Source organism: Pseudomonas sp. PvP009 (assembly GCF_017832995.1).
GTDB lineage: Bacteria > Pseudomonadota > Gammaproteobacteria > Pseudomonadales > Pseudomonadaceae > Aquipseudomonas > Aquipseudomonas syringae.
This window is the reverse complement of record NZ_JAFIBG010000001.1, coordinates 4,730,001-4,787,671: the sequence shown is the minus strand read 5'-3', so window position 1 is coordinate 4,787,671 and position 57,671 is coordinate 4,730,001. Positions and strand designations below refer to the sequence as shown.

The window sequence follows — 57,671 nt, the reverse complement described above, 5'->3', positions numbered from 1 at the left end:
ATAACGACGAGCGTATCGACTGGGTGCTGCACACCGCTCGCTCGCTGGGCGTCAAGATTATTGTCGCCGGCCGGATAGGCAGCTTTTACGAAGCGCAGCGTGCGCGTTTTGTCGCTGAAGGGTTGGACCTCGTTACCGGCGGAACGTCCCAGCAGACCTTCATGGATGTCGATGACAAGAGTCGTTTCACGGCAGCGGCCGAGGCGGCGGGGCTGGCGTGTATTCCGGGGATTGCCGTCAGCAATGCCGAGGAGTTGCAGGCGGCTTACGATGCGCTGGCGGTGTCTGGCGAGGTGTGCATCAAGCCGGTGGTCGGGATTTACGGGCGCGGCTTTTGGCGCTTCAAGACCGACGTTGACGATTTTCGTTGTTTCGCCAACCCCGATGCGCGTGAAACGACCTTTCAGGCGTACCTTAATGCTTATCGTCAGGCTGATGACGTGCCGGCGATGCTGCTCATGCCGTATATGCCGGGCAGTGAGTGTTCGGTGGACATGGTCTGCGAGCACGGCAAGGCGGTTGCCTTCGTCGGGCGGCGCAAGGTTGGGCTCAATCAGACCTTCGAGCGTGACAGCGAAGCGGTAAAACTGGCAGTCCGCGCGGCGGAGCATTTTGCCTGCGACGGGCTGATCAATGTGCAGACCCGCGACGACGCGGATGGCAAGCCGCGCTTGCTGGAGATCAACCCGCGTTATTCAGGGGGCATTGGCTACACCCGTGAAACCGGCGTCAACCTGCCGGGTATTTTCGCGGCACGGCGTCTCGGCTTGAAAGAACCGGAAACACATTGGCTCGAAGATATCCGCGTCAAGGCCATCACGGTCGCTGTACGGGCCTCGGTTTGATCGTGATAATAGATTTTTGCTATCACTAATCGCTCTTATCAGGGAGGATCGGGCATGAAGCTTCTTGCGCCAGGTGCAAACACTGCTTTAGCTAACGCCCACTGCTCCTGGAATCTGGAGAGCGGTAAGTCTTCGGTTTTTGGTGAGTACGCAGCGGTCGCCTTGCTGGCGGTTAACGACAAGCGCCAGCCGATGGGCGATCCAGCGCTGCTGCAACAGGAACAAGGCTGGATGGAGTGGAGCGGCGGCCCTCAGGACGTTGGCTGCACGTTAAGGCTGGACAGGTTGCCGACAGGCAGTGATCGCGTGCTGCTGATGGTCTACGTCTATGCGGCCATGGGGCCGATCCGTGATATCGGCAGCCTGCACCTCAAAGTCGATGGCGACATCGAGCACCGCCTGGACCTGCGCGATAACGGCGAAGCGGCGATCATCATCGGCGAGTTCTACCAGCGCAATGAGCAATGGAAATTCCGCGCGCTGAGCGAAGGCTCGGCGTATGGACTGTCGGCGTTCGGGCGCAAGATCGGTCTGGACGTCGACGACCGTCATCCGCGCCGCCCGTCTGCGGGTTCGGGTGGCGGGCCACGGCATGAGTCGGCGACCGGCACAGCGTTCGTGGTCGGCCCGGCGCACGTCATGACCTGTGCGCATGTCATCGAAGACATGGGCGTGTTCTACATCACTTCACTGGAGGGCCGTTACAAGGCCGAGCCAGTGGTCATCGACCGTCGCAACGACATCGCGCTGCTGCGCGTGCAGGGCGCACCGTTGTTGTCTCCGGTTACATTCCGGGACGGGCAGGGCTGTGAGCCGGGTGATACCGTAGCGGTTTTGGGCTATCCACTGGCGTCCATTTCAGGTGGCGGGTTGCAGGTGACTCAGGGCGGGATCTCCGGTCTGTTCGGCCTGCACAACGATGCCAGCCTGTTTCAGTTCACGGCACCGATACAGCCGGGGTCCAGTGGCAGCCCGTTATTCGACAACGGGGGCGCGGTGATTGGCATGGTGACCTCAACCGTACCGGACGGGCAAAACATGAACTTCGCCGTGAAGTCCGCACTGTTACTGGCCTTTCTGCAGGCGTGCCGCATCGACGCTGCGCATGCCCGCCCGGAAAGGTCGTACACCACCACAGAAATCTCACGCACCGCTCAGTCGTCGTTATGGCTCGTTGAAGCCTCTCGCCAATGAAGTCGGTGTTGCCTGGCTGGTCTGCAGGCGTCAGGGGCTGCGGCCCCGCTAATCAGGAATATATCGATGGACAGCAGCGCAGCTTTTTCCAACCCTACAAAGCTTCGTGCTGATCTGCTTCGTGGTCGTCTCGATGTCAGCGTCGATTCGTCCACCATCGCTCCGGATTCACTGTTCGGCTTCGCCGAGCGGCGTAACCCCAAGCGAGCGTTTCTCTTCGTGTCCCGAGTGTTGGGACGCCACATCCCTGCGCGCCCGAGCGTGATGCTGAAAAGTTTTCAGGACCTGGCGCACAAGATTCCCGCAGACCTGCCCGGCCCGGTGCTGGTCATCGGCATGGCCGAAACCGCCGTGGGCCTCGGCGCCGGCGTACACCGTGCCTACAGCGCAACGCGCCCGGATGCCTTGTACATGGTCAGTACGCGCCATCCGACCGGCAGCGTGCTGTTCGCCCGCTTTGAAGAAGAGCACAGCCACGCCAGCGCTCATCTGATCCACCTGCCCGTTGATCCGGCGTTACGCGAGATGATGCTCGGTGCCCGTTCGCTGGTGCTGGTCGATGACGAGGCGTCGACAGGCAAGACCTTCATCAACCTGCATCAGGCGCTGGTGGAGGCGGGGTTGAGCAAGATCGAGCGGGTAGTGACCTGCGTGCTCACCGACTGGTCGGCGGGCGCGGTCAGTACCTCGATGGGCGCAGTGGCAGAGCAGGTCTCGCTGCTGCAAGGCTCGTACTCCTTTGATGAAGACCTAAGCGCGCCGCTGCCGGAGATGCCGGAAGTCGGCACCGTCGCCATGGGTGACTGGCCGCTGGTCACTGCCAACGACTGGGGGCGCATGGGTGTGCTGTCGGTGGCCGATACGCTGGCGCCCGGCATTACCGTCAAAAAGGGCGAACGCATTCTGGTGGTTGGCACCAGTGAGTTCGTCTGGCGCCCGTTCCTGCTCGCCGAGCGTCTGGAGAAGGCCGGAGCCGACGTGCATTTCAGTTCCACCAGCCGTTCACCGATTGCACTCGGTCATGCCATTGATCATGCGCTGTCGTTCTCCGACAACTATGGACTGGGCATCCCCAACTTCCTCTACAACGTGCGGCCGGGTCAGTTCGATCGGGTGCTGATCTGTACCGAAACCCCAAGGCAGGCCGTGCCTGCCGAGCTGATCGAAGCACTGAACGCCGAGGTCATCTGCGATGAGTAACGACCGTCCGCTGATCTTCGTCGACCTGGACGACACGCTGTTCCAGACCGCGCGCAAAACCCCGGCTGGCATTGAAAAGCATGTCGCAACCCTGGACATCACGGGTAATGCCAACGGCTACATGACCAACGTGCAGAAGTCGTTCGCGCACTGGTTGCTGGCGCATTCTGATGTGGTGCCGGTGACGGCGCGCAGTGTCGAGGCCTACAGCCGGGTCAAACTGCCGTTCACCGCAGGTGCGATCTGCTCCCATGGTGGCGTGATGCTCGATGTCATGGGACGGCTGGACCATGACTGGAACGAACAGATGAAACAGACCCTGGCCAGTTACCAGTCGCGCCTGCATGAGCTGTCAGCGACGACGCTGGCGATCGGTCAGAAGCTGGGGTTTTCACTGCGCGGCTGGGTGGTCGAAGAGGCGCAGCTGTTCCATTACGTGGTGACCAAGCACAACGAGAGCGATGACAGCATCCTCGGCAAAGTACTGGCCGAAGTGCAGGCGCGGGGCTTGCTCGACGGCATGCATATCCATGGCAACGGCAACAATCTGGCTTTCCTGCCCGAAGGGCTGGCCAAGCGTTACGCGGTCCAGGAGTGGCTGCGGCGCGACAAGGCGATCAATGGCGAACGCCCGGTGCTCGGTTTTGGCGACAGCATTACCGATCTGGGTTTCATGGACGAGTGCCACTGGTGGGCGACACCTGCCCGCAGTCAGTTGGCGAAAATGTTTGTCGGAGCAACGCATGAGTGATCCCGTTCACGGGCTCGATACGGTCGGCAGCGGCAGTTACCTGCACGATGATGTGCATTTTCTGTTGCGCGGCGTGGCGCTACAGACCACCAGCGTCGAGGAGAAGGAGCGCCTGATTCAGACGCGACAGAAACACTATTCGGAAATGATCAGCGAAGAGTCGGCCCCCAGCGTCGCCCACAAGGCGCTGTATGAGCGGGCGCTCGAGCAGAATGGCGCGCGCATGGCCGACGATGTACAGGCCCTGGCCCAGGCGCTCGCCCGCGAGTGCGCAGGCGCTGAAATCATTCTGGTGTCGTTCGTGCGCGCCGGTCTGCCGCTGGGCGTGTTGTTGCGGCGGGCGCTGATCGATCTGGGTCGCGAAGCGCACCACTACGGCATCAGTATCGTCCGTGATCGTGGCATTGATACGGTGGCGCTTGAGGCCATCATTCAGGCCCACGGCGCGCAGAACATCGTGTTCGTCGACGGCTGGACCGGCAAGGGCGCGATATCGGGGGAGATCCGTCGCAGCCTGGCGGGCGATAAACGCTTCCCGGATCAACCTCGGCTGGTGGTGCTGGCCGATCCGTGCGGCAGCGCCTGGCTGGCAGCGTCGGCAGAAGACTGGGTGATTCCGTCCGGCATTCTCGGTGCCACGGTGTCCGGTCTGGTGTCGCGCTCTATCTGGCCGACGGACGGCGGGCTGCACGGTTGCGTGGTGTACGAGCAGTTGCGGGAGCACGACGTCACGCAGTCTTTTATTGAACAGATCGACAGCCAGCGTCGTCAAAACAGTTCTACGCTCACACTGACACCCTGGACGCTGGCTCAGCGAACCGAACTCAAGGCCGCCGCATCACAGGTGGTCGACCGTCTGGCCGAGCGCTTCAGGATCAATAACTTCAATCGCATCAAGCCGGGCATTGCCGAAGCCACCAGAGCGGTCATGCGCCGCGTGCCGGATCACGTACTGGTGCGCAACCTGGCTGACAGCGACGTGCAATTGCTGTTGCACCTGACCGAAAAAGCGGGGATTCCCGTCGAAGAAGTGGGTGATCTCCTGGGGCCCTATCGGGCCGTGACCATCATTCGGAGTCTGAGCTAATGGCCTTATTCTCGCCTTATGCGCTGGGGGCAACGCTGTATATGCCCGCGACCCGGGACGACATCGTCGATGTGGTGTTCGGTGAAAAGATTCCCGAGCTGCGTTCGCTGGTCGTCTGCCTGGAAGACGCCGTGGCGCTGACCGATGTCGACACGGCGTTGCTCAATCTTCGCCAGGTACTCACCCGTATCCGCGATCGTGGCGGTCGTCCGGCCAACGGTCCGCTGCTGTTCGTGCGGCCGAGGGACGCAGCGATGGCGCGCATTCTCAACGACTGGCCGCTGATGGCGCACGTCGACGGTTTCGTTGTGCCCAAGCTCTCGTTGAAAAGTCTGACGAGCTGGGAGCAGGCCGTCACCAATCCTTCGCTGGCGTTGATGCCTACACTGGAAACCCCCGAGGTGTTCAATCCGACAGCGATGGTCGAGTTGGGGGAAGCCTTGAAGGCCAGTCTGTACGAGCGGATCATTGCGCTACGCATCGGGGGTAATGACCTGATGGGCTGCCTGGGGCTGCGCCGCAATCCGGCCATGACCCTGTATTCGACGCCGATGGGGTATGTCATCCCCATGCTGGCGGGTGTCATGGGTGCGCAGGGCTTTGCGCTCACCGCACCGGTGTTCGAGCACCTGGCCACTCCGGACATTCTGCAGCATGAACTGGCGCTGGATATTACCAATGGATTGGTCGGTAAAACGGCAATTCACCCCTCGCAGGTCAATATCATTCAGAATGCGCTACGCGTCAGTCTGGAGGACATGAACTCCGCCCGGATGATTTTGAACTCTGTGGCCCCCGCAGTGTTCAAGTACAACGACGCGATGTGTGAACCGGCTACCCACTACAAATGGGCAGCCCACATCATGGAGCGCGCCAAATGGCATGGAGTGTTATCCGCACCCGCTTCGATCATGGATGCCAGCATTCGACTCGCTGAGGCAGTTAGCTAGATGATAGAACCTGACCTTGAAACCGCAGGACCTGATCTTGAGCCTGTAGGGCCCGACCTTGAAATCGAAGTGGAACAGCGCCTGCTGGCGGTTTTCGATTTCGACGGGACCATTACCCGCCACGACAGTTTTGTCCCGTTTCTCAAATTCGCCTTCGGGCAACGTGCCTTTTCGGTGCGCATGGCGCGGCTGGTGCTGCCCAGCATCGGCTACCTGGCCAAGCGCCTGACCCGCGACGAACTCAAGGGCCGCCTGATCAAGGCTTTTCTGAGCGGTGTTGAAGTGCAATGGCTGCAGCAGAAGGCTGAAGCGTTCTGCCAGTCGCACTGGAAACGCCTGATGCGTCCTGCTGCGCTGGAGTCCATCGCCGCTGAAATCGAGAAGGGCGCCATTGTCACGCTTTGTTCAGCATCGCCTGCTATGGTCCTGCAACCGTTCGCTGATCGCCTCAAAGTAGAGCTGATCGGTACCAATCTGGAAGTGATCGACGGCAAGTTGACCGGCTTGATAGAAGGCAGCAACTGCCGCTGCGACTCGAAAGTTGCACGGCTGGAGAGCGTCTATGGGCCGCTGAACCAGTTCCGGGTTCGCGCCTGGGGCGACACCCGGGGTGACCACGAATTGCTCGCCGCTGCTCAGGATGCGCACTGGCGTTTGTTCCATCCGACGTGGCGTCGAGGCCGTTATAAAGGCCCCGTTAACGCCAAGTTACACAATCCTGATGGCAAAGACGGGCCAACACGGTAAGGCTGTAACACTTTTATCCGAAATCCAACGTCACATGGAGCGAAAAATGGCACTCACTTTGGCAAAGAACCAGACGATCTCACTCGAGAAAACTGCTGGTACAGGCCTCAAGAAAGTCAGCATGGGACTTGGATGGGACCCTGAAAAAGCCAGTGGTTTCTTCGGTAAATTGCTCGGTGGTGGCGGCGGCGATATCGACCTGGATGCCTCGTGCATCATGCTCGACGCCGACAAAAAGCCCCTCGACCTGGTCTGGTTCCGCCAGCTGCAATCGCGTGACGGTGCCATTCAGCATTCGGGTGACAACCGTACCGGCGAAGGCGCGGGCGACGATGAAACCATCAGCGTCGATCTGGAAAAACTGCCTGCCGCCGTCAAATACCTGGTGTTCACCGTCAATTCGTTCACCGGTCAGAATTTCGAAAAAGTCGCCAACGCCTACTGCCGTATTGTCGATCTGGGCAGCCGTAACGAACTGGGTCGCTTTGATCTGTCCGAAAAAGGTCAGCACACCGGCGTGGTGATGTCTTATCTGGCGCGCACGCCGTCGGGCTGGGACTTCACTGCAGTAGGCCAGGTCACCAACGGTCGCACTGCTGATGATCTGGTCGAGCTGGCGATCGGGGCTGTACGGGTATGACCCAACTCGTCCCGGGCGCCAACGCGCCGGTCGCTGCCGGCCCGCTGACGGTGGAAATTATCTACTCTCCGATCGCGGATGCGGATATCGACGTCTCCGCTTTTCTGCTGACCGCGTCCGGCAAGGTCCGTGGCGATCAGGACATGTGTTTCTACGGCCAGAAAAGCGTGAACGGCGGTGCGCTGCAGCAGACGGAAGCGTCGGCCGGACGCGCGGTGTTCAGTCTTGACCCGAGCCGTCTGGACTCGGTCATCGAGAAGGTGGCCCTGACGGCGACCATCTATGAGAACAAGGCCAGTTTTGGCAGCGTGTCACGCCTGGCCTTGAACATCACCGGCGGTATCGAAGCCGATATCCCGACCAGTGGCATGAAAGAAACCGCGCTGATTCTGGGCGAGTTCTACCTGCGTCAGGGTGCCTGGAAATTCCGTTGCGTGGCCCAGGGTTTTGCCGGCGGCCTTGAGCCATTGGCTAAAAACTTCGGCGTTGAAGTCGCCGCGCCTCAGGATGAGCCTGCACCTGCACCTGCACCTGTTCCAGCGCCTGCACCGAAGGCGACCGTCAGTCTGAGCAAGATCACGCTCGACAAGACCCGTGCTTCGATCAGCCTGGAAAAATCCAGTGCCGGTTTCGGTGAGATTCGGGTCAACCTGAACTGGAACCGTCGTAACGACAGCAAGGGCGGCGGCTTCTTCTCTATGAAGAAGAGCAATGCCATTGACCTTGATGTAGGCTGCCTCTTCGAAATGCAGGACGGTCTCAAAGGCGCTGTTCAGGCGCTGGGCAACTCGTTCGGTTCACTCAACACCGAGCCGTTCATCAAGTTGATGGGCGATGACCGTACCGGCTCGATCAGCGACGGTGAGTGGCTGCACATCAATGGCGCGCACTGGAGCAAGATCCGTCGCATTCTGGTCTACGCGTTCATCTACGAAGGTGCGCCGAACTGGAAGGAAACCGACGGGGTCGTCACCATTCACGCGCCGGGCCAGCCGCCCATCGAGGTTCGCCTCAATGAGGAGGGCGGTCGTCAGGGCATGTGTGCCATTGCCCTGCTGGAAAATGACAACGGTGCGGTCAAGGTGACGCGTCGTGTGGATTTCCACAACGGCCACAGCAACATGGACAAAGCCTACGGCTGGGGCATGCGCTGGGCTGCCGGTTCCAAGTAAACAATACCGTGGTATTTCTGGGCTGGCTGTGCCGCCTCATGGGAGATAGACATGCTGGACTGGTTGAAAACAAACGCAACAGCTGCTCGCGAAAAGCTGGCTTCGGAAGTATCGAAGTTCAAGAATCGCGAATTCATGGAGGCTGTGGTTTCCGGCTGTGCTCTGGTATCGGCCGCAGACGGTGATATCAGCTCCAGTGAAAAGCAGAAAATGGCCGGCTTCATTCAGAACTCTCAGGAACTGAAAGTTTTCGACATGAAGGACGTCATCCAGGGCTTCCAGGAAGCCTGCTCCAAGTTCGAGTTCGATTTTGAAATTGGTCGCGCCGAGGCCTTGAAAACCATTGGCAAGATCAAAAAGAAAGAAGATGCAGCCCGTTTGCTGGTGCGCGTCTGCTGTGCTATCGGTGGCGCCGATGGCAGCTTCGATGAGAGAGAGCGGGAAGTCTGCCGCACCATCTGTCGAGAGCTTGGCCTCAACCCGTCCGATTTCGACCTGTAATTTTTTACCCTAAGGAACGCAGTTAAATGGAAAGCACCTCTCTAGGCTTCCCTCCACTCACGATGGCGGTTTTCGTCGGTCTGGCCGTTACGGCCATGGCTATCGACATGTTCTCCCACCGGGGAAACAAGCCAATCACCCTCGCGCAAGCCTCGGCGTGGTCGATTTTCTGGGTCGCCATTTCGCTGGCCTTCGCGGGTTTCCTGTATGTCCAGCACGGCTCTGAAGTCGCCACGTTGTTCGTGACCGGTTACGCGCTGGAAAAAGTGCTGAGCGTCGACAACCTGTTCGTGTTCATGGCGTTGTTCTCCTGGTTCAAGATTCCGGATGGCCTGCGCCACCGCGTTCTGTACTGGGGCATCATCGGCGCCATCGTCTTCCGCGGCATCTTCGTCGCCATCGGTACCGGCCTCCTGGCGCTGGGTCCATGGGTCGAAGTGGTGTTTGCGGTCATCGTTGCCTGGACAGCCATCATGATGCTCAGGGCGGGCGATGACGACGACGAAGAAGTCGACTACTCGCAACACATGGCTTATCGCTTCGCCAAGAAGCTGTTCCCGGTGTGGCCAAAACTGCACGGCAGCAACTTCTTCGTCAGCCGCTCTGTTCTGGAACAGGAAGTCAAAAAGCCTGAAAACGCCGGTATCACGCTGGCGGCCAAAGGCGCTTTGTTCGCGACCCCGTTGTTCCTGTGTCTGGTTGTGGCGGAAATCTCCGACGTGCTGTTCGCATTCGACTCCGTGCCTGCAATCATTGCCGTGAGCCGCGAGCCGCTGATTGTGTTCTCGGCGATGCTGTTCGCGATTCTTGGTCTGCGTACCCTGTACTTCGTTCTGGAAGCCCTCAAGCGCTATCTGGTGCACCTGGAGAAAGCGGTTATCGCCTTGCTGTTCTTCATTGCCTTGAAATTGGGCCTGAATGCTACCAACCACCTGTTCCATCACGGTTACGAGATCAGCGCCAATGCCAGCCTGCTGGTTGTGGTCGTCGTGTTGATCATCGGTATCGTTGCAAGCCTGCTCTTCCCGGGCAAAGACGAATCCGCGGAAGAAAAAGCGTAAACACTGGATAAAGGAGATAAACGAATCATGGCTTTGACTCTGCAAAAAGGTGGCAACCTTTCGCTGTCGAAAACCGACCCTACCCTGACCAAAGTATTGATCGGTCTGGGCTGGGATCCGCGAGCCACTGACGGACAGGATTTCGACCTGGACGCCAGCGCATTCCTGTTGGCCGCCAATGGCAAGGTCCGCAGTGAAGCTGACTTCATTTTCTACAACCAGCTCAAGAGCGCCGACGGTTCTGTCGAGCACACCGGTGACAACCGTACCGGTGCTGGCGACGGCGATGACGAAGTGGTCAAGGTCGATCTGGCCCGTGTCCCTGCCGATGTGGAGAAAGTTGTTTTCGTCGTGACCATTCACGACGCAGACAGCCGCAAGCAGAACTTCGGTCAGGTGGGTGGCTCGTTCATTCGCGTATTGAATGAGCAGTCAGGCTCTGAAGTCGTTCGCTACGACCTGGCAGAAGACGCCTCCACTGAAACCGCGATGATTTTCGCCGAACTGTACCGCAACAATGGCGAGTGGAAGTTCCGCGCCGTGGGTAGCGGTTTTGCCGGTGGACTGAAAGCCGTAGCCAACTCTTTCGGCATGAATTTCTGATTCACGCCCCACCACTTTTCTGGAAAGGATCAAGAATATGGCAGTAAGTCTGAGTAAAGGCGGCAACGTTTCCCTGTCCAAAGAGGCTCCTGGCCTGACAGAAATCACCGTGGGCCTGGGCTGGGATCCGCGTGTGACCGATGGCACCGAGTTCGACCTGGATGCGTCGATCTTCATCGTTGGCGAAAATGGCAAAGTACTGGACGACAACAGCTTCATTTTCTACAACAACAAGAAGTCGGCTGATGGCTCGGTCGAGCACCTGGGCGATAACCGTTCAGGCGCTGGCGAAGGCGATGACGAGTCGGTAACTGTCAAGCTCACTGGCCTGGCAGCGGCAGTGAAGAAGCTGGTTTTCGCGGTCACCATCCATTCCGCCGAAGAGCGCAAGCAAAGCTTTGGCCAGGTTTCCAACGCTTACATCCGCGTTGTGAACAAGGCTGACGGCAAGGAAATCGCTCGTTACGACCTGTCGGAAGATGCATCCACTGAAACCGCGATGATCTTCGGCGAGCTGTATCGCAATGGCGAAGAGTTCAAGTTCAAGGCCATTGGCCAGGGCTTTGCCGGCGGTCTGAAGCCGTTGGCAGAAGCTCACGGCGTGGCAATCGGCTAAACCCGAGCAGCGCCCAATAAAAACCCCCGCCAGCGATGGCGGGGGTTTTTTATTGGGCGCTGATTACCGCTATCGTTCCTCACGCTCCAGCGTGGGAGTGCAGTTCACGACGCTCTGCGTCGCAAGAGCACGCGGAGCGTCCAGAAAGGCATGCGACGCAGAGCGCCGCACGATAGTCGCCAGTGCGCAGCACAGTCCCCAGTCTAATAACGTAGTGCTGAAGTCAGCGTTCGCTTCTGCCCACACCCGATGGCCCTGCGGCCAGCATGCGCCCGGCCAGTCGAGAGAAGGGCAGGCTTTGCAGCCATACCGTGCCAGGGCCGGTCAGTCTGGCGAAGAACACCCCTTCGCCGCCGAACAGCATCGACTTGATGCCGCCACCGACCATGCGGATATCGTAATCGACCGTCTGGGTCATGGCTGCCAGGCAGCCGGTGTCGACATCCAGCGCTTCGCCCGCCGCCAGTTCGATCTTGCGCACCGTGCCGCCCATATGCACGAACACCCAGCCGTCGCCTTCCAGCTTTTGCAGGATGAAACCTTCGCCCCCGAACAGGCCGGTGAGGATTTTCTTCTGGAACTGGATACCGATGGAGACGCCTTTGGCGCCGGCCAGGAAACTGTCTTTCTGACAGATCAGCTTGCCGCCGAAATCACGCAAGTTGAGCGGCAGGATCGTGCCGGGGTAGGGCGCTGCAAACGCCACGCGGCCCTTACCCGAACCCTGTTGCGAAAACACCGTGGTGAACAGGCTCTCGCCGGTCAGCATGCGCTTGCCTGCACCGAACAGCGAACCCAGCAGCCCGGACGATTGATTGCTGCCGTCGCCGAAGATGGTTTCCATCTGCACGTCGCACGTCTTGTACATCATCGCCCCGGCTTCGGCGACGGCGCTTTCGCCAGGGTCAAGCTCCAGTTCGATGAACTGGGTTTCCGTGCCGTAGAGCTTGAAGTCCACCCCATCGGTGGTCTGCGCCAGGCCATAGCCGCCCGAGGCGTTCGGTTCGGGCGTAAACGAAGGGCGTCTGGCGGGCACCGAGGCCGGCGCGGGTGTCGGGGCTGCCTGCGCTGGCAGCCCGGACGGCTTGGGCTGAACCATGTCCGGCGTCGGATCAGGAAAAGGCGTCACACCGTCCTTCTTCATGGCGCGCACCTGCGGAACCTGATAGATCGGCTGCCAGTCCGGCATGCCTTGCTTCCAGCACCAGGCACCGGGCGACTCACGGGCAATCAGCCGCGCAGCATCCGCGTCCATCGGGCCGAGTTGCTTGCCCGCGTTCATCACAAACCATTGTTCCAAGGCGTCTACTCCCGAGCGAATAGTGACAGTTGGCTATGCGCGATGCGTCAGAGGCTAAGGCGCATGGACAGGTCCACGGCTTTCACATCCTTGGTCATCGCACCGATGGAAATGTAATCGACACCCGTTTCGGCAATCACTCGAAGGGTATCCTCGTTGATGCCGCCGCTGGCTTCCAGACTGGCACGGCCTGCGGTGAGGCGCACGGCCTCGCGCATGTCATCAAGGCTTAGTTCATCGAGCATGATGATGTCGGCGCCTGCGTCCAGCGCCTGCTGGAGTTCACCCAGACTCTCCACCTCGACTTCCACAGGCTTGCCGGGTGCAATCCGGTGCGCCGCTTCTACGGCCTGAGCGATGCCACCACAGGCTGCGATATGGTTTTCCTTGATCAGAAACGCGTCGTAAAGCCCGATGCGGTGGTTATGACAGCCGCCGCAGGTGACCGCATATTTCTGCGCCATGCGCAGGCCCGGCAGGGTCTTGCGGGTATCCAGCAGTTTGACCTGAGTGCCCGCGACCATGTCTGCGAAGTACTGCGCACGCGTGGCCACTCCCGAGAGCATCTGCAGGAAATTGAGCGCGCTGCGTTCGCCGGTCAATAGGGAGCGGGCCGGGCCTTCTAGGTGAAACAGCGCCTGATTCGGGCTGACGCGATCGCCATCGGTCACTTGCCAGTGCACAGCGACACGCGGGTCCAGTTGCCGGAAGACTGCATCGACCCAGGCAGTACCCGCGATCACCGCTGCATCGCGGGAAATGATGGTGGCCTTGGCCAGTCGCTCTGCCGGAATCAATTGGGCGGTGATATCGCCGCTGCCGACATCCTCCAGCAATGCGCGACGCACATTGGCCTCGATCTCGGCGGTCAGGTCGGCAATTCGTAAATTCGGCATGGCGGGCTCCAGTAGCAAAGTCGTTCGAGTATAAGGCACCGCATTCCGCTTACCCACCTGCGCCATTGCCAAGGTGTTACCCCAGGAGACGTGCAGTTGGTCGGTTTGGCAGATTCGTTTGCGATGGAACGCGAATATCGCGGTCTATCGCTGCACATGAATGCCTTGCCACTTCCTTCGCGAGAGTGAAAGAAAAGTCTCACTGGCGTCGATGACAAGTTTTGAAAGATAATCCGACTTGTAATTGACGCCATGGGTTTGACGTTGTGCAAGGTCAAGAGGGTCGCTTCACAGTGCGGGGGTAGCAAGCCACGTTTGTGATGGGGTTCAGGTTGTTTCCTGTCAGGGGGTGTAATGCCGAACGACGAAAAAGTAGTGCCGTTGAGCAAATCGTTCCCTTTGCAGGGGGCGGGTACGCCTTTGGCCCGATTACCTGTGGTGTTGTTGCAGGTTCGCGACAAGGCGGCCCAGCAGCTCAAGGATGCATTGCAGGCGTTGTTCGATAACGCTGACGATACGCTGTTCGAAATGGCTGACCGCGCCCGCAGCAATACTGAGCAGAACATCTTTTTTGAAGCCATGCGTGACCTGCGCCTCAAGCGCAAAAGCATAGAACGTGGTTTTCTCGACAAGTTTTACGAGTCTTTCCTGGTCCTGGGCCAGTATCAGATTCAGGAACCCGTGCTTCCGGCCGCTGTGTCTTTCGACAAGCTGTCGTTGGTGCACAACGATGATCTCGAGAAGACCGTGGCCGTGGACGCCATGGTCAGCAAAGTCATGAGCCGTGACGCCCTCGCTCTGGGCCAGCTCACTGCCCGCCTGAACGTCCTCATTCCTCAAGCCATTGCCGAAGACTCCAACCCGCTGGGGCCGGCGATGCTTTGCAGATTCTTTCTGGAGGCAGGGCGCAGCCTTGGCGTCGAGATCAAGGTCAAGCTGATCATTCTCAAACTGTTCGAGAAGTACGTCCTGGCCAATACAGACGATCTGTACAGCGAAGCCAATCAGTTGCTGATTGCCACGGGTGTATTGCCGGACATGAAAGCGTTGCCGGCCCGTCGCTCATCCGACCGGGCGGCACCCAGAAGTCGCTCCGCCGAGATGTCCGACCCTGCCCTGAACGAAGCCGCCGACAAGCTCGACAAGGGTGTGCAGGAGGTGTTCTCGGCTTTGCAGGAACTGCTGCTGCACGTGCGCGGCCACCTCGCGCCGCGTCATGAGCCCAATGCCGAAGTGCGTCCGATTTCCAGCCGGGACCTGCTGCGCCTGCTGTCTCACCTGCAGCAATATGTGCCGTCGCAGGACACTTCAGACGATTTCGACCTGCGCAATCAGCTGGAACAACTGCTGACGCGCGTCAACGTCAAGACCGGAAAATCCAGAATCGTCGGTGTCGGTGACGAAGATGTCATCAACCTGATCGCCATGCTGTTCGAGTTCATTCTCGATGACCGCAACCTGACGCCTTCATTGCGTGCTCTGATCGGGCGCCTGCAGATTCCGATGCTCAAAGTGGCGGTCATCGACAAAAGTTTCTTTAGCCGCGGCAGTCATCCTGCCCGTCGCCTGCTCAACGAAATTGCCACTGCCGCGCTGGGCTGGGGTGGCCGTGACGACTATCAGCGCGACTCGCTGTATCAGCGCGTCGAGCAGATCGTGCAGCGCCTGCTCAATGATTTTGTCGATGACCCGGCAATCTTTTCCGAATTACTGGCGGATTTTCTGGCCTTCACCAGTGACGAACGTCGCCGCAGCGAGCTGCTTGAGCAGCGTACCCGCGATGCCGAAGAGGGTCGCGCCCGTGCCGAACTGGCTCGGCAGCAGGTGCAGCACGAGCTGAATCAGCGCCTGCTGGGCAAAACCTTGCCCGAGGTTGTTGTGCGGCTGCTGCAAGAGGCCTGGAGTAAGGTACTGCTGCTGACTTGCCTCAAGCATGGCGAAGAGTCCAGCGAGTGGCAGGCCGGGCTGGAGACCATGGACGAGTTGATCTGGAGCGTCGAGCTGCACGACGACCCGCAGGCCTTGCAGCGCCTGCTGGAGCTGGTTCCGGGACTGCTCAAGTCGCTGCGTGACGGCTTGAGCAGTGCCGCTTTCGACCCGTTTGCCACCAGCGAATTTTTCAGTCAGCTGGAGTCGCTGCACGTGAAAGCGTTCCAGCACTTCTCGCGCTTGCAGGAAAGTGAGGGCGACACTGCGCAAAGCGATGCCACGCAGGCAGACGGCCAGGCCGTAGAGGGCCCGCCGATGATGGAGGTGATCGAGGAAATCGTTCTGATTACCGCTGAAGAGCAGATGCTCAATGAGCCGGTGGTCCAGCTACCTGATGACGACGCAGGCCTGCAGATGGTCGACAAGCTGCGGGTCGGTTGCTGGGTCGAGATTCAGGAAGATGAAGAGCACAAACTGCGTTGCAAGTTGACCGCGATTGTCGAGCCGACCGGGCGTTATGTGTTCGTCAATCGGACCGGCATGAAGGTTCTGGAAAAGACCCGTACAGGTCTTGCCATAGAGTTTCGCCGCGGCGCGGTACGTATTCTCGATGATGCGCTGCTCTTCGATCGGGCCCTGGAGTCCGTCATCAGCAACCTGCGCAAGCTCAAGGGCGCCTGACTGGCGGCGATGTTGTCTGTCGCCAGACACCCATTTGACTGCGGTGCCGACGCCTCGCGTCGGTCTGCAGTCCACGCCGCGCCGCCAGGGATCCTTGGTGTCTAAAGCGCGTTTCCTACATCGCGAATCCGTACCCAAGCCCCCACATTAGCTTCTGTCACGGGCATAATCAGCGCTACTTATTTTCCCCCGTTCAAGGAGCATTCATGCAACTGGACTCCGCAAGCGGCTGGTGCGACGGCGTGCAGCATTGCCCCTCGCCCAACTTCAATGCGCGACCCGAAGGCGAAATCTCGCTGCTGGTGATTCACAACATCAGCCTGCCCCCAGCACAGTTCAAGACCGGCAAGGTGCAGGCTTTCTTTCAGAACCAGCTCGACATCGACGAGCATCCCTACTTTGTGGGGATTGCCGATCTGCGCGTTTCAGCGCATTTTCTGATTGAACGTGATGGCGAGGTCGTTCAGTTCGTCTCTTGTCTTGATCGTGCGTGGCACGCCGGTGTTTCCAGTTTTCAGGGCCGCGAAGGGTGCAATGACTTTTCTGTCGGCATCGAACTGGAGGGGACGGATGACCAGCCTTTCACCGAAGCGCAATACGACGCGCTGATCGACCTGACGCGACAGTTGCGTCAGGCGTTCGAGGCGATCACCCCCGAGCGTATCTGTGGCCACAGTGACGTGGCGCCGGGACGCAAGACTGATCCTGGGCCCTGTTTTGACTGGGCCAGGTTTCGAGCGGCTTTGCTGGATTGATGTGAGGGACGAACAATGAGTTTTCTGGTGCTACTGCTGGCCGTTCTTATCGAAAAATTTTCTGCTCTGCGTCAGCGCGTTCAGCGTGACGGGCCGTGGCTGAAAGAACTGGCAAAACTCGAGGCCAGCCCGCGGACCTCGACGCGTCCCTGGGTAATGCTGGCGCTGCTGGTGCTTGTGCCCGTGCTGATTCTGCAACTGGCGCTGACCATCATCGGCTCGGTGGCTTATGGCTGGCTGGTTCTGCCCATTCACCTGCTGGTGTTGATCTACAGCCTTGGCCGGGTTGACCTGATTGCGGTGCTCGGGCCGTTTCGCGATGCCTGCCGACGTGGCGATGCGCAGGCTGCGGTGCACGTGGCCGAGCGCGACATGGGCGTGCAGGCGGACAACAGCGAGCAATTGCTGCAGGGTGTGCAGGGCTACCTGCTCTGGCAGGCGTTTCAGAGTTTCTTCGCCGTGATTTTCTGGTACTTCGTACTCGGCCCGGTGGCTGCGCTGGCCTACAGGCTATTGGCTCTTGCTGTCGAGCACGGCAAGACACCCGCACTGGTGGAGCGCGCAGGGCAGTTGCGCCATGCCTTCGACTGGGTGCCGGTCAGGTTGCTCGCCGCCAGCTTCGCATTGGTCGGCAATTTTGTGGCGGTCACCCGGGTGATGCTGCATGAGCTGTTGAACTGGAACATCAGTGCTGCACAACTGATTACGCGCGTTGGCTGCGCCGCCAGCGAGGTTCCGCCGCCGATGATGGGGGCCCAAGGTGTTACCGGCCTCGACATGCTCTGGGAGCTGCTGGTACGTGCCGCGGTGGTCTGGTACGCAGGGTTTGCCCTGTGGACCCTTCTGCTCTGATTCGATACTGGCCGCGCAGGCTCAGGCATGTGACATCAGGTGTGTGACAGGCGAGGCCAGTCAAACAGTTCGCAGGCATTGTCCGTGCTCGCCTGGGCCAGGCGCTCGGGGCTGATCTTCATCAGCCCCGCAAGGGCCTCGCAAATGTCGGGCAAATGCTGCGGGCTGTTGCGCTGATAGGGATGCATGGCCGGCGCCATGTCCGGTGAGTCGGTTTCCAGCACCACGCTGTCCAGCGGCAGTTCGGCGATGACCCGATGTATGCGCAAAGCCTGCGGCCAGGTCGCGGCTCCGCCCAGGCCCAGTTTGAACCCCAGCCTGATGTACTCGCGCGCTTCTTCGCGGCTGCCGGCAAAGGCATGAATGATGCCGCTGCGCTTTGGCTTGTGGCGCTTGAGCGTCGCGATTACATCGGCATGGCTGCGCCGCACATGCAGCAAGGCGGGCAGGTTGAAGTCGTTCGCCAGCTGCAATTGCGCGTCAAAGAGCGCCTGCTGACGCGCCTTGTCCGGCTGCTCGACGTAATAATCCAGACCGATCTCACCCACCGCACACAGCTGCGGATGGCCTTGCAGGCGCGTCAGCCAGTCGCCTAGCTCAGTCAGGTGTTCAGTGCGGTGCTCATCGATGTACACCGGATGCATGCCGAACGCTGCGTACAGGGCGGGGTTGGCCTCGGTCAGCTCCCAGAGCCGCTGCCAGTTACGCTGATACACCCCGAGCACCACCAGGCGCTGCACGCCCAGCGCCAGACAGTTGTCCAGCACTTGAGCGCGGTCGGCATCGAAGTCCGGAAAATCCAGGTGGGTGTGGGTATCGATCAGCGTCACCTTCATGCCTCGTGAATACGTTGCTTGAAGGCCCTGGCAATAGCGTGCACGCCGGGCTGGTAATCATCCTTTTCGATAGCGGCCAGTGCCAATTGCAGGGCCTTGTCGGCGATCAGCTGGTGTTGCTGGGCCATGGCGTTGACAGGCAGCGGCAGGAAATCCAGCAATTGCGTATCGCCGAAGGTACCCAGATGCAGTGGGGTCGATTGCAGTGCCTGACTTTGCAGCACATCGAACACGCCTTGCAGCAGTACGTAGGAAGTGGTGATCAACGCGTCCGGAAAATGTCCCTGGCGCTGTAGCATCCCGGTCATCAAACGCTGGCCACACTGGCGGCTGAACGCTTCGCCGTGCTCGACGATGGTGGCTCCGGTAAATCCGTCGAGTGCGTGTTCGAAGCCGGCGGCACGCGCGCGACTGATGCTCAGTTCAGGGCGTGCACCGATCAGGGCGATGTGGCGCGGTCGGGTTTGCAGGAGGCTGTGGGTCAGTTGCAGGCAGGCGTCATGGTCGTCGCTGACCACTGAGCAGAAAAACTCGGGATTCATTTCCCGGTCGATGGCGATGATCGGCATGCCCTTGAGCTGCAATTCGCGGTAGCTGTCGTCACCGGGTGGCAGGCAGCTGGCGACCAGCAATGCATCGCAACGGCGTGCGCGGAACAGCTGCAAAAGCTGCAGCTCGCTGGCGGGGTCGTCGTCGGAGCTGGCAATCAGCAGTTGATAGCCGAGGCTGCGCGCGCCTTGCTCAAGCAATTTGGCGATGCGCGCATAGCTGGGGTTTTCCAGGTCGGGCAGGATGAAGCCCAGTGTCTTGCTATGGCGGCTGCGCAGGCCCGCCGCTTGCGGGTTGGGTCGGAAGTCGTGCTGCTCGACCACGGCTTTGACACGCTCGACCGTTGCCGGGCTGATACGCTGTTTTTCGGCCTTGCCATTGATGACGTAACTGGCCGTAGTGACAGAAACACCTGCCAGACGTGCGATATCGCTCAGTTTCACCCCGGAGTTTCCTTTTATTAGGTACGCGGCTCAGGACAATCGAATTATTTTTTTCATGGCGCTGATCTTTACACCAGACCGTAGGAAACTCCCAAGTACTTCACGTATTTTGGGAATTGTCCCACAGTGATCGCACCGTCCGGGCTTCAATGAATCCCCAGAATCGAGTAACGTGCCGGACAATTCTAGATTAAACGATTCAGCACGCCTGTTGTCTGCTGCAATCGAGATGAAAGTGATGTCCGATACGATACTCGGACGAATATCACCTTCATCCCCCCAAGCTGTCGATCACACGATCGCCATTAAAACAAGAATCAGGTGGCGCCTCGGCGCTGCACAGGAGTCAAGGCAATGCTCGAACTCACTCTGGAGCAAATATCCATGGCCCAGTCGGCTGTGGATAAAACTGCCGCACTTAAGCTGATTGCCGACCACCTGGTCGCTGATGGTCTGGTTGCCGAGGGCTACCTCACCGGGCTGATGAACCGTGAGCAGCAAGGCTCGACCTTCCTCGGTCAGGGCATCGCCATCCCACACGGTACACCCGAAACCCGCGACCTGGTGTTTACCACCGGTGTGCGTCTGATGCAGTTCCCCGAAGGGGTGGACTGGGGCGACGGACAAATGGTTTACCTGGCGATTGGTATCGCTGCCAAATCCGACGAGCACTTGCGCCTGCTGCAACTGCTGACTCGCGCATTGGGTGAAGAGGATCTTGGCCAGGCGCTGCGCGAAGCGAAGACCCCGGAAGACCTGCTCAAGCTATTGCAGGGCGCTCCGCAGGAACTGGCGCTCGACGCACAGATGATCAGCCTCGGCGTATCGGCCGACGATTTTGAAGAACTGGTCTGGCGCGGCGCACGCCTGTTGCGCAAGGCCGACTGCGTGAGTAACGGCTTTGCCGCCGTGCTCCAGCAAGTCGAAGCGTTGTCGCTGGGTGATGGCCTCTGGTGGCTGCACAGCGAGCAAACCGTCAATCGTCCTGGCCTGGCGTTCGTCACCCCCGACAAACCCATGCGCTATCTGGGCCAGCCGCTGACCGGTCTGTTCTGCCTGGCCAGCCTCGGTGAGGCGCATCAGGCGCTGCTTGAGCGTCTGTGCCTGTTACTGATCGAAGGCCGTGGCCACGAGTTGGGGCACGCCACCAATAGTCGCGCCGTGCTCGAAGCGCTGGGCGGCGAACTGCCAGCCGAGTGGCCGACCCGGCAGATTCAGCTGGCCAATGCCCATGGCTTGCATGCCCGCCCGGCGAAGATACTGGCGCAGTTGGCCAAGGAGTTTGACGGCGAGATCCGCATGCGCGTGCTGGAAACCGGCGAAGCCGCCGTGTCGGCCAAGAGCCTGAGCAAGTTGCTCAGCCTCGGCGCCCGCCGTGGTCAGACGCTGGAGTTCATTGCCGAACCGACCATCGCCGACGACGCGCTACCCGCCCTGATCGCAGCCGTGGAGCAAGGTCTGGGCGAGGAGGTCGAACCCTTGCCCGCCGTCTCGCAGGCCGAGGCTGCGCCAGCGCCGACCCCGGCTGCTGCCAAACCGCTTAGTGCTCCGCCAGCCGGTAGCGTGTTGCAGGCTGTGTCTGCTTCACCGGGCATTGCCATGGGGCCGGCGCATATTCAAGTGCTGCAAAGCTTCGATTATCCCCAGCGGGGCGAGTCGGTGGCTGCCGAGCGCGAGCGCTTGCACAAGGCGATTGGCGAAGTGCGCAGCGATATCGAAAACCTCATTCAGCGCAGCAAGTCCAAGGCCATCCGGGAAATCTTCATCACTCACCAGGAGATGCTCGAAGACCCGGAACTGACCAGCGAAGTCGAAGCGCGCCTCAACAACGATGAAAGCGCGGCTGCTGCCTGGGCCACGGTTATCGAGACCGCTGCCGTTCAGCAGGAACAACTGCAGGACGCACTGCTGGCCGAGCGCGCCGCAGACCTGCGTGACGTCGGTCGCCGCGTGCTGGCGCAGATCTGTGGCGTCGAAACCGTTGCGGCCCCGGACGAACCGTACATTCTGGTGATGGATGAAGTCGGCCCATCCGACGTTGCCCGCCTCGACCCGGCGCAGGTCGCTGGTATTCTTACCGCACGCGGCGGTGCCACCGCGCACAGTGCCATCGTGGCGCGTGCGCTGGGCATTCCCGCACTGGTGGGGGCCGGAGATGAAGTGCTGCTGCTCAAGCCGGGCACCGTACTGCTGATCGACAGCCAGCGCGGACGGCTGACCGTCGCACCTGACGAGGCAACCCTGCAGCGCGCAGTTCAGGACCGTGACGCGCGAGAGCAGCGTCTCAAGGCAGCCGCCGAAGCGCGCATGGAGCCTGCTGTGACGCGTGACGGTCATGCCGTCGAAGTCTTCGCCAATATCGGCGACAGTACGGGCACACCGGCTGCCGTGGAGCAGGGCGCGGAAGGCGTCGGCCTGCTGCGCACCGAGCTGCTGTTCATGGCGCATTCCCAGGCGCCGGATGAGGCCACGCAGGAAGCGGAATACCGCCGCGTGCTGACCGATCTGGGCGGGCGTCCGCTGGTGGTGCGTACACTGGACGTCGGTGGCGACAAGCCGCTGCCTTACTGGCCGATCGCCAAAGAGGAAAACCCGTTCCTCGGTGTCCGCGGTATCCGTCTTACCCTGCAGCGCCCGGATGTCATGGAAAGCCAGCTTCGCGCCCTGTTGCGTTCGGCAGACAGCGGCCCGCTGCGCATCATGTTCCCGATGATCGGCACGCTTGAAGAGTGGCGTCAGGCGCGTGACATGACCCAGCGTCTGCGCGAGGAAATTCCGGTCAGCGACCTGCAACTGGGGATCATGATCGAAGTGCCATCGGCGGCGCTGATCGCTCCGGTGCTGGCGAAGGAAGTGGACTTCTTCAGCATCGGCACCAATGACCTGACGCAATACACCATGGCCATCGACCGCGGCCACCCGACACTGTCGGCCCAGGCTGACGGCCTGCACCCGTCGGTGCTGCAACTGATCGACATGACCGTGCGTGCTGCGCATGCCAACGGCAAATGGGTGGGCGTGTGCGGCGAACTGGCTGCAGACCCGCTGGCCGTGCCGATCTTGGTCGGCCTGGGCGTGGATGAATTGAGTGTCTCGGCGCGCAGCATTGGCGAGGTCAAGGCCTGCGTACGTGAACTGACCCTGAGCAGCGCTCAGCAACTGGCGCAAAATGCGCTGACGGCGGGCAGCGCCGCCGAAGTCCGCGCGCTTGTGGAGGCTGTGTAATGGCGAAGATTCTTACCCTGACTATGAACCCGGCGCTGGACCTGACTGTGCAGTTGGGGCAGTTGGAGCTGGGCCAGGTCAACCGCAGCACGGCGATGCTCACTCACGCTGCCGGCAAAGGCCTGAATGTGGCGCAGGTGCTGGCTGATCTGGGCCATGACCTGACCGTTGCCGGCTTTCTCGGCGTCGACAATCAGCAAGCGTTCGAAGCGTTGTTCGAGCGTCGTCAGTTCGTCGACGAGTTTGTCCGGGTGCCGGGCGAAACGCGCAGCAATATCAAGCTGGCCGAAGGCAGTGGCCGCATCACCGATTTGAACGGCCCGGGGCCTCAAGTCAGTGAAGAGGCGCAGCACGCGCTGTTCACCCGCGTCGAACAGATCGCACAGGGTTTCGACGTGGTTGTCGTGGCGGGCAGTCTGCCGCGCGGCGTCACGCCGGAGTGGCTGCAAAAACTGCTGGTGATGCTCAAGGACCTCGGTCTGAAAGTGGCGCTGGACAGCAGTGGTCTGGCCTTGCGCGCCGGTCTTAAGGCCGGGCCCTGGCTGATCAAACCCAACACCGAAGAGTTGGCTGATGCGCTCGACGCACCGATCATCTCCATCGCTGCGCAAGCCGAGGCGGCTGCGCGTTTGCAGGCGCAGGGCATCGAGCATGTGGTGATCTCTCAAGGCTCCGAAGGCGTGCACTGGTTCAGCCCGAGCGTGGCGCTGCATTCGCTGCCGCCCAAGGTCACCGTGGCCAGTACGGTCGGTGCGGGTGACTCGCTGCTGGCAGGCATGGTGCACGGCTTGATCACCGGTCAAGAGCCGCACAAGACCCTGCGCACTGCGACAGCGATTGCCGCCATGGCGGTGACCCAGATCGGTTTCGGCATCACCGATGCCGCGCAACTCAAACGGCTTGAAGGCGGCGTCACTGTACGCAGCCTTTCAGAACAATAAGAGAGGATCGTCATGAAGTTAGCCATAGTTACGGCCTGCCCGAGCGGCAAGGTCAGCAGCGTACTCAGCGCACGATTGCTCGAAGCGGCGGCCCTGCGCCAAGGCTGGGAAACCAGCGTCGAAATCATCGATCACAACAAGGCCGATCAACAGTTGTCCGCCCAGGACATCGAAGCCGCCGATCTTGTTCTGGTGGTCAATACCGGTCCTGTGGACTTGAGCCGCTTTGTCGGCAAGCGCCTGTTTCAGGATTCGCCTGCGCATGCGTTGCAGGATGTCGACAGCTTTCTGCAGCGTGCCGAGCGAGAGGCGCAGGTGCATGTGGCGTCCGAAGCCGCGGCGCCTCAGGCAAGCGGCGGCACCGGCGCGCAACCGCGCATCGTTGCGATCACGGCCTGCCCGACCGGTGTAGCGCATACGTTCATGGCGGCCGAAGCGATCCAGCAGGCTGCCAAGCGTCTGAATTACGACTTGCAAGTTGAAACCCAGGGCTCGGTAGGCGCACGCAATCCGCTCAGCGCCAAGGCCATCGCCGATGCCGACGTTGTGCTGCTGGCGGCGGATATCGAAGTCAACACCGACCGTTTTGCCGGCAAGAAGATCTACCGTTGCGGCACCGGTATCGCGCTCAAGCAGTCCGAAGCCACCCTGAAAAAGGCCCTGGCAGAAGGGCAAGTGGAGTCCGATGAGGCCGCCGTCAAGTCGCCGGCCAGACAAGAGAAGGCGGGCGTCTACAAGCACCTGCTGACCGGCGTGTCGTTCATGCTGCCGATGGTCGTGGCGGGCGGGCTGTTGATCGCTCTTTCCTTCGTGTTCGGTATCACTGCGTTCAAAGAGCCGGGCACGCTGGCTGCAGCACTGATGCAGATCGGTGGGGAAGCGGCGTTCAAACTGATGGTGCCGTTGCTGGCCGGTTACATCGCCTATTCGATTGCTGACCGTCCGGGTCTGGCACCCGGCATGATCGGTGGTCTGTTGGCGAGTACGCTGGGTGCCGGGTTTATCGGCGGTATCGTTGCAGGCTTTCTGGCCGGTTACAGTGCTGCCGCGATTAACCGCTACGCACGTCTGCCGGCCAGCGTCGAAGCGCTCAAGCCGATTCTGATCATCCCGCTGCTGTCGAGCCTGTTCACCGGTCTGGTGATGATCTACGTGGTCGGCAAGCCGGTTGCCGGGATGCTCGAAGCGTTGACGCACTTCCTCGACAGCATGGGCACCACCAACGCGATTCTGCTAGGCGTGGTGCTGGGCGCAATGATGTGCGTCGACCTCGGTGGGCCGATCAACAAGGCGTCTTATGCGTTCTCCGTCGGTTTGCTGGCATCCCAGAGCTACGCGCCGATGGCCACCGCCATGGCTGCCGGTATGGTGCCACCCATCGGTATGGGCATCGCCACGATTCTGGCTCGCCGCAAGTTCGCCCAGAGCGAGCGTGAGGCAGGCAAGGCGGCGTTCGTGCTGGGGCTGTGCTTCATCTCGGAAGGTGCCATCCCCTTCGCGGCCAAGGACCCGTTGCGGGTGATTCCGGCCAGTGTCGTAGGTGGCGCGCTGACTGGTGCGTTGTCGATGTACTTCGGCTGCAAGCTGATGGCACCGCATGGCGGACTGTTCGTGATGCTCATCCCCAACGCCATCAACCATGCGCTGCTTTATCTGCTGGCGATCATCGCTGGCAGCGTGCTGACCGGTGTGATCTACGCGCTGATCAAGCGTCCGGAGCCCGCTGACATGGAAGTGGCGCCCGCAGCCGCCTGATGACGCAAGGCGCGGGCTGTCCCGCGCCTTCTTCCTGCTCTAGCGTTCGAGCGCCAGAGCAACCCCCTGACCACCACCGATGCACAGCGTGGCCAGACCCTTCTTCACATCGCGCCTGATCATTTCGTGCAGCAGTGTCACCAGCACGCGGCAGCCCGACGCGCCAATCGGGTGGCCAAGGGCGATAGCGCCACCATTCACGTTGAGCTTTTGCGGATCCAGCCCCAGCTCCTTGCCGACCGACAGGGACTGTGCGGCAAACGCTTCGTTGGCTTCGATCAGGTCCAGTTCGGCCAGCGACCAGCCAGCCTTGTCCAGGCAGCGACGCGTGGCACTGACCGGGCCGATGCCCATGATGGCCGGGTCGACACCGGCGTTGGCATAGGCGGCGATGCGCGCCAGCACTGGCAAGCCCAGTTGCTCGGCTCTGGCAGCACTCATCAGCATCACGGCGGCAGCTCCATCGTTCAGCGATGAAGCATTGCCGGCAGTGACCGTGCCGTCCTTTTTGAAGGCAGGCTTGAGCTTGGCAAGGGTCTCGGCGGTGGTGCCGGCGCGGGGCTGCTCGTCTGTTGCAAAGGACAGCGGATCGCCCTTGCGCTGCGGGATCAGGATCGGGGTGATCTCATCGACGAAGCGTCCGGCTTCAATCGCAGCCAGCGCTTTCTGCTGAGACAAGGCGGCGAACTCATCCTGGGCTTCACGGCTGATGTCGTACTGCTGCGCGAGGTTCTCGGCAGTGATGCCCATGTGGTAATCATTGAATGCATCCCACAGGCCGTCAGTGATCATCGTATCGACCATGCTGGCGTGGCCCATGCGCAATCCGGTGCGTGCGCCCGGCAGCACGTAGTTGGACAGGCTCATGTTTTCCTGACCGCCAGCGATGATGATCTCGGCGTCGCCGCAACGAATCGCCTGGGTCGCCAGGTGCAGGGCCTTGAGGCCAGAGCCGCAGACCTTGTTCAGGGTCATGGCTGGTACCGAGAAGGGCAGGCCGGCCTTGATGGCTGCCTGCCGCGCGGGGTTCTGACCAGCGCCCGCGGTCAGCACCTGACCCATGATGACTTCATCGACCTGCGCGCCGTCCACGCCGGTGCGGGCAAGCAATTGACGAATGACCGCTGCGCCGAGATCGACTGCGGCGACAGAGGCCAGTGAGCCCTGAAAACTGCCCACGGCGGTACGGGTGGCGGCGACGATAACGACGTCGTGCATGGTGCTGATCCTCATTGTTATTGAGCGCTCATGGTGGCACAGATAGGCAGACAGGTTCCAACCGTGAACCACCCGGTCACGGTTTGCCGAAAACCGTCATGCCTCGTTCAAACGCCCATGCGGCGTCTGGCACGTTGCGCCGATCCGTCGCGCACGGCCCAGCGCAGAATGGGCGCAGTACTGTTGACGCCCAGGCGGATCATTCGGCGTTTGCAGGGGCTTTGCGTGACTTCGAGCATGTCGCTGGCCCAGTCCGGCAGCAGATCGATACCGGCGCGCATCATCAATACGCCAAACGGCTTGGCCAGCCAGTTGGGTGCAGGCGCATCGAGCAGCAGGCGCATTACTTCGCGGCTGCGCTGGTCACAGACCAGTTGGCCACGAATGTCTGCCAGATAGTCAGCAATGGCCTGACGGGAGCGTGGGACGTTGCGTGCGCCGAGTCGCTCGGCAACCAGCGCCGTTTCAGCGCAGTACGCGTCCTGTTCGGCGAGCGACATGTCCGGGTTCAGATAGCGCACATGCGCTGCGAGAAAGCTGCTGACTTCGGCCACATGCACCCAGGTCAGCAAATCCGGGTCGCTGGCGGCATACGGCCGGCCATCGGGCGCGGTGCCGACGATGTTCAGGTGAATGTTGCGGACCTTGTCGATCAGCCAGTTGGCATCGCGCGTGGAGCCGTAGGTGGTGCCGGACAGAAACTGCCCGGTACGCCGCAGGCGGCCAATCATGTCCTGACGAAAGTTGGAGTGGTCCCAGATGCCCGCCAGTGCCAGCGGGTGCAGAGTCTGCAGCATCAATGCGCTGATGCCGCCGACCAGCATGCTGGTGAAATCGCCATGCACTTCCCAGCACACCGCCTGAGGGCCAAACAGCCCCGGGTCGCCCTTGGGGCTTTCCAGATCCAGTTGGCCCAGGGCCAGGCCGGTGAGGCTGATGACCTGGTTTTCGATGCGGGTGCGGATGAATTCCATGTCGTGCTCGGGCATCGGGGAGGGAAGTACGGCAACGAGACTTTTGTGGTAACGGACCGTGCGACCCTTCGCTTGCTTGCGAAAGGGCCGGTACATCCGCTAAAGATGTATCACTCGAAATAAAGCTTTCGCGAACAAGTTCGCTCCTACAAGGAGAGTGTACATCCGCTGAGGATGTACAGGGCTTCTGCCCGCAGGGCGTGGGAGCGAACTTGTTCGCGAAAGGGCCTGTGCAGTCGCAGAAGTTTCTGCGTATGACATAACGCCTTCGCGAACAAGGCGGATCGCCGCCCCTGTCGCTCCTACAAAAGCCCGGTTTCCTCTACTCATCAAGACTTCCACAAGGAGAGCGTACATCCGCTGATGATGTACAGGGCTTCTGCCCGAAGGGCGTGGGAGCGAACTTGTTCGCGAAAGGGCCCTGTGCAGCCGCAGAAGTTTCTGCGTCTGACATAACGCCTTCGCGAACAAGGCGGATCGCCGCCCCGGTCGCTCCTACAAAAGCCCCGTTTCCCCTACTCATCAAGACTTCTGCGTAACGCTGAGCGCAGAGCGTGGGAACGAGAGGGAAACAATCAGCCGCGGTGACGGCCGCGGAAGTAGTTGATCAGGCCTTGGGTCGATGCATCGTCAGCCGGCTCTTCGGTGCCGCCGGTCAGGCGCTGATACACCGCTTTGCCCATTTCCTTGCCCAGCTCCACACCCCATTGGTCGAAGGCGTTGGTGCCCCAGATCACGCTCTGCACGAACACCTTGTGTTCATACATGGCCACCAGCGCGCCAAGACGACGCGGGCTGATGCGCTCGACCACCAGCGTGTTGCTCGGACGGTTGCCAGGGATGACCTTGTGCGGTGCCAGCTTCTGCACCTCTTGTTCGTCCATACCCTTCTCGCGCAGTTCTGCTTCGGCTTCTGCGCGGGTCTTGCCCATCATCAGTGCCTGACTCTGCGACAGACAGTTGGCGTACAGCCACTGGTGGTGGTCGGCAACCGGGTTGAAGCTGACGATCGGCACAATGAAATCGGCCGGAATCATCTGCGTGCCCTGGTGCAGCAACTGGTGGTAAGCGTGCTGACCATTGGCACCCACGCCGCCCCAGATCACCGGTCCGGTGTCGGTCGACGTCGGCGTACCGTCCTGACGGACGCTCTTGCCGTTGGATTCCATGTCCAGTTGTTGCAGGTGCTTGGTGATGTTACGCAGGTAATGATCGTACGGCAGGATCGCGTGGCTTTGTGCGCCCCAGAAGTTGCCGTACCAGACGCCCAGCAAGCCCAGCAATACCGGCATGTTCTGCTCGAACGGCGCGCTCTGGAAATGCTGGTCCATGGTGTAGGCACCGGACAGCAGTTCCTTGAAGTTGGACATGCCGATGGCCAGCGCGATAGGCAGACCGATGGCCGACCACAGCGAATAGCGACCGCCGACCCAGTCCCACATCGGGAAGATGTTTTCTTCACGGATGCCGAAGGCCACGGCCGCAGCGTTGTTGCTGGACACCGCGATGAAGTGGCGATGCAGTTCGACTTCCGAGCCGCCCTGCGCCAGGTACCAGGCACGTGCCGCCTGTGCGTTTTTCAGGGTTTCCAGCGTGTTGAAGGATTTCGACGAGACGATGAACAGCGTGGTCTCGGCACGAATCTTCATCGACAGCTCATGGAATTCGCTGCCGTCGATGTTTGCCAGGTAATGGCAGCGGACACCTTTGTGCGCGTAGGCCACCAGCGCTTCGGAGACCAGCTCCGGGCCGAGGAACGAGCCGCCGATGCCGATGTTCACCACGTCGGTGATTGGTTTTTCGGTGTAACCGCGCCACAGGCCGTCATGGATGCGGCCGACCAGTTCGGTCATCTGATTGAGTACGCGGTGTACGTCCGGCATCACATCGACGCCGTTGACTTTCAACTTGTCGCCGACCGGACGGCGCAGAGCGGTATGCAGGGCAGGGCGGCCTTCGGATGAGTTGACCAGCTCGCCATCATACTGAGCCTTGATCGCATCCTTGAGGCCCACTTCGCCCGCCAGGCTGACCAACAGGTCACGGGTCTCGGTGGTGATCAGGTTTTTGGAGTAATCGAGAAACAGGCCAGCGCTGCTGAGGGTGAATTGGCTGAAGCGCTGCGGGTCGGTGTTGAACGCTTCGCGCATGCTGAAGTTCTGCATGGCCTGGCGGTGTTTGTTCAACGCTTGCCAGGCGGGCAGAGCGGTCACATCGGAAGGAGTGCGGTAGTACGCCATCGCTGCGGGTTTCCTTTAACTGGTTCTGTCTTTGGATATTCTTGGAGCGAGGTCGCAAGCTTTCTCACGGGCTACACATCGCAGACTACCCTTCGCGTACCTGTTTGTCTGCGCCTCGCCTTACATGACCCCGGTACTTTTTCGCACACAGGCAACCGGGGTTTGGTCTCGAATACTGTCGGTTGTGGTTCAGGCAACCTGTACCGGTATGGCATTACCGGTGTGTCTTAGTTCATTGCCAGCGCACATCCTGTCAGCTTCTGGTCAGGTGCAGGTTGTCGATCAAGCGGGTTTTGCCCATGAACGCCGCTGCGAGGATGACCAGGTCGCGATTGTCGGCAGTCGTCGCCCGCAGGCTGGTGGCATCGCGTATCTCCAGGTAGTCGATACGAAAACCGGCAGCCTCCAGTTGCTGCTTCTTGCTTGCCAGCAGCGCGTCGAAATCCTGCTCGCCGGCCTTGATCGCGTCGGCGATCTGGCGGATCGCCTGATACAGCGCGGGTGCAGCGGCGCGCTGATCGTCGCTCAGATAACCGTTGCGCGAGGACAGCGCCAGGCCGTCGTCGGCGCGCACCGTCGGTTCGCCGATAATCTGGATCGGCATGTTCAGATCACGGACCATGGCCCGAATCACGGCCAGTTGCTGGAAGTCTTTTTCACCAAAGATCGCCAGGTCAGGCTGCACCATGTTGAACAGCTTGCTGACCACGGTCGCGACACCTTCGAAATGGCCGGGACGGCTGGCGCCACACAGGCCTTGCGACAGGTGCGGCACGCTGACCAGTGTCTGGTCGGCCATGCCGTGCGGATAGATTTCTTCGACGCTTGGGGTGAACAGCAGGTTGCAACCGGCCTGCAGGAGTTTTTCCTGATCGGCAGCCAGCGTGCGAGGGTAGGTGGCCAGGTCTTCGTTGGGGCCGAACTGCAGCGGATTGACGAAAATAGTGGCGACAACGAAATCGGCACGCTGCGCCGCCTTGGTGACCAGCGCGGCGTGGCCGCTGTGCAGGTTGCCCATCGTCGGGGTCAGCGCGATCCGCTTGCCTTCGCTGCGTGCCCGCGCAACAGCGGCGCGCAGGTCCTGTACGGTTTTTACTGTGTTCATGCCGAGAATCCGTGTTCAGTGGCCGGAAAGCTGACGTCTTTGACTGCGGCCACGTAGGCCCGGATAGCCGACTGGATATCGGGCTGACCGGTCATGAAATTTTTCACGAACTTGGGCACGCGTCCGGTGATGGACAGGCCGAGCATGTCGTGCAGCACCAGGACCTGCCCGTCGGTGGCGCTGCCCGCGCCAATACCGATGACCGGGACCTTCACCGCCTGGGTGATTTCCTCGGCCAGTTCGCTGGGCACGCACTCCAGCAGAATCATCGCTGCGCCCGCCTGTTCCAGTGCGATTGCATCGGCGCGCATCTGCCGCGCCTGCGCCTCCAGCCGGCCCTGCACCTTGTAGCCACCCAACACGTTGACTGCCTGTGGGGTCAGACCCATGTGCGCGCACACCGGAATGCCGCGCTCGGCCAGCAAACGGATCGACTCGGCCAGCCAGGCAGCGCCTTCGACCTTGATCATGTGCGCGCCTGCCTGCATCAGCGTCGCGCTGTTGATCAGGGTCTGCTCCAGCGTCGCGTTGGCCATGAACGGCAGGTCGGCGAGGATCATCGCGCCCTGGTTGCCGCGTTTCACACAGGCAACGTGGTACGCCGTTTCAGCCGTGGTAACAGGCAGGGTGCTGTCGTGACCCTGCAGGACCATGCCCAGCGAGTCGCCTATCAGCAGCACTTCGACACCCGCTTGAGAGGCCGTGTGGGCGAAGGTTGCGTCGTAGCAGGTCAGCATGGTGATTTTTTCACCTTTCTGCTTCATGGCCAGCAGCGACGTAACGGTTATGTTCGGCATGTAAAGTCCTCCATCAGGCGCTGTGAAGACGGGTGCTCAGCGCGTGAGAGTCATCCTGGAAAAGCAGGCACACCGTCGTGTCGCGGTGTTTTGCAAAGGCCTGTTTCGCACCCGTTCGCCTGTGGTGTGGCGGCGGGAGGCCTATCTTCGTGAGGAGGGGGCGTGAAGTCAATTGAAGGTGTTACCTGTGCGTCCGACCGGTTACAACGGCGCGGTAACAGACAGGCTTCATGCCTCGGCGGGCAGACGTTCAAGGCCTGTGAACGGGCAATCATCGAGCAGACGATTCAGTAGGCGGCCGTCGGCCAGTGTCAGCCCCGGAGCCAGCTCTGCCAGCGGGTACAGCACGAAGGCCCTGGCCTGCATGTGGTAATGCGGCACTTTGAGGCGTGGCTCGTCGATCAGGCGGTCGCCGAACAGCAGGATATCGAGGTCCAGCGTGCGCGGCCCCCAGCGTTCGTGGCGTTCGCGGCCTTGATCCAGCTCGATGGCCTGTAGCGCATCAAGCAGTGTCAGCGGCGCCATGCAGGTGTCGACTGCCGCGACGGCATTGGTGAAGCGCGGTTGACCGGGCAGTAGCGAGTCGCTGATATAGAACGACGATACGCCGCTCAACTGACAATCGGGCAATTGCGCAATGGCCTTGAGGGCGCTGCGCAATTGCTCGGCCGGGTCAGCCAGGTTGCTGCCCAGACCGATGTACACGCGTTCAGTGGCCAACAGCGGTTCATTCACCGCTTTGCGCCTCGCCCGTGGTGCGCTTGCGTTTGGCACCGCTGTTACGACGACGCTTGCGCGGGGCTGTGCCCGCCGCTTCAGGCTTGTTGCTCAGGTCGCGAATCATGTCGCGGCGTTCGCTGTCGTTGCAGTCCTGATAATCGGTCCACCACTGGCCCAGACCATCGGTCTGCTCGCCCGCCGTTTCACGCAACAGCAGGAAGTCGTAGCCCGCGCGGAACCGCGAGTTGTCGAGCAGCAGGTCGGCACGCTTGCCCGAACGGCGCGGCAGGCGCTCCTGCATGTCCCAGATCTCGCGGATCGGCAGCGTGAAGCGCTTGGGAATCGCGATGCGCTGGCACTGCTCGATGATCAGTTCGTGAGCGGCTTCCTGCATGGCTGCGATCGGCGGCATGCCGCGTTCCTGAGCACGCAGCACCTTGGCCGGCAGCGCAGGCCAGAGTAGGGCAGCGAACAGGAACGCCGGTGTGACCGGTTTGTTCTGCTTGATGCGCAGGTCGGTATTGATCAACGCATTGCTGATCAGCGTATGGGTGTAGGTCGGGTTGTATTCCAGGGCCTTGGAGCTGGCCGGGAACAACGGTTCGAAGAGTTCCAGGTCCACCAGCATTTCAAAGGTGGGGGCGGCGTGCCCGGAGAGGAACAGTTTGAGCACTTCCTCGAACAGGCGTGCCGATGGAATGTCACGCAGCATCGGCGCCAGTGCGCGGATCGGTTGAGCGCTGTGCTTCTCGATGCCGAAGTCCAGCTTGGCCGCGAACCGCACGGCACGCAGCATGCGCACCGGGTCTTCTTTATAACGCTGTTCCGGATCGCCGATCAGGCGGATCAGGCGGTTACGGATGTCGTGCACGCCGTTGGCGTAATCCAGAACGCGCTCGCTGACCGGGTCGTAGTAAAGCGCGTTGATCGTGAAGTCGCGACGCTGGGCGTCTTCTTCAAGCGTGCCGTATACGTTGTCACGCAGGATGCGTCCGCTTTCATTGCGCGAGGACTGGTTGCTGTCCTCTTCTTCGTCATCCTGAGGATGATTGGCGCGGAACGTCGCCACTTCGATGATTTCGCGACCGAAATGGATGTGCACCAGCTTGAACCGGCGGCCGATGATCCGCGCGTTGCGGAATTCGGCACGCACCTGTTCTGGCGTGGCGCTGGTGGCGACGTCGAAATCCTTGGGCGTTATGTTGAGCATCATGTCGCGTACGCAACCACCGACCAGATAGGCCTGGTAGCCGGCATTCTGCAGGCGCTCGACGATATTCACGGCATAGCGGCTGAATTGACTGCGTTGCAGCGAATGTTGGCTGCTGTTGAGCACTTCAGGCGTGGTGCGCGTATGTTGCTGCGGTTTGCGCAGTGGGGAACGAAATGACTGGAACAACTTCTTCAGCATGGGATGCACTGTTTGAAGGAATATTCGGCCAAAAACGTGGAATGACCGCATGATGGGCGGGGATTCTAGCATTTAGTCGAGTGATGGTGTAGGAAGCTGTCGCGCAAGGGTAAACGATGGCGCGGATCAAGGCGGGGAAGCTACTGGGGGAGCCGAAGCTCCCCCAAAGTGTGTGCTCTTTATTATTGTTTTCTGCCTGGGCTTCTTGTTTTTGTTGAGTGCCCATTCACGAGACTTTCGTCTGTGAAACCTCCCAGTCGGGAGTCAAGAGCAAACGGATTGCTTTGGTCGCTGCGTTGCAATGATCATTCGATCCAACCAGTTCAGGCGCTACCTAAGGGTAGTTTTTGTTGTTCTCGGCCTGGTTGCGGGGCAAGCCCCAAATACAACTCCTCTCCAAAAGAATCAGTTAGCTGCGCCTCCGCCGTGTTGTTCTTGTTATGCGTGAGTCGATTCGTATTGTTTTTATTGTGGGTGTCGTACTGCTTGTTGTTCTTCTTGTACTAAGCATATAGCAGAAGCTGTGCCAACTTTTGCCAAGCCCCGTAAACCGGGGCTTTTCGGGCAACAGGCCGGTTTTGCGCACACAAAAAAGCCGGGCCTGCGTTACCGTAAGACCCGGCTTTTGTTACGTGAAGCGCTTGAGGTAACAGTTTGTCCCCGCCCTGCGCACCGCGTGCCAGAGCCTTGGGCTGGTTTTATGTCTCGCTGGCCACGCCCTTGCGCCGCGGGATACCCAGACGTTGACGGCGTTCCCACAGACATTTGCGACTGACGCCCAGTTTGCGTGCCAGCTCGGTTTCAGTCATGTGGTCCTGATGCTCCAGAACGAAGTGCTGAAAATAGTCTTCGAGCGACAGGTCTTCGGCGGGCTCGTTGCCCGACGAACCGGAAGAGCCCGGTAACGGTGCCATGCCCATGTACTCGTCGTCATCCAGCCCGTCGAGCTCAATGTCGATGCCCAGCAGGTCAGCGGTGATTTCCGGGTTCTCGCAGAGAATCACCGCGCGCTCCACCGCGTTTTCCAGCTCGCGCACGTTACCCGGCCAGCTGTAATGGCGGATCGCCTGTTCGGCGTCGTGTGCAAATTTGAGGTCGTCGCGTCCGACCTTGCTGCTCTGGCGGACCAGGAACGCACGAGCGATTTCCAGGATGTCGTTGCCACGTTCGCGCAGCGCCGGGAGTTTCAGGGCGATAACGTGCAGGCGATAGAACAGGTCTTCACGAAACTCGCCATTTTTGGCCAGTGTTTTCAGGTCCCGGTGGGTCGCGGCAATCAGGCGTACGTCGACCTTTTGTGATTGCACCGAACCGACGCGACGAATCTCGCCTTCCTGCAATACGCGCAGCAGGCGAGCCTGGGCTTCCAGGGGCAGTTCGCCGATTTCATCGAGAAACAGCGTGCCACCGTCAGCGGCCTCGACCAGACCTGCGCGGCCTGCGCTGGCCCCGGTAAACGCGCCTTTCTCGTGACCGAACAGTTCGGACTCGATCAGCGATTCGGGAATGGCCGCACAGTTGACGGAAATCATCGGTGCCTTGGCGCGGCGTGAGAGGTTATGCAGAGCGCGGGCGACCAGTTCCTTACCGGTGCCTGACTCACCTTGAATCAGGACGTTGGAATCAGTCGGGGCGACTTTGCGGATCTTGCTGTAGAGATCCAGCATGGGCGGGCATGAGCCGATGATGCCGATCTCGCCGTTATGGTTCTGAGCCGGGCCTTTTTCAGCATTGCTGGTCCTGGCGGTGGCGCTGCGTTCGTCCTGAAGGTGCTTGACCGTCTGCCGGTCACGCAGGATCCGCGAGACCGCCTGCAGCATTTCATCGTGATCGAAGGGTTTGGCGATGTAGTCCACCGCGCCCATCTTCATCGAATCGACTGCCGAGCGCAGGCTCGCGTAACTGGTCATGATCAGCACCGGTTTGCCTTCGCCGAGCTTGATCAGTTCGGTGCCGGGCGCGCCGGGCAGGCGCAGGTCGCTGACGATCAGATCGAACGACGGGATGCTGAAGCGTTCCTGAGCCTCTTGAACGGAGCCGGCTTCACTGACTTCATACTGGTTGCGTTCAAGCAGGCGACGCAGGGCTGAGCGGATAATCGTTTCGTCTTCGACGATCAAAATATGCGGCATTGATTCAGTTCTCTCGACGGTCTCAGTTCGCGGTGGACGTCGCGTCGACATGGCGTGGCAAGGTCACCCGAATACGGGTTCCACGCTGTTGCTCGGGATCGGCCGGGCTGTCGATGGTGATTTGTCCATAATGCTCTTCAACGATGGAATAGACCAGCGCCAGGCCAAGTCCGGTTCCCTCGCCAGGATCCTTGGTGGTGAAGAACGGCTCGAACAATCGGTCCATGATTGCCTTTGAAATCCCACTGCCTTCGTCTTCGACGATCAAGTCCACAGTGTGCTCGGATACTTCGCTTCTGACCCTGACTGCGCTGCCTGCCGGGGAGGCATCACGGGCGTTGGAGAGCAGATTGATCAACACCTGCGCCAGCCGCTGCGAGTCGCCGACAGCCCAATGCTCGGGGTTGCACAGGTTGTAGAAGTGTACTTCGAAATTGCGCCGGTTCAGCGCCAGCAGACCAATAGCATCCTGGGCCACCACGGCCAGACAAACGGCTTCGTCGCTATGCTGATGAGCGCCCGCGTGGGCAAAACTCATCAATGACTGGACGATGCGCGAGACGCGTTTGGTCTGTTCGAGGATCTGGCTGCTGATTTCCTTGAGTTCGCCGTCTTCTTCGCGTTCCTCGCGCAGGTTCTGGGCGAGACAGGCAATACCGGTAATCGGATTGCCGATCTCGTGCGCCACGCCGGCGGCCAGTCGGCCGATACTTGCCAGGCGTTCCGAATGCACCAGCTTGTCTTCGAGCATCTGCGTGTCGGTCAGGTCTTCGACCAGCACCACCAGGCCGCTGTTGCCCGGCGCCAGAGGCTCGTTGATGGCGGCCTTGTGCAGATTGAGCCAGCGTGTCTGGCCGTCCAGACCGAGCTTCTGCTTGTGCAAATGCTCATCGGGCAGGCTGGTAAAACCGGTCAGCAGGCCCTTCCACGGCTCGGCAATGGTTTCCAGTCGTGAACCCACTACGCGCTGTGCGACGATGCCGGTCAATTCTTCCATGGCCCTGTTCCACATCAGGATCTCCTGATCTTCGGCCAGCGAGCAGACGCCCATCGGCAGTTCTTGAAGAGTCTGGCGGTGGTAGCGACGCAGGGCATCGAGTTCGGCGGCAAGGCCGGTAAGGCGCGAGTGGTAGTCCTCAAGCCGGCTTTCAATGAAATGTATGTCTTCGGTGACGTATTTTTCGCTGCCCGATTTGTACGGCAGAAACGTTTCCACCATGTCCTGCGCAACGCTCGGCCCCATCAGCCCGGACAGGTTGGCCTCGATGCGGTCGCGCAGGCGGCGCAGGGCATAAGGGCGGCGCTCGTCGAACGGCAGATAAAGATCGCGCAGCGCTTGCTCGACTTCCTTCTGCGCGGCTTTCGCGCCCAGCGGCTTGGCCAGTTGGGTGGCGAACTCCTGCGGCGACACCGCGTGCAGTTCCCGGCGTTGCGGGCGGCGCACGTTGTCGACTGCGCAGGCCTCGGCGGCCCCGGCTTCTTCAGGGCTGGCATTGGTGAACAGCGAGATCAGGGTGAACAGCAAGACGTTTGCGGCCAGCGAGGCGATGGCTGCCATGTGCCAACTGGTGTCGTCCAGCACATAAATCATGTTCAGCCAGGGAATATAGAAGCCCTGCAGGTTGCCGATCAGCGGCAACAGCATGCTGACTGCCCAGACCGAAATGCCGGCCAGCAGCCCGGCGATGAAGCCGCGTCGGTTGGCGGTCGGCCAGTACAGTACCGACAGCACGCCCGGCAGGAATTGCAGGGTCGCAACGAAGGCGACGATGCCCAGATTGGCCAGGTCCTGCTGAGCGCCGAGCATCAGGTAGAAGCCGTAACCCAGCGCGATGATCGCCACGATCAGTCCGCGTCGTGTCCACTTCAGCCAGCGATAGATATTGCCCTCGGCGGGTGGCTGATACAGCGGCAGCACCAAGTGATTGAGTGCCATGCCGGACAACGCCAGCGTGGTGACGATGATCAGCCCGCTAGCCGCCGACAGCCCGCCTATATAGGCGAGCAGGGCCAGAGACTTGCTGTTGGCGGCGATGCCGATGCCGAGCGTGAAATATTCCGGGCTGGTGGTGGCGCCGAGCTTGAGCCCGGCCCAGAGGATCAGCGGCACTGCGAGGCTGATCAACAGCAGAAACAGCGGCAGACCCCAGCTGGCGCTGACCAGCGAGCGCGGGTTGAGGTTTTCCGTAAAGGTCATGTGATACATGTGCGGCATGACGATGGCCGAGGCGAAGAACACCAGCAGCAGCGTGCGCCACGGGCCTTCCTGCAAAGGCGTGTGCAGCGAGGCGAGGGCGGTCTGGTTCTGCAGCAGCCACAGTTCCAGTTGTTGCGGGCCGTCGAACACGCCATACAAGGCATAAAGCCCGACGCCGCCCAGGGCGATCAGCTTGATCAGCGATTCAAAGGCGATGGCGAACACCAGGCCCTCGTGTTTCTCACGGGTCGCGATGTGCCGTGAGCCGAAGAAAATCGTGAACAGGGTGATCAGTGCGCAGAACGCCACCGCGACCCGATCCTGCACCGGCTCGCGGGTCAGAATGCCAATGGAGTCGGCGACCGCCTGAATCTGCAAGGCCAGCAGTGGCAGCACACCGATCAGCATGAATACGGTGGTCAGTGCACCGGCCCAGGTGCTGCGAAAACGGAAGGCGAACAGATCGGCCAGTGATGACAGCTGGTAGGTGCGGGTAATTCTGAGGATGGGGTAGAGCAGCACCGGCGCGAGGAGGAAGGCCCCGGACACCCCCAGATAACTGGACAGAAAGCCGTAGCCATACTGATAGGCCAGACCAACCGTGCCATAAAACGCCCAGGCGCTGGCGTAGACGCCCAGTGACAGGGTGTAGGTCAGCGGGTGACGAATGATCCAGCGCGGAATCAGGCCATGTTCGCTGACCCAGGCTACGCCGAACAGCACCAACAGGTAGGCGGCGCTGACCAGCAGCATCTGCGTCAGACTAAAGCTCATCGGCATCTCGCTGGCTCTGCAGAATGAACGTCACCACAATCAGGATCAGCCACAACATGTAGGGCCGATACCAGGCACCGGTGGCATCGATCCACCAGTCCATGATGGCTGGAGAGAACAGATAAATGCCGACCACCAGAAGCAAAACCAACCGGTATATGTACATCTGGTCTCCCTGCGCTGGTAGATGAGGAGCGGCATGTTAACGGATGCCGGATAACCTGCAAGTATCCTTGCGTCGCAGTTTGCGGCGACCGCTCTGGATCAGTCTATCCGGGCTTCCTCAATATTGCGCAGCCGGGGTATCAGGTCAGCGTTCCAGTGACGTATGCCCCAGGCGAGCACTTCCTGCGCGGTGCCATCGGTCATGTGCGCATCGAGCGGCTGCCCCAATGCGCGCAAGGCCCGAAGCAGCAGCGGCGTCGCCTGATCGGCCGGCAGTGGTGGGGAGCGATAGGACTTGCCCAGCTTGTGACCATCGGGCTGGGTGATCAACGGTACATGCAGGTAGCGCGGTTGGGGCAGGCCCAGCAGTTCCTGCAGGTACAGCTGGCGGGGTGTCGAGTCAAGCAGGTCGGCACCGCGGACGATATCGGTGACGCCTTGCCAGGCGTCGTCAATGACCACGGCCAGTTGATAGGCATATAGCCCATCGCGCCGGCGGATTACAAAGTCACCGCTTTCGCGGCCCAAGTGCATTTTGAAGGTGCCCTGAACCCGGTCTTCGAAGCGATATTCCAGCTCCGGAACGCGAATGCGGATTGCGGCGTTGTCCGGCGAATGCCCGGCATTGCGGCAGAAACCCGGATAGACACCCTGAAAGTCTTCGAGCTGTTTACGCGAGCAGGTGCAGGCGTAGGCCAGGCCATGATTGAACCAGCGCTGGAGGATCTCGGCGTAGGCGTCATGACGCTCGCTTTGCCGCACCATCTGGCCGTCCCATTCAAAACCGTAGCGCTCGAGTGTCTCGAGAATCCCCGCCTGCGCGCCGGCTACTTCACGCGGCGGGTCGAGATCCTCCATGCGCAACAGCCACTGACCGTCTGCCGCGCGCGCATCTAGATAGGAGGCGAGGGCTGCGACCAGCGAGCCAAAATGCAGGTAACCACTGGGAGTCGGCGCAAAGCGCCCGATATAGGCCGGTTTTTTCATGGGCGGGATGTTACGGGTGACGGGCTTGGGCGGGCAAGTGGAACGCAGGGGAGAGAAAAGGTGACCTGAGTCGAACTCCAATCCACCTGACATCACGGAACCGCTGTGTGACGCGGAGCGTCACGAACTGCATTCCCACGCGGAGCGTTGGAACGATGGTCAGAACAATTTCATGCCTTATCTGCAGCTGCTGCCAACGAAGTGCTTTTTTGATCGCGATGGCATGAACGACGCAAATTGCGACGTTAGTGACGGCTGAGTCCTGGCGCTGATCCGGGGGTAACTCGGCAAGGATGCCGAGTTAGCCGCACCGGGCCATGGATGGCCCGTTGCGGCGCCCCCCGGATCAGTGTCAGGGCGAAGGGACCCGACGAAGTCGGGCCGGAAACAGGAGCGAGGGGGTTTGGTTACTTTGGCCCCATCAAAGTAACTCGCCGAGGGGCGAAAAGGTGACCTGAGTCGAACTCCAATCCACCTGACATCACGGAACCGCTGTGTGACGCAGAGCGTCACGAACTGCATGCCAACGCGGAGCATTAGCACGATAGTCAGTTAGATTTGTGTATAACACCGAGCGCAGAGCGTGAGGAACAAGAAGTGTCCGGAGAAAAATTTCCCTTGGCATGCGTTGCGCAGAGTGACTTCCACAGGCACAAAAAAAGACGCCGAAGCGTCTTTTCAGTCAAAGGCGGCCCCAGGTCATTTACCGACCTGTTTTTCCTTGATTTCTGCAAGTGTCTTGCAGTCGACGCACTGGTCTGCAGTCGGGCGAGCCTCAAGACGGCGGATGCCGATCTCTACGCCGCAGGATTCACACCAGCCATATTCCTCGTCCTTGATCAGTTGCAGCGTCTTGTCGATTTTCTTGATCAGCTTGCGTTCGCGATCGCGGGCACGAAGTTCGAGGCTGAACTCTTCTTCCTGACTGGCACGGTCGGCCGGATCAGGGAAGTTGGCAGCTTCATCCTTCATATGGTCTACCGTTCGGTCGACCTCTTGCATCAAGTCCTGCTTCCACTTGTTCAGGATCTTGGTGAAGTGCGCGCGCATCGGCTCGCCCATGTACTCTTCACCCTTCGTTTGCACGTAGGGCTCAAAGCCGCTGATTAGATGGTTCTGTTGCTTTTCTGGGGTGGGCATGTCTGGACCGCCTCTCACTCTTCTAATCTATTGCGCAGGATTGTTCCATCACCGACACCCGTCGGCCCTGCAGCTGCAAGCGGGCGAACTTACCAGATCAAATCGGAGTGCGCTACTCCCGGTTGTCGAGCATGACGACGCCGTCTTCTTATGGAGATGGCCATTTCGCATCTGCCCTGCATCTAAATGAACTCTAGTCGCTGCGCACCGTCGTAGCTTTCTTTTATTCAGCGTTCGGGGACCGGGTTTTTCAGTCCGCAAACACACCGTCGGGCGGGTGGTTGGGTAGAATCATGGCGCGCCGTGATGACAATCATGTTTTAACACCCGCCCTCCAAAGGAATATCCATGAGCCAGCCTTACAGTGCGCGCAGCCGCGCCATAGAACCTTTTCATGTCATGGCGTTGCTGGCGCGTGCCAATGAATTGCAGGCAGCGGGTCATGATGTGATTCACCTTGAAATCGGCGAGCCCGATTTCACCACTGCGCAGCCCATCATTAAGGCTGGCCAGGCGGCACTGGCAGACGGCAAGACGCGTTACACCGCCGCGCGCGGCCTGCCGCAGCTGCGCGAGGCCATTGCCGGGTTTTACGCCCAGCGTTACGGCGTCGACATTGATCCTCAGCGCATTCTGGTCACGCCGGGTGGTTCAGGCGCGTTGTTGCTGACCAGCAGTCTACTGGTCGATCCGGGCAAGCACTGGTTGCTGGCCGACCCTGGCTACCCGTGCAATCGCCACTTTTTACGTCTGATAGAAGGCGAGGCGCAGCTGGTGCCGGTAGGTCCCCAGGAGCGTTATCAACTGACCCCCGAGCTGGTGGCCAAGCACTGGAACCAGAACAGTGTCGGCGCGCTGGTGGCATCGCCCGCCAACCCGACCGGCACTCTATTGAGTCGTGACGAACTGGCAGCCTTGTCTCAGGCATTGAAAGCCCGCAATGGCCACTTGGTGGTGGACGAGATCTATCACGGCCTGACCTACGGTGTGGACGCCAGCAGTGTGCTGGAGGTGGATAATGACGCTTTCGTCCTCAATAGCTTTTCAAAGTATTTCGGCATGACCGGGTGGCGTCTTGGCTGGCTGGTCGCGCCAGAGGATGCTGTGGCCGATCTGGAAAAGCTGGCCCAGAACCTTTACATCAGCGCGCCGAGCATGGCGCAACATGCTGCGCTCGCCTGCTTTGAGCCGCAGACGCTGGCCATACTCGAGCAACGGCGTGCCGAGTTCGGCCGCCGCCGGGACTTTCTGCTGCCAGCGCTGCGCGAACTGGGGTTCGGTATTGCCGTCGAGCCGGAAGGGGCCTTTTATTTGTATGCCGATATTTCCGCGTTTGGCGGTGATGCCTTTGCCTTTTGCCGGCACTTTCTGGAAACCGAGCACGTCGCCTTTACACCGGGGCTGGACTTTGGCCGTTTTCAGGCAGGGCACCACGTGCGCTTTGCCTATACGCAAAGCCTGCCGCGCCTTGAACAGGCGGTCGAGCGAATCGCTCGCGGTCTGCGTAGCTGGGGCGTCTGATGCGTTTTTCTCCGCAGCTTGAACAGGGTCGTCTGCTGGTGCGTTATAAGCGTTTTCTCGCTGATATCGAAACCGATAGCGGTGAGTTGCTGACCATTCACTGCCCTAACACCGGTTCGATGCTCAACTGCATGATGCCCGGCGGGCGCGTGTGGTTCAGTCGCTCGAATGACCCCAAGCGCAAACTGCCGGGCACTTGGGAAATCAGCGAAACCCCGCAGGGTCGCCTGGCCTGTATCAATACCGGACGGGCCAATACGCTGGTTGACGAGGCCTTGCGCGCCGGGGTCATCAGCGAACTGACGGGGTTCACGGCGCTCAAGCGCGAGGTGGCCTACGGACAGGAAAAAAGCCGTGTGGACTTTCGTCTGGAGTATCCGGATGGCTACCTGTATCTGGAAGTGAAAAGTGTCACTTTGGGGTTCGATGGCTCCAGCGTGGCGGCATTCCCCGATGCGGTGACCCAGCGAGGCGCGCGGCACCTGCGCGAACTGGCGACGCTGGCGCGCGAAGGCGTGCGCGCCGTGCTGCTGTATTGCGTCAATCTCACCGGTATCGACGCTGTGCGGCCTGCGCAGGAGATTGATCCTGCCTACGCGGCGGCGTTGCGTGAAGCTATTGATGCCGGTGTGCAAATCCTTGCCTACGGTGCGCAACTGACATCGGAAGAGATTTTTATCGACCGTCGCCTGCAGGTGCACGGACTGGATTGAGGCATCTGGCTACAGGCGGTTCAGACTCCGTCATGCCTCCAGATGCAGCGACACCCAGATGCCCTCGGCGTCTTCACGGCTTTTGATGACCGTCAAGGACTGGCCTTCGCAAGGCCCGGCAACGCATTCGCCGTTCTCGATCAGAAACAACGCCCCATGCGTAGCGCACTGGATCAGGCTTGCACTGCTGTCCAGAAATTGATCGGGTTGCCATTCCAGCGGAACACCGCGATGCGGGCAGCGGTTTTTGTAGACGAACACCTCGCCCTGGCGGCGCACGGCAAACAGCGCATGTTCGCCCAGCGCGAAGCCTTTGCTGTGGGCTTCGGGCAGGTGGCTTGAAGTGCAAAGGAATATCAAGAAGCCTCCATTGGCCAGTTCTTCGGGGATCGTTTTAAGGGTGCCAGTTTTCCGGGGCGGTGCCTGATCGGACAAGTCTGGCATCTTCTTCGGATTGATGCGCTGCGTTACGTTGAAGTCATTACAGGCTGCGTCGGTTCTTTCCTGTCTTTTTGTAGCCTTCGTCTCTAAGCACGTCACTCGTGCCTGTAAGCGTGGCAGCCGTATATCGTCCGCTCATGTCTTGCAGAGCGGAAACACTATGAAAGAGATGACAGCAGATGATGAGCGACTGGCGCGTCAGGTCATCGGGTTGCTTGAGCTGTTCGCCCTCAATACAGACGACACGGAGCAGCGCATTGTCGGCATCTGTCGGCGTGCATGTACGCCTGTGGGGCCGGTTGCCGCGGTCAGCGTCCAGCAACGTTTCGTGTGTCTGGCACGCACCACGCTGGATCGCCTACAGGCTCGTCATATCAAGGTCGTCGCCGTGGTCAATTTTCCTCATGGCAGCAGCAATGTTCAGTCAGTCATCGCCCAGGTACGCGCTGCGCTGATGGCTGGCGCGGATGAGATCGACGTCGTGTATCCCTTTCGCGCGTTGCTCGGCGGAGATCGGCAGCCCGGCCTGGCGATGATTTCGGCGTGTTCGGCTTTGTGTGCCGGGCAGGTCAGGCTTACCGCGACCCTTGAAACCGGTGACTTGCGTGACTCGCAAATGATCCTCGATGCGTGTCGCGATGCGATTGTTTCGGGCGCTGACTTCATCAAGACCAGCACGGGCAAGGCCGCCACGCATGTCACGCCGCAGGCTGCACGGATCATGCTGGAGTCCATTGCTGACGTAGGTGGACAAGTGGGGCTCAAGGTTGCAGGCGGGATCCGTACGTTCGACGAGGCGCGTGTTTACATGGCACTGGTCCGCGCGCGATTTGGTCTGCAATGGATCAGCGCCGGACGTTTACGGCTGGGAGGATCGAGCTTGCTGGACGATTTGCTGGCAAGGCTCGGCCTGCTCGAATCCCATGGTGGCGGCGCTGGCTTTTGAATGACCGGTGGTTTTGTGCCGGGCAAAAAAAGACCCGGCAAAGAGCCGGGTCAAAAACCGTGATTAGCCTGATGAGGAGATAATCTGAAAGTCCGAACCAAGGTCTTTCAGGCTACCGTCCAGTCTCGCGACCGGATGTGATAATCATAACGATTCTCATTTGTAAGTCAACATTTCTTTTGGTGGCCCGGACGCCGGTGCCTGCGCCTGATTCAGCACGCATATTTGAGGGCTAAAAAGTGCTGAGCACAGCGAAGACCGGGTTGCGCATGCAAGAGAAGGGGGGCATGAAAAGAGTGCGATACATCGCCAGCCCGCTATGCATCGCGCATGCAGGCTGCAACGTTTTTGCGGTATCAGTGGGTACGGTAGCGCAGGCGCGTGCCGAAATTCACCGACATCAGGATCTCGTCAGCCGAGAGTTCGGCCGGGAAGAACACCCCTGAAATCTGTGCGTGAGCGATGCTCGCACCTTCCATCGGCGTATTGCGCAGGTCCAGGCCGCGAAGGTCGGCAGAGCGAAAATAGGCGTCGGTGAAGTCGATGCCGGCTGTGTCCAGCTCGCGCAGGTCCAGCCCTCTGAAGTCGCCCCCGACCATGTCGATGGTGCCGGTTCGTGGTTTCTCTTGATTGAAACCTTCGACGTCATCTTTGCGCAGCAGCATATAAAGCGGTGAGTCGATCTGTTTGGGGTGGCTCATGATGGCCTCGGACATGTCGTTGCGTTGGAATTATGGCGCCAGTATATCGCCATCATCTTGAGGCCGTGAAGCATTAACCGCTCAACGGCCATGCGTCTGTTTACAGGCCCGGCAGGCGCTGACGCAGGTTGTCGATAAGGCTGTCCAGGTCGCTGCTGACGTTGGTTGCAACCTTCTTGCTGCGCAGGATTTCGTCGGCGCCTAGCGGCTCGCGACTGGCCTGCTGAGCCTCGATGACTTCCAGTGTGGCGTCGGAGGGGTCGTTGTTCTGTGCCTGACGCTGCGCAAGCCAGCCAGCGATCACTGCCTGTGGTGCTTCGCAATCCAGAATCAGGAACGGCACACCGGTGTTTTCCGCAATCTTTGCCGCCGCATCGCGTTGCTCGCGCTTCAGGTAGGTCGCATCGATTACCACCGAGAAGCCCGCGCGCAGTGTTGCGGAGGCCAGCTCATGCAGGCGTGCATAAGTTGCGCTGCTGGCTTGCGCGTCATACAGATCCTGGCCCTGGCCGGCAAACAGGCGCTTGCGCTCTACGTCCGAGCGCAGGCGGATGGCGCCCAGCGATTCCACCAGACGCATTGCTACGTGGCTTTTGCCGACGGCAGAGACACCGTGGGTAATCGTCAGAAACGGCGAAGGGATGGCGCTGTAGCTCTCGGCCAGATTGGCATAATTGCGGTATTGACGAAGCGTCGCCGCGCGCTGTAAACCGTCGGCATTGGCCGGCTGGGTGAACAGTGCCACCTTGGCGCGGACCATTGCGCGGTAGGCCTTGTAGAAGTTCAACAGCTCAAGGCCTGCGTAGTCGCCGGTGACTTCGAGGTACTGACTGATCAAGCGCCGCGACAGCGATTTCAGGCCACGGTCCTCAAGGTCCATTGCCAGAAAGCCTATGTCGGCGTAGACGTCGGTCTTGCGGAACGGCTCGTTGAACTCGATGCAGTCGAACAGTACTACCTTGCCGTCAATCACCGTTGCGTTGCCCAGATGGATGTCGCCATGGCATTCACGGATGAACCCGTCGGCCTTGCGGTGAGCCAGCAGCGGCTTGAGTCGCGCAAAGCTCGACTCTGCCCACGCCTGCAGGGCATCAAGCTGTGCCAGGTCGGATTTTTCGCTCAGCAGAGGGCGAATCTGCTCGAAATTCTGTACCACCGGGGCCATCACGCTGTCAGGCGAGCCGAGTTCGCTTTCGGCCCCGACCTGCGGTGAGGTCAGGTGAAAGCCGGCAATCTGGCTCGCCAGTTCGTCGATGTGCGCAGTCGTCACTTCACCGTTGGCCTGCAGCGTGCTCAGCAGACCATCCTGCGAGAACTGCTTCATCTTCAGCGCGTACTCGATGGCTTCGCCGTCGCCGCCCAGTTGTGGCGCGTTCTCTGTGCCAGTGATCGGCAGGACTCCGATGTAGAGGTCGTCGGTCAGACGCTGATTCAGGCGCAGCTCTTCTTCGCAGAAATGCTTGCGCAGGGCCAGCGTGGTGAAATCCAGAAAGCCGAAGTTCATCGGCTTTTTGAATTTGTAGGCATACGGACCCGTCAGCAGCACCCAGGAAATGTGCGTTTCGATGACCTGGAAACTCTCCACCGGATGGGGGAAGAGGGCAGGGTTCTGCAGGGCAGCAATCAAAGACTGGCTCACGGTCGATCCTTCAGGAATGTGTTCAAAATGTAAGTACACGATGCTGCCATTATGGCCGCTTGGCGCGAGGCTGCAAACCGCTGACTCGGGCGTCTGTCGATCCTCGGTAAAGTGCGTATAATCCGCGCCCATGACTCGATCCCGCACCTCTCGTTCTGCAAAAAAACAACCTCCCCGCAGCCTTAACAAGTGGCTGGGCTGGGCGTTGAAGCTCGGTATTGTCGGCCTGGTTCTGCTCGGCGGCCTGGCCATTTATCTCGATGCAATCGTCCAGGAAAAATTCTCCGGCAAGCGCTGGACCATCCCGGCCAAGGTCTATGCACGGCCGCTGGAGCTGTTCGTTGGACAGAAGCTGAGCCGTGATGACTTTCTCATCGAACTGGACGCCCTGGGCTATCGCCGCGAAAGCGTGGCGAACGGCCCCGGTGCCGCAGCCGTGAACGGCAATACCGTCGACCTCAACACGCGTGGTTTTCAGTTCTACGAAGGCACTGACGCAGCGCAGCAGGTGCGCGTGCGCTTTTCCGGTGACTACGTAGCTGACTTGTCTTCGGGCAATGGTGCAAAGCTTGCGGTGGCGCGGCTTGAGCCGTTGCTGATCGGCGGCTTGTACCCGAAGAACCTGGAAGACCGGATCCTGATCAAGCTGGATCAGGCGCCGCCCTATCTGCTCGACGGGCTGGTAGCGGTCGAGGACCGGGATTTCTATCACCACTTCGGCGTGTCGCCCAAGTCCATTGCCCGGGCGATCTGGGTCAATACCTCGCAGGGGCAGATGCGCCAGGGCGGCAGTACGCTGACCCAGCAGTTGGTCAAGAACTTCTACCTGACCAACGAACGCAGCCTGACCCGCAAGCTGACCGAAGCCATGATGGCCGTTTTGCTGGAGATCCATTACAGCAAGCAGGAAATCCTCGAGGCCTATCTCAACGAAGTGTTCGTCGGCCAGGACGGCCAGCGTGCTGTTCACGGTTTCGGTCTGGCCAGTCAGTATTTCTTCAGCCAGCCGCTGTCCGAACTGAAAATCCATCAGGTGGCGATGCTGGTCGGTCTGGTCAAAGGGCCGTCCTTCTACAACCCGCGTCGTAATCCGGAGCGTGCTCTGGAGCGTCGCAATCTGGTGCTCGATCTGTTCGAGCAGCAGGGCGTCGCCACGCCGGAAGTGGTTGCCGCGGCGAAGAAAATGCCACTGGGTGTGACCAAGACCGGGACCCTCGCCGACAGCTCGTTCCCGGCGTTCCTCGATCTGGTCAAGCGTCAGCTGCGCGAAGACTATCGCGACGAAGACTTGACGGAAGAAGGGCTGCGGATCTTTACCAGCTTCGATCCGATCCTGCAGATGAAGTCCCAGGCTGCCATGGACGATACGTTCAAGAAGCTCGCCGGGCGCAAGGGTTCTGATGAGGTGGAGTCGGCCATGGTCGTCACCAACCCGGAAACCGGCGAAGTGCAGGCGTTGATCGGTGGGCGTGAGGCCGGGTTCTCGGGCTTCAACCGGGCGATCGACGCGGTTCGGCCGATCGGCTCGCTGGTCAAGCCGGCTATTTACCTGACGGCACTCGAACGGCCAAGCCAGTACACCTTGACCAGTTGGATCGCCGACGAACTGTTCCAGGTCAAGGGCGCCGATGGCCAGATCTGGAAACCGCAGAACTACGATCACAAGTCACACGGCAATATCTTCCTGTATCAGGGGTTGGCGCATTCTTACAACCTGTCGACCGCCAAGCTGGGTCTTGAACTGGGCATTCCAAACGTGTTCAAGACGCTGGCCAAGCTGGGTGTGACGCGCGAATGGCCGACCTATCCGTCGATGCTGCTGGGTGCGGGTGGCTTGAGTCCGATGGAAGTGGCCACCATGTATCAGACCATCGCCAGCGGCGGGTTCAATACGCCGATGCGTGGTATTCGCAGCGTGCTCACCGCTGAAGGCGAGCCGCTAAAGCGTTATCCGTTCCAGATTGAACAGCGCTTCGATCCGGGTGCCATATACCTGGTGCAGAATGCGATGCAGCGGGTCATGCGCGAAGGTACAGGCAAATCTGTTTACAACGTGTTGCCGAGCTCGTTGAATCTGGCGGGCAAGACCGGCACCAGTAACGACTCGCGCGACAGCTGGTTTGCCGGGTTCAGTCAGGACCTGCTGGCCGTTGTGTGGATGGGTCGCGACGACAACGGCAAGACACCGTTTACCGGTGCCACCGGTGCCCTGCAGGTCTGGACCAGTTTCATGCGCAAGGCCGGTCCGCTGCCGCTGGACATGGCGATGCCGGACAACGTCGTTCAGGCGTGGGTCGATGCGCAGACCGGTCAGGGTTCGGATGCAAGCTGCCCGAATGCCGTGCAGATGCCGTATATTCGCGGCAGTGAGCCCCAGCCTGGCGCGACATGCGGCGGCGCTCCGGCACCTGCCACTGAGGTGATGGACTGGGTCAAGGGTTGGTTGAACTAGGCAATCGAGGTTTTGAAGTGAATAAATGGTGGATTCCAGCTTTAACGGCACTGGCCTTGCTGAACGGCTGCGCCAGTGTGGAACGCGGCTCGATTCCGGTCGTGGATTCGAGCTCCAAGGTGTCCAACGGCGAACGTGCGGCAGCTTCGCGTAACGGTACTTACCGCACCAACACCGCTCCGGTGCAACAGCAGCCGCAAGCTGTACCGCAGGATTCGGGCGTCGTAGTGATGGTGCCGGGCGCGGGCGGCGCCGATGCAGGACAGAGTTACTCTGCGCCCGCCAGTCAGGCACCGTTCAGTGTCAACACTCCGCCTGTCGATGCCGCTCCTGTCAATCAGGCCCCGGTCAGTCAGGCTCCCGCGAACAACAGTTACAGCATGCCGGCCGCCTCTGCCCCGACCGGAATTCCGTCCAGCGGTGGCGGTCTGTCAGAGGACGAGCAACTTGACGGGCCTGTACTGGCATTGCTGACCACCGCACAGCAACAGCAGACCAGTGGCGACCTCAACGGCGCGTCGTCCAGTCTCGAGCGGGCGCAGCGAGTTGCACCGCGCGAGCCGCAAGTGCTTTATCGTCTGGCTCAGGTGCGTCTGGCTCAGGGCGATGCGGCCCAGGCCGAGCAACTGGCACGTCGTGGTCTGACTTACGCCAACGGGCGCACCAGCCTTCAGGCCAGTCTGTGGGGATTGATCGCTCAGTCACGCGAAAAGCAAGGTGATGCGGCCGGTGCTGCCCTGGCTCGTCAAAAGGCTCGCTGATGGACGGACGTTTGCCTGAGGTTGCCGAACAACTGTTGTTGATAGAGCGCGAGTTGCGCCTGCTGGGCTGGTGGGATGCGACACCGCCCAGTGAGCAGGCGCTCGCCAGTCAGGAGCCGTTCAGCGTCGATACCCTGGAGTTCGCCCAGTGGCTGCAATGGATTTTCCTGCCGCGGATGAAGGTCATCCTTGAGCGTGACCTGCCATTACCCAATGCTTCCGGCATTCTGGAAATGGCCGAGATGGTTTATGCCGGGTGCATGAGTGAAACCCGGCAACTGCAAGCGCATCTGGCGCGGTTCGACCAGCTGATTACAGCAGCGCGCTGATCGGCGCGCTTCTAGCGGCAGTATTCGCTGATAGCCCTGTTGGTTTCGTCGATACGCGTCCTGCGGTTCTCATCCGTAAGGCGCCTCGACTCCCCTCCAACCTGCTCGCGCACGCGTGGATTGTTCTGCAACTGCGCAAGATTGGTGCGCAAGGTCTCGCAATTTTCCGCGCGCTTGGCTTCCTGAGCCTTCACCTGGCTTTTGACTTTCTGGTCAATCTCGCGTTGCTGCGCAGCCCCATCGTCCGCTGGCATGCCCGGCGCGGCAGCGGGTGGCGGTGTCTGCACATTGATTTCCTGCACCGGCTGGCCAGTGGGCGGCTGGGCATCAAAGTGCGTCACGCCCTGGGCATCCACCCACTTGTAGATCGAAGCGGCCTGGCTGGTTGCGCTGATGGCCAGCGCGGCGGCGAGAATCATCCAATGCATGTCGGGTCCTTGAAAGTCTGTGCATGCAGAAAGCTACCATAACAGTGCATTTCAGTCCGAAACGGTGCGATTTCACTCGCCGGGTTTCAAGAAAGCGCACGGATCGCTTGACTTGAAGGGGGGGAATCACAACAATCCAAAGTTCGCTGTAGAAGGACTGCCAGAAGCAGACCCTCTCGGTAGATCATGAGGCGCACACCCGCGCCGACCTGTAACACCCGCAACGCGTTACCTCGCGCTGGGTGGGAATGTTCCGCAACACTCAGGGACCTCCCAATACTTGCTCAGTCAGTGCTGACGTAGTCGGCGACCACCGTCGCTCATGCTCTGCTGGCAGTAAACCTATTAAGACCCGTCCCGGAGTGGGCGGTATTCTGGCGTTTTAGAGGTGAACAACGTGGAGCTTTTATCTGGCGCTGAAATGGTCGTCCGCTTTTTGCGTGACGAAGGCGTTGAGCATATCTATGGGTACCCCGGTGGTGCCCTCCTGCATGTCTACGATGCCCTGTTCAAAGAACCGGCGGTGAGCCACATCCTTGTTCGCCACGAGCAGGCTGCCACGCACATGGCCGATGGCTATGCGCGGGCTACCGGCAAGGCGGGCGTGGTGCTGGTGACTTCGGGTCCTGGTGCAACCAATGCCATTACCGGTATCGCTACGGCGTACATGGACTCGATTCCGATGGTGGTCCTGTCCGGTCAGGTAGCCAGTACGCTGGTGGGCACCGACGCGTTCCAGGAGACCGACATGATCGGTATCTCCCGGCCGATCGTGAAGCACAGCTTCATGATCAAGCACCCGTCGGAAATCCCGGAAATCCTGAAAAAGGCTTTCTACCTGGCGCAGTCCGGTCGTCCGGGGCCGGTGGTCGTCGATATTCCGAAAGACATGACCAACCCGGCCGAAAAATTCGAATACGTCTTCCCGAAAAAAGCCAAGCTGCGCTCCTACAGCCCGGCGGTTCGTGGCCATTCCGGTCAGATCCGCAAGGCCGTCGAGATGCTGCTGGCTGCCAAGCGCCCGATCGTCTACGCCGGTGGCGGGGTGATCATGGGCAATGCTTCGGCGCAACTGACCGAACTGGCGCAACTGCTCGATGCACCGGTAACCAACACCCTGATGGGGCTTGGTTGCTATCCGGGCACGGATCGTCAGTTCGTCGGCATGCTCGGGATGCACGGTAGCTATACCGCCAACCTCGCGATGCACCATACCGATGTGATCCTGGCAGTCGGCGCGCGCTTTGATGACCGTGTCATCAACGGCGCCAGCAAGTTCTGCCCGAACGCCAAGATTATCCACATCGATATCGACCCGGCTTCGATCTCCAAGACCATCAAGGCCGATGTGCCTATCGTCGGTCCTGTCGAAAGCGTGCTGACCGAAATGGTCGCCACCTTGAAAGAGATCGGCGAGACACCCGACAAGGCATCCGTTGCCGCGTGGTGGAAGCAGATTGACGAGTGGCGCGGTACGGGTGATCTGTTCCCGTACAACCGTGGCGATGGCACGGTCATCAAGCCGCAGGCCGTTATCGAAACGCTGTGCGAAGTTACCAAGGGCGACGCTTATGTCACCTCGGACGTCGGTCAGCATCAGATGTTCGCTGCGCAGTACTACCGCTTCAACAAGCCGAACCGCTGGATCAACTCGGGTGGTCTGGGCACCATGGGCTTTGGCTTCCCGGCGGCGATGGGCGTCAAGCTGAACTTTCCGGATGCGCACGTCGCCTGCGTGACCGGTGAAGGCAGCATCCAGATGAACATCCAGGAACTGTCGACCTGCCTGCAGTACGGTCTGCCGGTGAAGATCATTCTGCTCAACAACGGTGTGCTGGGCATGGTCCGCCAGTGGCAGGACATGAGCTACGGCGCGCGTCACTCGCACTCCTACATGGAGTCGCTGCCTGATTTCGTCAAGCTGGTCGAGGCCTATGGCCACGTCGGCATGCGTGTCACGGACCTGAAGGATCTGAAGCCGAAGATGGAAGAAGCCTTTGCCATGACTGACCGGCTGGTGTTCATGGATATTCAGGTCGATGTGACCGAGCACGTCTATCCGATGCAAATCAAGGACGGCTCCATGCGCGATATGTGGTTGAGCAAGACGGAGCGGACATAATCATGCGCCATATCATTTCCCTGCTGCTGGAAAACGAACCGGGTGCACTGTCGCGCGTCGTTGGTCTGTTCTCCCAGCGTAATTACAACATCGAAAGCCTGACGGTTGCGCCGACCGAAGACCCGACCCTGTCGCGTCTGACGCTCACCACCGTGGGTCATGATGAGGTGATCGAGCAGATCACCAAGAACCTCAACAAGCTCATCGAAGTGGTCAAGCTGGTCGACCTGTCGGAAAGCGCCCACATCGAGCGCGAACTGATGTTGGTCAAGGTCAAGGCCACTGGCGCACAGCGGGCCGAGATCAAGCGCACCACGGATATTTTCCGCGGACAGATCGTCGACGTCACCGCCAGCGTTTACACCGTGCAACTGAGCGGCACGAGCGACAAACTGGACAGCTTCATTCAGGCCATCGGCACCGCCGCTATCCTGGAAACAGTACGCAGTGGCGTAACGGGCATTGCCCGTGGCGACAAAGTGCTGAGCATTTAAATCAATTAAGCAAATGGCCTGCGTGGCCAAGATAACAGGGGATTTCCATGAAAGTTTTCTACGACAAAGACTGTGACCTTTCGATCATCCAGGGCAAGAAAGTCGCCATCATCGGCTATGGTTCGCAAGGCCACGCACAGGCGTGCAACCTGAAAGACTCCGGCGTTGATGTCACTGTTGGCCTGCGTAAAGGTTCGGCTACTGTCGCCAAGGCGGAGGCTCATGGCCTGAAAGTGACCGACGTCGCTTCCGCCGTTGCTGCTGCCGACGTGGTCATGATCCTGACCCCGGACGAGTTCCAGTCCCAGCTGTACAAGAACGAAGTCGAGCCGAACCTGAAAAAGGGCGCAACACTGGCGTTCTCCCACGGCTTCGCGATTCACTACAACCAGGTCGTGCCGCGCGCTGACCTCGACGTGATCATGATCGCGCCGAAGGCTCCAGGCCACACCGTGCGTACCGAGTTCGTCAAGGGCGGCGGTATCCCTGACCTGATCGCGGTTTATCAGGATGCTTCCGGCAACGCCAAGAACGTTGCCCTGTCCTACGCTTCGGGCGTTGGCGGCGGCCGTACCGGCATCATCGAAACCACTTTCAAGGACGAGACTGAAACCGACCTGTTCGGCGAGCAGGCTGTTCTGTGCGGCGGTACTGTCGAGCTGGTCAAAGCCGGTTTCGAAACGCTGGTTGAAGCTGGCTACGCGCCGGAAATGGCTTACTTCGAATGCCTGCACGAACTGAAGCTGATCGTTGACCTCATGTACGAAGGCGGTATCGCCAACATGAACTACTCGATCTCCAACAACGCCGAGTTCGGCGAGTACGTGACCGGTCCTGAAGTCATCAACGCCGAATCCCGTCAGGCCATGCGTAACGCTCTGAAGCGCATCCAGGACGGCGAATACGCGAAGATGTTCATCACCGAAGGCGCCACTGGCTACCCGTCGATGACTGCCAAACGTCGTAACAACGCTGCGCACGGCATCGAAATCATCGGCGAGAAACTGCGCTCGATGATGCCTTGGATCGCGGCGAACAAAATCGTCGACAAAGACAAGAACTAAGCATTCAGCTTCACAAAAAAACGCGGCCCATCGGTCGCGTTTTTTCGTTATGGGTCAGGCTCTGGTATAAAGCTGCAATTGTTTGCTGGCGAACCCTCGCTGCAGACCTGTGTCGAACCTTTTCATACCGCTGCAAGGTAATCTCCATGAGCGAACGTCCTGAAGAGCCCATCAAGGCCTCTGACGCTGAAAGTCTGCTACCGATCGATGAACATGTAGAAGAAGGGCATGATGCCGAAGGCCGGCAAGTCCGGCATCGCGGTATCTACCTGCTGCCTAACCTGTTTACCACTGCAAATCTGTTTGCGGGCTTCTATTCCATCATCAGCTCCATGAGCGCTCAAAGCGCGATGAGTGCAGGTGACACCGCCGGTGCGAGCAAGTATTTCGCATTCGCTGCGATTGCGATCTTCGTGGCCATGGTGCTCGACGGCCTGGATGGTCGTGTGGCGCGCATGACCAATACGCAAAGCGCGTTTGGCGCCGAGTACGATTCGCTGTCCGACATGGTTGCCTTTGGTGTGGCCCCGGCGTTGCTGGCGTTCGGCTGGGCACTGGGCGACATGGGCAAGGTGGGCTGGATGGTTGCCTTCATCTATGTAGCCGGCGCTGCATTGCGTCTGGCACGGTTCAATACTCAGGTCGGCAAGGCTGACAAACGCTACTTCATCGGCTTGGCCAGTCCGGCAGCGGCAGGTGTAGTGGCCGGCACGGTCTGGGCATTCAGCGATTTCGGGATTCAGGGCTCCAAGCTGTCGTTTCTCGTTGCGTTGCTGGTCGCCGCCGCCGGTATGCTGATGGTCAGCAACATCAAGTACAACAGCTTCAAGGAACTGGACTTGAAGGGGCGTGTGCCTTTCGTTGCGATTCTGGCGGTGGTCTTGGTGTTTGCTGTCGTATTCAGCGACCCGCCGCGCATTTTGCTGCTGATATTCCTCGCTTACGCTCTGTCCGGCCCCATTCAGTATCTATTACGTCGCCGCAAAGCCTAGTCAATGATCTAATTTCCACCATACTCCGTAGTCTATTGGTGCATCAGTTCCCTGGCCTGCGGAGTCATCATGCTAATCAAACTTCCTTCTGCGTCCGACTCCAAAGAGTCGGACGTCACGCCTGAATCCATTTATCTCTCGCGACGCACACTGCTCGCCAGCTCGCTTGCAGGTCTTGCCGTCACGGCAATGCCGCGATGGGCCGGTGCCGCCGATGCTTCGCGGTATGCCGATGTCGAGCCAGGTAAAGCGCCGGGCTGGTTCGCGGACAAACTGCCTGCGACGAAATGGCAGGCGGTCAACGTCAAGGACGAGGCGATCACTCCGTTCAAGGACGCGACCCATTACAACAACTTCTATGAGTTCGGTACTGACAAGGGCGACCCGGCAAAGAATGCCGGCTCTCTGCAGACCGAGCCCTGGAGTGTCGTGATCGATGGTGAAGTCGCCAAGCCTGGCCGCTATGCACTCGAAGACTTCATGAAGCCTTACCAGCTGGAAGAGCGGATCTACCGGTTGCGTTGCGTCGAAGCCTGGTCGATGGTCATTCCGTGGATCGGCTTTCCTATATCTGCGTTGCTCAAGCAGGTAGAGCCGACCTCCAAAGCCAAGTACATCCGTTTCGAAACGCTGGAGGACGCCAAGTCCATGCCGGGTCAGCGCTCTGATTTCGCACTGATCGACTGGCCTTATGTAGAAGGGCTGCGTCTGGATGAAGCGATGAACCCTCTGGCGATTCTGGCGGTGGGCATGTACGGGCGTGAACTGCCTAACCAGAATGGCGCACCGTTACGCCTGGTGGTGCCATGGAAATATGGTTTCAAGAGTGTGAAGTCCATCGTGCGTATCAGCCTGGTCAGTGAGCAGCCGAAGACTACCTGGCAAAGCATTGCGGCAAACGAGTATGGCTTCTATGCCAACGTCAACCCGACTGTCGATCACCCGCGCTGGACGCAGGCGCGTGAGCGTCGCTTGCCGAGCGGCCTGTTCAGCCCGAATCTGCGCGACACGAAGATGTTCAATGGCTATGAAGAAGAGGTGGGTGCCTTGTACGCCGGCATGGATTTGCGGAAGGACTATTGATGCGATATCCGTTTTTGCGTCTGGCTGTATTTCTTGCCGCTTGCATTGCGCCTGTGTGGTGGTTGTACCAGGCATGGATCTTTGCGCTCGGGCCTGACCCCGGCAAAGTCCTTGTGGAGAACTTCGGAGTGGCGACGCTGGTCATGCTGCTGATCACGCTCTCCATGACACCGTTGCAGCGCCTTACCGGTTGGTCCGGGTGGATTGTGGTGCGTCGCCAGCTGGGCCTGTGGTGTTTTGCCTATGCGTTGCTCCACCTGGCCATGTATGCACTGTTCATTCTGGGGCTGGATTGGGGGCAGTTGGGTGTCGAGCTGGTCAAGCGTCCTTATATCATCGTCGGCGCGCTGGCGTTGCTGGGGCTGCTTGCGCTTGCGTTGACATCCAACCGTTATAGCCAGCGCCGTCTGGGAGCACGCTGGAAAAAGCTGCATCGGATCATCTACGTGATTCTGGGGCTGGGTTTGCTGCATATGTTCTGGATTGTCCGGGCCGATCTTAAAGAGTGGGCGTTGTATGCGGGGATAGGTGCATTCCTGTTACTGCTGCGGATTCCCGTGTTTGCTAGGCGAATCCCACGTCTAGGCGGCGCCGCG

General features: G+C 60.1%; 51 protein-coding genes (2 of these 51 cut by a window edge). 31 read left to right on the top strand and 20 right to left on the bottom strand.

Annotated elements, in window-relative coordinates; genetic code table 11:
• The 13 genes from JOE29_RS20680 to JOE29_RS20620 form a co-directional block, all read left to right on the top strand.
• Positions 1-845: the 3' portion of an ATP-grasp domain-containing protein gene (locus JOE29_RS20680; RefSeq protein ID WP_046266186.1), read on the top strand. 154 nt of this gene lie to the left of the window's left edge; the window shows 845 of its 999 coding nt (coding positions 155-999); its start codon lies off the left edge, out of view; it ends in the stop codon at positions 843-845.
• Positions 846-899: 54 nt separating this feature from the next.
• Positions 900-2,039: a trypsin-like peptidase domain-containing protein gene (locus tag JOE29_RS20675; RefSeq protein ID WP_210079818.1), complete on the top strand. Its 1,140-nt coding sequence runs from the start codon at positions 900-902 to the stop codon at positions 2,037-2,039.
• 66 nt (positions 2,040-2,105) lie between these two features.
• Positions 2,106-3,239 carry a phosphoribosyltransferase domain-containing protein gene (locus JOE29_RS20670; protein WP_210079817.1) on the top strand — a complete coding sequence of 378 codons (1,134 nt, stop codon included), beginning with the start codon at positions 2,106-2,108 and terminating at the stop codon, positions 3,237-3,239.
• Positions 3,232-3,990: a trehalose phosphatase gene (locus JOE29_RS20665; protein ID WP_122336220.1), complete on the top strand. Its 759-nt coding sequence runs from the start codon at positions 3,232-3,234 to the stop codon at positions 3,988-3,990. Before JOE29_RS20670 ends, JOE29_RS20665 begins: the two co-directional genes overlap by 8 nt.
• A complete protein-coding gene (locus JOE29_RS20660; protein WP_074956268.1) occupies positions 3,983-5,077 on the top strand; it encodes a cysteine protease StiP family protein in 1,095 nt (364 codons plus the stop codon). The genes JOE29_RS20665 and JOE29_RS20660 overlap by 8 nt, the downstream gene beginning before the upstream one ends.
• Complete coding sequence (locus tag JOE29_RS20655) at positions 5,077-6,027, top strand: HpcH/HpaI aldolase/citrate lyase family protein (RefSeq protein WP_103363300.1); 951 nt, start codon at positions 5,077-5,079, stop codon at positions 6,025-6,027. Before JOE29_RS20660 ends, JOE29_RS20655 begins: the two co-directional genes overlap by 1 nt.
• Positions 6,028-6,774: an HAD family hydrolase gene (locus JOE29_RS20650; protein WP_210079816.1), complete on the top strand. Its 747-nt coding sequence runs from the start codon at positions 6,028-6,030 to the stop codon at positions 6,772-6,774.
• A 46-nt stretch (positions 6,775-6,820) separates the two neighbouring features.
• A complete protein-coding gene (locus tag JOE29_RS20645; protein ID WP_003317764.1) occupies positions 6,821-7,414 on the top strand; it encodes a TerD family protein in 594 nt (197 codons plus the stop codon).
• A complete protein-coding gene (locus tag JOE29_RS20640; RefSeq protein ID WP_210079815.1) occupies positions 7,411-8,586 on the top strand; it encodes a TerD family protein in 1,176 nt (391 codons plus the stop codon). The genes JOE29_RS20645 and JOE29_RS20640 overlap by 4 nt, the downstream gene beginning before the upstream one ends.
• Before the next feature lie 51 nt (positions 8,587-8,637).
• Positions 8,638-9,087, top strand: coding sequence for a tellurite resistance TerB family protein (locus tag JOE29_RS20635; RefSeq protein ID WP_210079814.1), 450 nt, complete (start codon positions 8,638-8,640; stop codon positions 9,085-9,087).
• 26 nt (positions 9,088-9,113) lie between these two features.
• On the top strand, positions 9,114-10,148 hold the full coding sequence (locus tag JOE29_RS20630; protein ID WP_003345106.1) for a TerC/Alx family metal homeostasis membrane protein: 1,035 nt from the start codon (positions 9,114-9,116) through the stop codon (positions 10,146-10,148).
• 27 nt (positions 10,149-10,175) lie between these two features.
• A complete protein-coding gene (locus JOE29_RS20625; RefSeq protein ID WP_003317758.1) occupies positions 10,176-10,751 on the top strand; it encodes a TerD family protein in 576 nt (191 codons plus the stop codon).
• 37 nt (positions 10,752-10,788) lie between these two features.
• Entirely contained in the window at positions 10,789-11,367 is a 579-nt protein-coding gene (locus tag JOE29_RS20620) for a TerD family protein (protein ID WP_003317757.1), read from the top strand.
• Between the two features lie 223 nt (positions 11,368-11,590).
• Here the strand turns inward: JOE29_RS20620 and JOE29_RS20615 are convergent, their stop codons facing one another.
• Together JOE29_RS20615 and nadC are read right to left on the bottom strand one after the other, a co-directional pair.
• Positions 11,591-12,667, bottom strand: coding sequence for a TIGR00266 family protein (locus JOE29_RS20615; RefSeq protein ID WP_024663875.1), 1,077 nt, complete (start codon positions 12,665-12,667; stop codon positions 11,591-11,593).
• Between the two features lie 47 nt (positions 12,668-12,714).
• On the bottom strand, positions 12,715-13,563 hold the full coding sequence (nadC, locus tag JOE29_RS20610; protein WP_003392665.1) for a carboxylating nicotinate-nucleotide diphosphorylase: 849 nt from the start codon (positions 13,561-13,563) through the stop codon (positions 12,715-12,717).
• A gap of 354 nt (positions 13,564-13,917) precedes the next feature.
• Between nadC and JOE29_RS20605 the strand changes: the two genes are divergently transcribed.
• From JOE29_RS20605 to ampE, 3 genes are all read left to right on the top strand, one after another.
• The gene (locus tag JOE29_RS20605; protein WP_003392662.1) at positions 13,918-16,173 is read left to right on the top strand and encodes a DUF1631 domain-containing protein; all 2,256 of its coding nucleotides are present in this window, start codon (positions 13,918-13,920) and stop codon (positions 16,171-16,173) included.
• A gap of 206 nt (positions 16,174-16,379) precedes the next feature.
• Positions 16,380-16,928: a 1,6-anhydro-N-acetylmuramyl-L-alanine amidase AmpD gene (gene ampD / locus JOE29_RS20600; RefSeq protein ID WP_003414880.1), complete on the top strand. Its 549-nt coding sequence runs from the start codon at positions 16,380-16,382 to the stop codon at positions 16,926-16,928.
• A 15-nt stretch (positions 16,929-16,943) separates the two neighbouring features.
• Positions 16,944-17,780 carry a regulatory signaling modulator protein AmpE gene (gene ampE / locus JOE29_RS20595; protein ID WP_004412346.1) on the top strand — a complete coding sequence of 279 codons (837 nt, stop codon included), beginning with the start codon at positions 16,944-16,946 and terminating at the stop codon, positions 17,778-17,780.
• 35 nt (positions 17,781-17,815) lie between these two features.
• Here the strand turns inward: ampE and JOE29_RS20590 are convergent, their stop codons facing one another.
• On the bottom strand, positions 17,816-18,616 hold the full coding sequence (locus JOE29_RS20590; RefSeq protein ID WP_210079813.1) for a TatD family hydrolase: 801 nt from the start codon (positions 18,614-18,616) through the stop codon (positions 17,816-17,818).
• Complete coding sequence (gene cra, locus JOE29_RS20585) at positions 18,613-19,608, bottom strand: catabolite repressor/activator (protein ID WP_024683855.1); 996 nt, start codon at positions 19,606-19,608, stop codon at positions 18,613-18,615. Before cra ends, JOE29_RS20590 begins: the two co-directional genes overlap by 4 nt.
• Before the next feature lie 354 nt (positions 19,609-19,962).
• Between cra and ptsP the strand changes: the two genes are divergently transcribed.
• Genes ptsP through JOE29_RS20570 form a run of 3 tightly spaced genes read left to right on the top strand, consistent with a single transcriptional unit; the run spans position 19,963 to position 25,529 of the window.
• A complete protein-coding gene (gene ptsP, locus JOE29_RS20580) occupies positions 19,963-22,833 on the top strand; it encodes a phosphoenolpyruvate--protein phosphotransferase (protein WP_065088358.1) in 2,871 nt (956 codons plus the stop codon).
• Positions 22,833-23,774 carry a 1-phosphofructokinase gene (pfkB, locus tag JOE29_RS20575; RefSeq protein WP_003392655.1) on the top strand — a complete coding sequence of 314 codons (942 nt, stop codon included), beginning with the start codon at positions 22,833-22,835 and terminating at the stop codon, positions 23,772-23,774. The genes ptsP and pfkB overlap by 1 nt, the downstream gene beginning before the upstream one ends.
• Before the next feature lie 12 nt (positions 23,775-23,786).
• Positions 23,787-25,529 (top strand): PTS fructose-like transporter subunit IIB, encoded by a 1,743-nt coding sequence (locus JOE29_RS20570; RefSeq protein ID WP_058445882.1) that lies wholly within the window; start codon positions 23,787-23,789, stop codon positions 25,527-25,529.
• A gap of 39 nt (positions 25,530-25,568) precedes the next feature.
• Here the strand turns inward: JOE29_RS20570 and JOE29_RS20565 are convergent, their stop codons facing one another.
• The 12 genes from JOE29_RS20565 to dksA form a co-directional block, all read right to left on the bottom strand.
• Positions 25,569-26,747: an acetyl-CoA C-acetyltransferase gene (locus JOE29_RS20565; RefSeq protein ID WP_024663881.1), complete on the bottom strand. Its 1,179-nt coding sequence runs from the start codon at positions 26,745-26,747 to the stop codon at positions 25,569-25,571.
• 107 nt (positions 26,748-26,854) lie between these two features.
• Complete coding sequence (locus JOE29_RS20560; RefSeq protein WP_210079812.1) at positions 26,855-27,721, bottom strand: oxygenase MpaB family protein; 867 nt, start codon at positions 27,719-27,721, stop codon at positions 26,855-26,857.
• A 575-nt stretch (positions 27,722-28,296) separates the two neighbouring features.
• The gene (gene pgi, locus JOE29_RS20555) at positions 28,297-29,961 is read right to left on the bottom strand and encodes a glucose-6-phosphate isomerase (protein ID WP_004409985.1); all 1,665 of its coding nucleotides are present in this window, start codon (positions 29,959-29,961) and stop codon (positions 28,297-28,299) included.
• 253 nt (positions 29,962-30,214) lie between these two features.
• Positions 30,215-31,066, bottom strand: a complete 852-nt coding sequence (gene panC / locus JOE29_RS20550) for a pantoate--beta-alanine ligase (protein WP_003392648.1) — start codon at positions 31,064-31,066, stop codon at positions 30,215-30,217.
• A complete protein-coding gene (panB, locus tag JOE29_RS20545) occupies positions 31,063-31,863 on the bottom strand; it encodes a 3-methyl-2-oxobutanoate hydroxymethyltransferase (protein WP_003423024.1) in 801 nt (266 codons plus the stop codon). The genes panC and panB overlap by 4 nt, the downstream gene beginning before the upstream one ends.
• 228 nt (positions 31,864-32,091) lie before the next feature.
• Positions 32,092-32,598, bottom strand: coding sequence for a 2-amino-4-hydroxy-6-hydroxymethyldihydropteridine diphosphokinase (folK, locus tag JOE29_RS20540; RefSeq protein ID WP_003317735.1), 507 nt, complete (start codon positions 32,596-32,598; stop codon positions 32,092-32,094).
• Entirely contained in the window at positions 32,591-33,994 is a 1,404-nt protein-coding gene (locus JOE29_RS20535) for a polynucleotide adenylyltransferase PcnB (RefSeq protein ID WP_003345072.1), read from the bottom strand. Before JOE29_RS20535 ends, folK begins: the two co-directional genes overlap by 8 nt.
• Before the next feature lie 698 nt (positions 33,995-34,692).
• The gene (locus JOE29_RS20530) at positions 34,693-36,126 is read right to left on the bottom strand and encodes a sigma-54 dependent transcriptional regulator (protein ID WP_004415163.1); all 1,434 of its coding nucleotides are present in this window, start codon (positions 36,124-36,126) and stop codon (positions 34,693-34,695) included.
• A gap of 22 nt (positions 36,127-36,148) precedes the next feature.
• Positions 36,149-39,103, bottom strand: coding sequence for a sensor histidine kinase (locus tag JOE29_RS20525; RefSeq protein ID WP_004415167.1), 2,955 nt, complete (start codon positions 39,101-39,103; stop codon positions 36,149-36,151).
• The gene (locus JOE29_RS20520) at positions 39,087-39,263 is read right to left on the bottom strand and encodes a hypothetical protein (protein WP_002552060.1); all 177 of its coding nucleotides are present in this window, start codon (positions 39,261-39,263) and stop codon (positions 39,087-39,089) included. The genes JOE29_RS20525 and JOE29_RS20520 overlap by 17 nt, the downstream gene beginning before the upstream one ends.
• Positions 39,264-39,361: 98 nt before the next feature.
• Positions 39,362-40,249: a tRNA glutamyl-Q(34) synthetase GluQRS gene (gene gluQRS / locus JOE29_RS20515; RefSeq protein WP_003392642.1), complete on the bottom strand. Its 888-nt coding sequence runs from the start codon at positions 40,247-40,249 to the stop codon at positions 39,362-39,364.
• A gap of 699 nt (positions 40,250-40,948) precedes the next feature.
• On the bottom strand, positions 40,949-41,389 hold the full coding sequence (gene dksA / locus JOE29_RS20510) for an RNA polymerase-binding protein DksA (protein ID WP_003317723.1): 441 nt from the start codon (positions 41,387-41,389) through the stop codon (positions 40,949-40,951).
• A 348-nt stretch (positions 41,390-41,737) separates the two neighbouring features.
• On the opposite strand from dksA, the gene JOE29_RS20505 reads away from it, so the two are divergent.
• Positions 41,738-42,910 carry a pyridoxal phosphate-dependent aminotransferase gene (locus JOE29_RS20505; RefSeq protein ID WP_003392640.1) on the top strand — a complete coding sequence of 391 codons (1,173 nt, stop codon included), beginning with the start codon at positions 41,738-41,740 and terminating at the stop codon, positions 42,908-42,910.
• Positions 42,910-43,623 carry a DNA/RNA nuclease SfsA gene (gene sfsA / locus JOE29_RS20500; protein WP_003345056.1) on the top strand — a complete coding sequence of 238 codons (714 nt, stop codon included), beginning with the start codon at positions 42,910-42,912 and terminating at the stop codon, positions 43,621-43,623. Before JOE29_RS20505 ends, sfsA begins: the two co-directional genes overlap by 1 nt.
• Before the next feature lie 30 nt (positions 43,624-43,653).
• Here sfsA and JOE29_RS20495 read toward each other — a convergent pair whose 3' ends face one another.
• Positions 43,654-43,983 carry a Rieske (2Fe-2S) protein gene (locus JOE29_RS20495; protein WP_153222703.1) on the bottom strand — a complete coding sequence of 110 codons (330 nt, stop codon included), beginning with the start codon at positions 43,981-43,983 and terminating at the stop codon, positions 43,654-43,656.
• A 241-nt stretch (positions 43,984-44,224) separates the two neighbouring features.
• Between JOE29_RS20495 and deoC the strand changes: the two genes are divergently transcribed.
• The gene (gene deoC, locus JOE29_RS20490; protein ID WP_003392637.1) at positions 44,225-45,010 is read left to right on the top strand and encodes a deoxyribose-phosphate aldolase; all 786 of its coding nucleotides are present in this window, start codon (positions 44,225-44,227) and stop codon (positions 45,008-45,010) included.
• A 356-nt stretch (positions 45,011-45,366) separates the two neighbouring features.
• Here deoC and JOE29_RS20485 read toward each other — a convergent pair whose 3' ends face one another.
• A complete protein-coding gene (locus JOE29_RS20485; RefSeq protein WP_003317715.1) occupies positions 45,367-45,711 on the bottom strand; it encodes a pentapeptide repeat-containing protein in 345 nt (114 codons plus the stop codon).
• A 100-nt stretch (positions 45,712-45,811) separates the two neighbouring features.
• On the bottom strand, positions 45,812-47,350 hold the full coding sequence (locus JOE29_RS20480) for a bifunctional aminoglycoside phosphotransferase/ATP-binding protein (protein ID WP_210079811.1): 1,539 nt from the start codon (positions 47,348-47,350) through the stop codon (positions 45,812-45,814).
• A gap of 130 nt (positions 47,351-47,480) precedes the next feature.
• Here JOE29_RS20480 and mrcB point away from each other — a divergent pair, with 130 nt between their 5' ends.
• The 3 genes from mrcB to JOE29_RS20465 are packed head-to-tail and all read left to right on the top strand — an operon-like array spanning position 47,481 to position 50,892.
• Positions 47,481-49,802, top strand: a complete 2,322-nt coding sequence (gene mrcB, locus JOE29_RS20475; RefSeq protein WP_003427455.1) for a penicillin-binding protein 1B — start codon at positions 47,481-47,483, stop codon at positions 49,800-49,802.
• Between the two features lie 17 nt (positions 49,803-49,819).
• Positions 49,820-50,563 (top strand): lipoprotein, encoded by a 744-nt coding sequence (locus JOE29_RS20470; RefSeq protein WP_044313578.1) that lies wholly within the window; start codon positions 49,820-49,822, stop codon positions 50,561-50,563.
• On the top strand, positions 50,563-50,892 hold the full coding sequence (locus JOE29_RS20465) for a YqcC family protein (protein WP_003392631.1): 330 nt from the start codon (positions 50,563-50,565) through the stop codon (positions 50,890-50,892). The genes JOE29_RS20470 and JOE29_RS20465 overlap by 1 nt, the downstream gene beginning before the upstream one ends.
• Before the next feature lie 11 nt (positions 50,893-50,903).
• On the opposite strand, the gene JOE29_RS20460 is transcribed toward JOE29_RS20465, so the two are convergent.
• The gene (locus tag JOE29_RS20460; protein ID WP_210079810.1) at positions 50,904-51,320 is read right to left on the bottom strand and encodes a DUF4124 domain-containing protein; all 417 of its coding nucleotides are present in this window, start codon (positions 51,318-51,320) and stop codon (positions 50,904-50,906) included.
• Between the two features lie 397 nt (positions 51,321-51,717).
• On the opposite strand from JOE29_RS20460, the gene JOE29_RS20455 reads away from it, so the two are divergent.
• From JOE29_RS20455 to msrQ, 6 genes are all read left to right on the top strand, one after another.
• A complete protein-coding gene (locus tag JOE29_RS20455) occupies positions 51,718-53,442 on the top strand; it encodes an acetolactate synthase 3 large subunit (protein ID WP_003317709.1) in 1,725 nt (574 codons plus the stop codon).
• A 2-nt stretch (positions 53,443-53,444) separates the two neighbouring features.
• Positions 53,445-53,936 (top strand): acetolactate synthase small subunit, encoded by a 492-nt coding sequence (ilvN, locus tag JOE29_RS20450; protein WP_002552075.1) that lies wholly within the window; start codon positions 53,445-53,447, stop codon positions 53,934-53,936.
• Positions 53,937-53,983: 47 nt separating this feature from the next.
• Positions 53,984-55,000: a ketol-acid reductoisomerase gene (gene ilvC, locus JOE29_RS20445; protein ID WP_003427449.1), complete on the top strand. Its 1,017-nt coding sequence runs from the start codon at positions 53,984-53,986 to the stop codon at positions 54,998-55,000.
• 146 nt (positions 55,001-55,146) lie between these two features.
• On the top strand, positions 55,147-55,992 hold the full coding sequence (gene pssA, locus JOE29_RS20440; RefSeq protein WP_003317706.1) for a CDP-diacylglycerol--serine O-phosphatidyltransferase: 846 nt from the start codon (positions 55,147-55,149) through the stop codon (positions 55,990-55,992).
• A 69-nt stretch (positions 55,993-56,061) separates the two neighbouring features.
• Positions 56,062-57,075, top strand: a complete 1,014-nt coding sequence (msrP, locus tag JOE29_RS20435) for a protein-methionine-sulfoxide reductase catalytic subunit MsrP (protein ID WP_024691980.1) — start codon at positions 56,062-56,064, stop codon at positions 57,073-57,075.
• Positions 57,075-57,671 carry the 5' portion of a protein-methionine-sulfoxide reductase heme-binding subunit MsrQ gene (gene msrQ / locus JOE29_RS20430; RefSeq protein WP_103363293.1) on the top strand. 36 nt of this gene lie beyond the right edge of the window, so 597 of the gene's 633 nt are visible here — the first part of the coding sequence; its start codon is at positions 57,075-57,077; its stop codon lies off the right edge, out of view. Before msrP ends, msrQ begins: the two co-directional genes overlap by 1 nt.

Coding starts and splice junctions, on each gene's coding strand:
- JOE29_RS20675 (WP_210079818.1), top strand. CDS start 900: ATGAAGCTTCTTGCGCCAGGTGCAAACACTGCTTTAGCTAACGCCCAC.
- JOE29_RS20670 (WP_210079817.1), top strand. CDS start 2,106: ATGGACAGCAGCGCAGCTTTTTCCAACCCTACAAAGCTTCGTGCTGAT.
- JOE29_RS20665 (WP_122336220.1), top strand. CDS start 3,232: ATGAGTAACGACCGTCCGCTGATCTTCGTCGACCTGGACGACACGCTG.
- JOE29_RS20660 (WP_074956268.1), top strand. CDS start 3,983: ATGAGTGATCCCGTTCACGGGCTCGATACGGTCGGCAGCGGCAGTTAC.
- JOE29_RS20655 (WP_103363300.1), top strand. CDS start 5,077: ATGGCCTTATTCTCGCCTTATGCGCTGGGGGCAACGCTGTATATGCCC.
- JOE29_RS20650 (WP_210079816.1), top strand. CDS start 6,028: ATGATAGAACCTGACCTTGAAACCGCAGGACCTGATCTTGAGCCTGTA.
- JOE29_RS20645 (WP_003317764.1), top strand. CDS start 6,821: ATGGCACTCACTTTGGCAAAGAACCAGACGATCTCACTCGAGAAAACT.
- JOE29_RS20640 (WP_210079815.1), top strand. CDS start 7,411: ATGACCCAACTCGTCCCGGGCGCCAACGCGCCGGTCGCTGCCGGCCCG.
- JOE29_RS20635 (WP_210079814.1), top strand. CDS start 8,638: ATGCTGGACTGGTTGAAAACAAACGCAACAGCTGCTCGCGAAAAGCTG.
- JOE29_RS20630 (WP_003345106.1), top strand. CDS start 9,114: ATGGAAAGCACCTCTCTAGGCTTCCCTCCACTCACGATGGCGGTTTTC.
- JOE29_RS20625 (WP_003317758.1), top strand. CDS start 10,176: ATGGCTTTGACTCTGCAAAAAGGTGGCAACCTTTCGCTGTCGAAAACC.
- JOE29_RS20620 (WP_003317757.1), top strand. CDS start 10,789: ATGGCAGTAAGTCTGAGTAAAGGCGGCAACGTTTCCCTGTCCAAAGAG.
- nadC (WP_003392665.1), bottom strand. CDS start 13,563: ATGCCGAATTTACGAATTGCCGACCTGACCGCCGAGATCGAGGCCAAT.
- JOE29_RS20605 (WP_003392662.1), top strand. CDS start 13,918: ATGCCGAACGACGAAAAAGTAGTGCCGTTGAGCAAATCGTTCCCTTTG.
- ampD (WP_003414880.1), top strand. CDS start 16,380: ATGCAACTGGACTCCGCAAGCGGCTGGTGCGACGGCGTGCAGCATTGC.
- ampE (WP_004412346.1), top strand. CDS start 16,944: ATGAGTTTTCTGGTGCTACTGCTGGCCGTTCTTATCGAAAAATTTTCT.
- JOE29_RS20590 (WP_210079813.1), bottom strand. CDS start 18,616: ATGAAGGTGACGCTGATCGATACCCACACCCACCTGGATTTTCCGGAC.
- ptsP (WP_065088358.1), top strand. CDS start 19,963: ATGCTCGAACTCACTCTGGAGCAAATATCCATGGCCCAGTCGGCTGTG.
- pfkB (WP_003392655.1), top strand. CDS start 22,833: ATGGCGAAGATTCTTACCCTGACTATGAACCCGGCGCTGGACCTGACT.
- JOE29_RS20570 (WP_058445882.1), top strand. CDS start 23,787: ATGAAGTTAGCCATAGTTACGGCCTGCCCGAGCGGCAAGGTCAGCAGC.
- JOE29_RS20565 (WP_024663881.1), bottom strand. CDS start 26,747: ATGCACGACGTCGTTATCGTCGCCGCCACCCGTACCGCCGTGGGCAGT.
- JOE29_RS20560 (WP_210079812.1), bottom strand. CDS start 27,721: ATGGAATTCATCCGCACCCGCATCGAAAACCAGGTCATCAGCCTCACC.
- pgi (WP_004409985.1), bottom strand. CDS start 29,961: ATGGCGTACTACCGCACTCCTTCCGATGTGACCGCTCTGCCCGCCTGG.
- panC (WP_003392648.1), bottom strand. CDS start 31,066: ATGAACACAGTAAAAACCGTACAGGACCTGCGCGCCGCTGTTGCGCGG.
- panB (WP_003423024.1), bottom strand. CDS start 31,863: ATGCCGAACATAACCGTTACGTCGCTGCTGGCCATGAAGCAGAAAGGT.
- JOE29_RS20535 (WP_003345072.1), bottom strand. CDS start 33,994: ATGCTGAAGAAGTTGTTCCAGTCATTTCGTTCCCCACTGCGCAAACCG.
- JOE29_RS20530 (WP_004415163.1), bottom strand. CDS start 36,126: ATGCCGCATATTTTGATCGTCGAAGACGAAACGATTATCCGCTCAGCC.
- JOE29_RS20525 (WP_004415167.1), bottom strand. CDS start 39,103: ATGCCGATGAGCTTTAGTCTGACGCAGATGCTGCTGGTCAGCGCCGCC.
- JOE29_RS20520 (WP_002552060.1), bottom strand. CDS start 39,263: ATGTACATATACCGGTTGGTTTTGCTTCTGGTGGTCGGCATTTATCTG.
- gluQRS (WP_003392642.1), bottom strand. CDS start 40,249: ATGAAAAAACCGGCCTATATCGGGCGCTTTGCGCCGACTCCCAGTGGT.
- dksA (WP_003317723.1), bottom strand. CDS start 41,389: ATGCCCACCCCAGAAAAGCAACAGAACCATCTAATCAGCGGCTTTGAG.
- JOE29_RS20505 (WP_003392640.1), top strand. CDS start 41,738: ATGAGCCAGCCTTACAGTGCGCGCAGCCGCGCCATAGAACCTTTTCAT.
- sfsA (WP_003345056.1), top strand. CDS start 42,910: ATGCGTTTTTCTCCGCAGCTTGAACAGGGTCGTCTGCTGGTGCGTTAT.
- deoC (WP_003392637.1), top strand. CDS start 44,225: ATGAAAGAGATGACAGCAGATGATGAGCGACTGGCGCGTCAGGTCATC.
- JOE29_RS20485 (WP_003317715.1), bottom strand. CDS start 45,711: ATGAGCCACCCCAAACAGATCGACTCACCGCTTTATATGCTGCTGCGC.
- mrcB (WP_003427455.1), top strand. CDS start 47,481: ATGACTCGATCCCGCACCTCTCGTTCTGCAAAAAAACAACCTCCCCGC.
- JOE29_RS20465 (WP_003392631.1), top strand. CDS start 50,563: ATGGACGGACGTTTGCCTGAGGTTGCCGAACAACTGTTGTTGATAGAG.
- JOE29_RS20460 (WP_210079810.1), bottom strand. CDS start 51,320: ATGCATTGGATGATTCTCGCCGCCGCGCTGGCCATCAGCGCAACCAGC.
- ilvN (WP_002552075.1), top strand. CDS start 53,445: ATGCGCCATATCATTTCCCTGCTGCTGGAAAACGAACCGGGTGCACTG.
- ilvC (WP_003427449.1), top strand. CDS start 53,984: ATGAAAGTTTTCTACGACAAAGACTGTGACCTTTCGATCATCCAGGGC.
- pssA (WP_003317706.1), top strand. CDS start 55,147: ATGAGCGAACGTCCTGAAGAGCCCATCAAGGCCTCTGACGCTGAAAGT.
- msrP (WP_024691980.1), top strand. CDS start 56,062: ATGCTAATCAAACTTCCTTCTGCGTCCGACTCCAAAGAGTCGGACGTC.